This is a genomic window from Nitrososphaerota archaeon (genome assembly GCA_029785825.1).
GTDB lineage: Archaea > Thermoproteota > Nitrososphaeria > Nitrososphaerales > Gagatemarchaeaceae > UBA183.
Genome location: JAFLYY010000001.1, coordinates 1022259 through 1079437 on the forward strand (window position 1 = coordinate 1022259; position 57179 = coordinate 1079437).

General features: G+C 63.6%; 57 protein-coding genes and 2 tRNA genes (1 of these 59 only partly in view). 22 read left to right on the forward strand and 37 right to left on the reverse strand.

Annotation, left to right across the window (positions count from 1 at the left end; genetic code table 11):
• Positions 1-385 precede the first annotated feature (385 nt).
• The 3 genes from JRN21_05400 to JRN21_05410 form a co-directional block, all read right to left on the reverse strand.
• Positions 386-772: a hypothetical protein gene (locus tag JRN21_05400; protein MDG6988747.1), complete on the reverse strand. Its 387-nt coding sequence runs from the start codon at positions 770-772 to the stop codon at positions 386-388.
• Positions 773-922: 150 nt separating this feature from the next.
• Positions 923-1399: a hypothetical protein gene (locus JRN21_05405; protein ID MDG6988748.1), complete on the reverse strand. Its 477-nt coding sequence runs from the start codon at positions 1397-1399 to the stop codon at positions 923-925.
• A gap of 98 nt (positions 1400-1497) precedes the next feature.
• Positions 1498-2106, reverse strand: a complete 609-nt coding sequence (locus JRN21_05410) for a hypothetical protein (GenBank protein ID MDG6988749.1) — start codon at positions 2104-2106, stop codon at positions 1498-1500.
• Between the two features lie 115 nt (positions 2107-2221).
• On the opposite strand from JRN21_05410, the gene JRN21_05415 reads away from it, so the two are divergent.
• Positions 2222-3103: a hypothetical protein gene (locus JRN21_05415; GenBank protein MDG6988750.1), complete on the forward strand. Its 882-nt coding sequence runs from the start codon at positions 2222-2224 to the stop codon at positions 3101-3103.
• A gap of 11 nt (positions 3104-3114) precedes the next feature.
• The gene (locus tag JRN21_05420) at positions 3115-3582 is read left to right on the forward strand and encodes a 4Fe-4S binding protein (GenBank protein ID MDG6988751.1); all 468 of its coding nucleotides are present in this window, start codon (positions 3115-3117) and stop codon (positions 3580-3582) included.
• 3 nt (positions 3583-3585) lie between these two features.
• Here the strand turns inward: JRN21_05420 and JRN21_05425 are convergent, their stop codons facing one another.
• Positions 3586-3891 carry a ferredoxin family protein gene (locus JRN21_05425; GenBank protein MDG6988752.1) on the reverse strand — a complete coding sequence of 102 codons (306 nt, stop codon included), beginning with the start codon at positions 3889-3891 and terminating at the stop codon, positions 3586-3588.
• A gap of 442 nt (positions 3892-4333) precedes the next feature.
• Here JRN21_05425 and JRN21_05430 point away from each other — a divergent pair, with 442 nt between their 5' ends.
• The 4 genes from JRN21_05430 (at position 4334) to JRN21_05445 (ending at position 7758) form a co-directional block, all read left to right on the forward strand.
• Positions 4334-4933: an IS607 family transposase gene (locus JRN21_05430; protein MDG6988753.1), complete on the forward strand. Its 600-nt coding sequence runs from the start codon at positions 4334-4336 to the stop codon at positions 4931-4933.
• A gap of 38 nt (positions 4934-4971) precedes the next feature.
• Entirely contained in the window at positions 4972-6204 is a 1233-nt protein-coding gene (locus JRN21_05435) for a transposase (GenBank protein ID MDG6988754.1), read from the forward strand.
• Between the two features lie 446 nt (positions 6205-6650).
• The gene (locus tag JRN21_05440; protein MDG6988755.1) at positions 6651-6857 is read left to right on the forward strand and encodes a hypothetical protein; all 207 of its coding nucleotides are present in this window, start codon (positions 6651-6653) and stop codon (positions 6855-6857) included.
• A 199-nt stretch (positions 6858-7056) separates the two neighbouring features.
• The gene (locus JRN21_05445; GenBank protein MDG6988756.1) at positions 7057-7758 is read left to right on the forward strand and encodes a DinB family protein; all 702 of its coding nucleotides are present in this window, start codon (positions 7057-7059) and stop codon (positions 7756-7758) included.
• A 65-nt stretch (positions 7759-7823) separates the two neighbouring features.
• Here JRN21_05445 and JRN21_05450 read toward each other — a convergent pair whose 3' ends face one another.
• The 5 genes from JRN21_05450 to JRN21_05470 form a co-directional block, all read right to left on the reverse strand.
• A complete protein-coding gene (locus JRN21_05450) occupies positions 7824-7988 on the reverse strand; it encodes a hypothetical protein (GenBank protein MDG6988757.1) in 165 nt (54 codons plus the stop codon).
• A 69-nt stretch (positions 7989-8057) separates the two neighbouring features.
• Positions 8058-8603 carry a class I SAM-dependent methyltransferase gene (locus JRN21_05455; protein ID MDG6988758.1) on the reverse strand — a complete coding sequence of 182 codons (546 nt, stop codon included), beginning with the start codon at positions 8601-8603 and terminating at the stop codon, positions 8058-8060.
• 398 nt (positions 8604-9001) lie between these two features.
• Positions 9002-9787, reverse strand: coding sequence for an NAD(P)H-hydrate dehydratase (locus JRN21_05460; protein ID MDG6988759.1), 786 nt, complete (start codon positions 9785-9787; stop codon positions 9002-9004).
• Between the two features lie 85 nt (positions 9788-9872).
• A complete protein-coding gene (locus JRN21_05465; protein MDG6988760.1) occupies positions 9873-10613 on the reverse strand; it encodes a hypothetical protein in 741 nt (246 codons plus the stop codon).
• 64 nt (positions 10614-10677) lie between these two features.
• Positions 10678-11082 (reverse strand): cytidine deaminase, encoded by a 405-nt coding sequence (locus tag JRN21_05470; GenBank protein ID MDG6988761.1) that lies wholly within the window; start codon positions 11080-11082, stop codon positions 10678-10680.
• A gap of 1129 nt (positions 11083-12211) precedes the next feature.
• Between JRN21_05470 and tgtA the strand changes: the two genes are divergently transcribed.
• A complete protein-coding gene (gene tgtA, locus JRN21_05475; GenBank protein ID MDG6988762.1) occupies positions 12212-13693 on the forward strand; it encodes a tRNA guanosine(15) transglycosylase TgtA in 1482 nt (493 codons plus the stop codon).
• Here the strand turns inward: tgtA and JRN21_05480 are convergent.
• The gene (locus JRN21_05480) at positions 13626-14327 is read right to left on the reverse strand and encodes a proteasome assembly chaperone family protein (protein MDG6988763.1); all 702 of its coding nucleotides are present in this window, start codon (positions 14325-14327) and stop codon (positions 13626-13628) included. The genes tgtA and JRN21_05480 overlap by 68 nt on opposite strands.
• A 28-nt stretch (positions 14328-14355) precedes the next feature.
• Positions 14356-18306 carry a hypothetical protein gene (locus JRN21_05485; protein MDG6988764.1) on the reverse strand — a complete coding sequence of 1317 codons (3951 nt, stop codon included), beginning with the start codon at positions 18304-18306 and terminating at the stop codon, positions 14356-14358.
• Positions 18307-18551: 245 nt separating this feature from the next.
• Here JRN21_05485 and JRN21_05490 point away from each other — a divergent pair, with 245 nt between their 5' ends.
• The 3 genes from JRN21_05490 to JRN21_05500 all read left to right on the forward strand — a co-directional run bounded on the left by JRN21_05490 (position 18552) and on the right by JRN21_05500 (position 21574).
• Positions 18552-19205, forward strand: coding sequence for a hypothetical protein (locus JRN21_05490; protein ID MDG6988765.1), 654 nt, complete (start codon positions 18552-18554; stop codon positions 19203-19205).
• Positions 19206-19309: 104 nt separating this feature from the next.
• Positions 19310-20566 (forward strand): MBL fold metallo-hydrolase, encoded by a 1257-nt coding sequence (locus JRN21_05495; protein ID MDG6988766.1) that lies wholly within the window; start codon positions 19310-19312, stop codon positions 20564-20566.
• Positions 20567-20689: 123 nt separating this feature from the next.
• On the forward strand, positions 20690-21574 hold the full coding sequence (locus JRN21_05500; GenBank protein MDG6988767.1) for a hypothetical protein: 885 nt from the start codon (positions 20690-20692) through the stop codon (positions 21572-21574).
• On the opposite strand, the gene JRN21_05505 is transcribed toward JRN21_05500, so the two are convergent.
• The 3 genes from JRN21_05505 to JRN21_05515 are packed head-to-tail and all read right to left on the reverse strand — an operon-like array spanning position 21571 to position 22607.
• Complete coding sequence (locus JRN21_05505; protein ID MDG6988768.1) at positions 21571-21792, reverse strand: hypothetical protein; 222 nt, start codon at positions 21790-21792, stop codon at positions 21571-21573. The genes JRN21_05500 and JRN21_05505 overlap by 4 nt on opposite strands.
• A gap of 50 nt (positions 21793-21842) precedes the next feature.
• Positions 21843-22247 carry a hypothetical protein gene (locus JRN21_05510; protein ID MDG6988769.1) on the reverse strand — a complete coding sequence of 135 codons (405 nt, stop codon included), beginning with the start codon at positions 22245-22247 and terminating at the stop codon, positions 21843-21845.
• Positions 22248-22253: 6 nt separating this feature from the next.
• Positions 22254-22607: a hypothetical protein gene (locus tag JRN21_05515; GenBank protein MDG6988770.1), complete on the reverse strand. Its 354-nt coding sequence runs from the start codon at positions 22605-22607 to the stop codon at positions 22254-22256.
• Between the two features lie 108 nt (positions 22608-22715).
• Here JRN21_05515 and JRN21_05520 point away from each other — a divergent pair, with 108 nt between their 5' ends.
• From JRN21_05520 to JRN21_05530, 3 genes are all read left to right on the forward strand, one after another.
• The gene (locus JRN21_05520) at positions 22716-23822 is read left to right on the forward strand and encodes a hypothetical protein (GenBank protein MDG6988771.1); all 1107 of its coding nucleotides are present in this window, start codon (positions 22716-22718) and stop codon (positions 23820-23822) included.
• 528 nt (positions 23823-24350) lie between these two features.
• Positions 24351-25319: an IS1/IS6 family transposase gene (locus tag JRN21_05525; GenBank protein ID MDG6988772.1), complete on the forward strand. Its 969-nt coding sequence runs from the start codon at positions 24351-24353 to the stop codon at positions 25317-25319.
• A 76-nt stretch (positions 25320-25395) separates the two neighbouring features.
• Positions 25396-25728, forward strand: coding sequence for a TRAM domain-containing protein (locus JRN21_05530; GenBank protein ID MDG6988773.1), 333 nt, complete (start codon positions 25396-25398; stop codon positions 25726-25728).
• Between the two features lie 61 nt (positions 25729-25789).
• Here the strand turns inward: JRN21_05530 and JRN21_05535 are convergent, their stop codons facing one another.
• Positions 25790-27178, reverse strand: coding sequence for a hypothetical protein (locus tag JRN21_05535; GenBank protein ID MDG6988774.1), 1389 nt, complete (start codon positions 27176-27178; stop codon positions 25790-25792).
• A gap of 135 nt (positions 27179-27313) precedes the next feature.
• Between JRN21_05535 and JRN21_05540 the strand changes: the two genes are divergently transcribed.
• Together JRN21_05540 and JRN21_05545 are read left to right on the forward strand one after the other, a co-directional pair.
• Positions 27314-27751 (forward strand): CBS domain-containing protein, encoded by a 438-nt coding sequence (locus tag JRN21_05540; protein MDG6988775.1) that lies wholly within the window; start codon positions 27314-27316, stop codon positions 27749-27751.
• A gap of 10 nt (positions 27752-27761) precedes the next feature.
• Positions 27762-28181, forward strand: coding sequence for a ribonuclease HI family protein (locus tag JRN21_05545; GenBank protein MDG6988776.1), 420 nt, complete (start codon positions 27762-27764; stop codon positions 28179-28181).
• 227 nt (positions 28182-28408) lie between these two features.
• Here the strand turns inward: JRN21_05545 and JRN21_05550 are convergent, their stop codons facing one another.
• The 6 genes from JRN21_05550 to JRN21_05575 all read right to left on the reverse strand — a co-directional run bounded on the left by JRN21_05550 (position 28409) and on the right by JRN21_05575 (position 32809).
• The gene (locus JRN21_05550; GenBank protein MDG6988777.1) at positions 28409-28612 is read right to left on the reverse strand and encodes a hypothetical protein; all 204 of its coding nucleotides are present in this window, start codon (positions 28610-28612) and stop codon (positions 28409-28411) included.
• 612 nt (positions 28613-29224) lie between these two features.
• Complete coding sequence (locus JRN21_05555) at positions 29225-29392, reverse strand: hypothetical protein (protein ID MDG6988778.1); 168 nt, start codon at positions 29390-29392, stop codon at positions 29225-29227.
• A gap of 877 nt (positions 29393-30269) precedes the next feature.
• A tRNA-Val gene (locus JRN21_05560) sits at positions 30270-30371 on the reverse strand.
• Between the two features lie 116 nt (positions 30372-30487).
• Positions 30488-30655, reverse strand: a complete 168-nt coding sequence (locus JRN21_05565; GenBank protein ID MDG6988779.1) for a 50S ribosomal protein L40e — start codon at positions 30653-30655, stop codon at positions 30488-30490.
• A 193-nt stretch (positions 30656-30848) separates the two neighbouring features.
• Positions 30849-31676 carry a succinate--CoA ligase subunit alpha gene (gene sucD, locus JRN21_05570; GenBank protein ID MDG6988780.1) on the reverse strand — a complete coding sequence of 276 codons (828 nt, stop codon included), beginning with the start codon at positions 31674-31676 and terminating at the stop codon, positions 30849-30851.
• Between the two features lie 38 nt (positions 31677-31714).
• Entirely contained in the window at positions 31715-32809 is a 1095-nt protein-coding gene (locus JRN21_05575; protein MDG6988781.1) for an acetate--CoA ligase family protein, read from the reverse strand.
• Positions 32810-32989: 180 nt separating this feature from the next.
• On the opposite strand from JRN21_05575, the gene albA reads away from it, so the two are divergent.
• Both albA and JRN21_05585 read left to right on the forward strand, forming a co-directional pair.
• A complete protein-coding gene (gene albA, locus JRN21_05580; GenBank protein MDG6988782.1) occupies positions 32990-33298 on the forward strand; it encodes a DNA-binding protein Alba in 309 nt (102 codons plus the stop codon).
• A gap of 151 nt (positions 33299-33449) precedes the next feature.
• On the forward strand, positions 33450-33986 hold the full coding sequence (locus JRN21_05585; GenBank protein ID MDG6988783.1) for a hypothetical protein: 537 nt from the start codon (positions 33450-33452) through the stop codon (positions 33984-33986).
• A gap of 33 nt (positions 33987-34019) precedes the next feature.
• Here JRN21_05585 and aspS read toward each other — a convergent pair whose 3' ends face one another.
• The 4 genes from aspS to JRN21_05605 all read right to left on the reverse strand — a co-directional run bounded on the left by aspS (position 34020) and on the right by JRN21_05605 (position 38088).
• Positions 34020-35333 carry an aspartate--tRNA(Asn) ligase gene (gene aspS, locus JRN21_05590; protein MDG6988784.1) on the reverse strand — a complete coding sequence of 438 codons (1314 nt, stop codon included), beginning with the start codon at positions 35331-35333 and terminating at the stop codon, positions 34020-34022.
• A 43-nt stretch (positions 35334-35376) separates the two neighbouring features.
• A complete protein-coding gene (locus JRN21_05595; protein ID MDG6988785.1) occupies positions 35377-35736 on the reverse strand; it encodes a hypothetical protein in 360 nt (119 codons plus the stop codon).
• Between the two features lie 244 nt (positions 35737-35980).
• Positions 35981-37138, reverse strand: a complete 1158-nt coding sequence (locus JRN21_05600) for an AAA family ATPase (GenBank protein ID MDG6988786.1) — start codon at positions 37136-37138, stop codon at positions 35981-35983.
• A gap of 86 nt (positions 37139-37224) precedes the next feature.
• Positions 37225-38088, reverse strand: coding sequence for a hypothetical protein (locus JRN21_05605; GenBank protein MDG6988787.1), 864 nt, complete (start codon positions 38086-38088; stop codon positions 37225-37227).
• A 129-nt stretch (positions 38089-38217) separates the two neighbouring features.
• Between JRN21_05605 and JRN21_05610 the strand changes: the two genes are divergently transcribed.
• On the forward strand, positions 38218-38844 hold the full coding sequence (locus tag JRN21_05610) for a DUF998 domain-containing protein (GenBank protein MDG6988788.1): 627 nt from the start codon (positions 38218-38220) through the stop codon (positions 38842-38844).
• 44 nt (positions 38845-38888) lie between these two features.
• Here the strand turns inward: JRN21_05610 and JRN21_05615 are convergent, their stop codons facing one another.
• Positions 38889-39542: a hypothetical protein gene (locus tag JRN21_05615; GenBank protein MDG6988789.1), complete on the reverse strand. Its 654-nt coding sequence runs from the start codon at positions 39540-39542 to the stop codon at positions 38889-38891.
• A 187-nt stretch (positions 39543-39729) separates the two neighbouring features.
• Between JRN21_05615 and JRN21_05620 the strand changes: the two genes are divergently transcribed.
• Positions 39730-40419: a metallophosphoesterase family protein gene (locus JRN21_05620; GenBank protein ID MDG6988790.1), complete on the forward strand. Its 690-nt coding sequence runs from the start codon at positions 39730-39732 to the stop codon at positions 40417-40419.
• A 33-nt stretch (positions 40420-40452) separates the two neighbouring features.
• The gene (locus JRN21_05625; GenBank protein ID MDG6988791.1) at positions 40453-43650 is read left to right on the forward strand and encodes a class I tRNA ligase family protein; all 3198 of its coding nucleotides are present in this window, start codon (positions 40453-40455) and stop codon (positions 43648-43650) included.
• A gap of 2 nt (positions 43651-43652) precedes the next feature.
• Here the strand turns inward: JRN21_05625 and JRN21_05630 are convergent, their stop codons facing one another.
• From JRN21_05630 to JRN21_05650, 5 genes are all read right to left on the reverse strand, one after another.
• On the reverse strand, positions 43653-44105 hold the full coding sequence (locus tag JRN21_05630; protein MDG6988792.1) for a GtrA family protein: 453 nt from the start codon (positions 44103-44105) through the stop codon (positions 43653-43655).
• A gap of 54 nt (positions 44106-44159) precedes the next feature.
• Positions 44160-45173, reverse strand: a complete 1014-nt coding sequence (locus JRN21_05635; GenBank protein ID MDG6988793.1) for an exonuclease — start codon at positions 45171-45173, stop codon at positions 44160-44162.
• A gap of 28 nt (positions 45174-45201) precedes the next feature.
• The gene (locus tag JRN21_05640; protein MDG6988794.1) at positions 45202-47511 is read right to left on the reverse strand and encodes a hypothetical protein; all 2310 of its coding nucleotides are present in this window, start codon (positions 47509-47511) and stop codon (positions 45202-45204) included.
• A 70-nt stretch (positions 47512-47581) separates the two neighbouring features.
• Positions 47582-48985 carry a cysteine--tRNA ligase gene (locus JRN21_05645; protein MDG6988795.1) on the reverse strand — a complete coding sequence of 468 codons (1404 nt, stop codon included), beginning with the start codon at positions 48983-48985 and terminating at the stop codon, positions 47582-47584.
• A 57-nt stretch (positions 48986-49042) separates the two neighbouring features.
• Entirely contained in the window at positions 49043-49213 is a 171-nt protein-coding gene (locus JRN21_05650; protein ID MDG6988796.1) for a hypothetical protein, read from the reverse strand.
• 341 nt (positions 49214-49554) lie between these two features.
• Here JRN21_05650 and JRN21_05655 point away from each other — a divergent pair, with 341 nt between their 5' ends.
• A complete protein-coding gene (locus JRN21_05655; protein MDG6988797.1) occupies positions 49555-50727 on the forward strand; it encodes an MFS transporter in 1173 nt (390 codons plus the stop codon).
• Here the strand turns inward: JRN21_05655 and JRN21_05660 are convergent.
• The 5 genes from JRN21_05660 to JRN21_05680 all read right to left on the reverse strand — a co-directional run bounded on the left by JRN21_05660 (position 50724) and on the right by JRN21_05680 (position 55698).
• Positions 50724-51710: a hypothetical protein gene (locus JRN21_05660; GenBank protein MDG6988798.1), complete on the reverse strand. Its 987-nt coding sequence runs from the start codon at positions 51708-51710 to the stop codon at positions 50724-50726. The genes JRN21_05655 and JRN21_05660 overlap by 4 nt on opposite strands.
• Positions 51711-51777: 67 nt before the next feature.
• A complete protein-coding gene (locus JRN21_05665) occupies positions 51778-52278 on the reverse strand; it encodes a hypothetical protein (protein ID MDG6988799.1) in 501 nt (166 codons plus the stop codon).
• Positions 52279-52283: 5 nt separating this feature from the next.
• Positions 52284-52541, reverse strand: coding sequence for a cytochrome C oxidase subunit IV family protein (locus JRN21_05670; protein ID MDG6988800.1), 258 nt, complete (start codon positions 52539-52541; stop codon positions 52284-52286).
• Positions 52542-52552: 11 nt separating this feature from the next.
• Positions 52553-54943, reverse strand: coding sequence for a cbb3-type cytochrome c oxidase subunit I (locus JRN21_05675; GenBank protein ID MDG6988801.1), 2391 nt, complete (start codon positions 54941-54943; stop codon positions 52553-52555).
• Positions 54943-55698 (reverse strand): hypothetical protein, encoded by a 756-nt coding sequence (locus JRN21_05680; protein MDG6988802.1) that lies wholly within the window; start codon positions 55696-55698, stop codon positions 54943-54945. The genes JRN21_05675 and JRN21_05680 overlap by 1 nt, the downstream gene beginning before the upstream one ends.
• A gap of 138 nt (positions 55699-55836) precedes the next feature.
• Between JRN21_05680 and JRN21_05685 the strand changes: the two genes are divergently transcribed.
• Positions 55837-55945, forward strand: a tRNA-Cys gene (locus JRN21_05685).
• Between the two features lie 13 nt (positions 55946-55958).
• On the opposite strand, the gene JRN21_05690 is transcribed toward JRN21_05685, so the two are convergent.
• A protein-coding gene (locus JRN21_05690) for a sodium-translocating pyrophosphatase (protein MDG6988803.1) crosses the window boundary here: on the reverse strand, positions 55959-57179 show its 3' portion. 879 nt of this gene lie beyond the right edge of the window; 1221 of the gene's 2100 nt are visible here — the last part of the coding sequence; the start codon falls outside the window, past its right edge; the stop codon is at positions 55959-55961.

Consider the following 57179-nt stretch of genomic DNA (forward strand, 5'->3'; position numbering starts at 1 on the left):
GCATAGGCCATCCACCCCGAAATGGCTCCGTTTGTCATTCGAGCTTCTCCCCGGATCTGCGTGTCTCGGGTCAGACCGAAGGGACGAGGAAGGAAGAGTCGTCCAGGCGGCGCGCGACTTCGCGCTCTGAGCTGAAAGAGCGGTGCACACCTTCTGCGGGCCTCGCGAACGGACCCGGCAGGTTCGATTACCGCCGTGTTTGCGAAGACGTAGCTAGTCCGCGCCCTCTCTGCTGCTTCGCCTCGTCCCTGCAACAGCAGCATCTGCGGGTCAGTCCGTTCAGCGGGGCCGACGAAGGAGGGGGACGCGGCGTGGTCCGTGTCCCCTGTAGCCGATCGGGTCTCCGAAGCCTGGGCGCTCGTCCGCACGGACGCCGGGAGGCAGTTCAGCCCACTATCTGCGTGATTTCGTTCGCCAGTCCCTTCTCCACGTGCTCGGTCCAGAGCATCTCGGGGATGTCCACGGCCAGGAACAGCTCCGAGAGGAGCAGCGCTTCGGCGGCCATCACGCCAAGGTTCTGGAAGAACTTGCCCACCCCTATGTGGACGGAGAAGTCGTTGGGCTGGCCGGTGACCATTATGGTGAAGGCCCTCTCGGCCGCGACCAGGTCCCTCATTATCCCGCCCTTCTGCGCCTGAATGACGGTCCCGAGGGGCGCCGTCGCCATGTTGGTCTTGTACCCCTCCGACTGGAGCTGTTGGACTATCTGCTGGCTCAGCGAAGCAGGGTCCTTGTTCTTGTTCTGGAAACGGAGAATCTTTTCTGACACCAAATCAGTTCGGCCTTTCAGGCGGCGGCCGCCGTATAAGCATGTCGTCAACTAAGCTGTTGTTTGGTCGGGCGCGACGACGAAGGTGTCCGGAGCGGGCGCTCGGCCAGGGCAGACCAAGGCGTAGAGACCGAGGCTGGCCACCGGCCGCCGTCATCCTGACTTGCTTGGTTCCCCTTCCGTCACTTCGAACTTGCAGCTGGGGGACAGGGTCCCGCAGCACTCTGTCTCCTCAACCCAATGCTTGCTCTTCAGGACGTCATCGAACACGGCCTCGAGGAACCCTTCCTTGAATGGGCACACCGCGACTCCGACCCCGGTCATCCACCCCAGGCAGTCGTGACACCTCTCGATGCCTATGGTCAGAGGCTCTTCGTCGACGACTTTCATCTCCCCTATGCCGTTGTCTTTCCAGAATGAAGAGAGGCCCGCTACCAGCAGTCTTGACTTGTGATTGCCGACCGCCGGACTCTGGGCGGAGCTCCTCGCAATCATCCATTTGGCAAACTCAGAGCCCATGACCTTGCCGACCCCCCTTATCGCAGCCCTGTTCTTGGATGGGTCCAGCCCCCCGTACTGTTTCAGCGCCCGCATGGCGACCTTAAGCTCGGCGGCCATCTCAGAGCTCAATCCTCTCTTTCCAAGCTGTGATTGCCCCGCTCCGTCAATAACCTGTCTACCCAAATGCCGACAGGTTTGCGTAACTGTACACAGGGCTGCTGCCGGGGCTAGGGTGAAATCGCCCGGGTCCTCTGGCTCTGCCACGCGCCGCGGCGGAAAGCGGTGAGTCTTATGATTCCGAGGCTCATCTCCTGCTTCATCACGCTGTACTGATACCCGTCCAAGACTCCTCTGATGAATTCAGCCATGCAGGCAGTGGCCTCCACTATCCTGCCTGCTCCGACCACCAGTACCTCGATGCTCTCGTCTGGCTTCTCCACAAGGCTGAACTCCTTTACAGGCAAGATTGTGGCGAATTGCTTGGCTACGTCTGATAGGTCGTTCAGGTCTTCGGCCATGGTCTTGAGGAGCGGGACGATTCTGTTGCCGAGATTCCTAAAGGCGTTCAGCAAGTAATCCTTGTCGTACTCCCAGATCTTGGAGACCAGACCGTCTACGAAGTCCCCTGGAAGGGTGATGACGTCCATCTCCTTCAAGATAGACGTTATCCTCCAGGTCGACTTCAGCTTGTCTGGAGTTGCTCCCTCAGCACTCGTCTGAGAGATCAGGGACAGGGCCTCGTTGGCAAAGGAGAACAGGGTCTTGTTCTGCTTCGATGCTTGAAGCGCGAACTCTTCGTAGACAGCGTGGTCGATTGAAATGCTCTTTCTGCCCATTCGGGTTAGATTCAGGCCCTTCCGATATAAAAACGTGCAAGTGCCCAGAACTGTCCAAACCTGCCGACAGTACGGCAGACGGGCTTTTCTCCAAAGCCCGCACAAGTCCTGGGTCATGGGACTATCGAAAATGAAACTTGCGACAGCAACCCTAGCATCTATCGCAGTCCTTGCCGTATCGAGCATCCCGCCGACCTATGCGCTCTCAACCACTGACATAGTCAGCGCCGGCTCCATCTGGCTCGAATCGACCATAGCCGTTGCCCTCGTCTTCGTCACGGCCATGGCGTTCTCCCTCCAGATTGCCAGAGGCTACTTTCTGAGGATACTGGACAAGTTCACCCTCAGACTGGGCGCGGACATCTGGTGGCTCTCGTATGTGCTGATCAGGGACGGGCTCATGTTCACAGCATTCATCATGAGCCTGATGGTCTTCTTCCCCGGTACCTTCCTCGACTATCCTCTGGCTGTGCCATTCTTTCCCCTCACCTCCGTTCTTTTCGCAACGGCCCTGGTGACCAAGCTCTACTTCGACGCTGACGACAACAGGAACGCCTTCCGCTTCGTCACAGTCGTGGTCTTCGCTGGAACGATATCCTGGATCTTCGGCACGGTCTTCATCACAGAGACACCCCTCACCCTGAGCACACTTCCCGCCGGCGTCAGCGCCACGAGTGGGTTCTGGGCCAGCGTGTACAACAGCTTCAGTTCCACCCAGAACCTGGGCTTGGCGATGGTGTCGTTCTACAGCTGCTTCGCTGCTCTGGGCTTGATCGCTGCAGTCGGTTTCGCCCACCCGCTCCTTCACTCGAGGATTCGTGCCAAGAAGTCCTTGGGCGCTCCTTCTCCATCCTCTTCGCCCGCGGTATCGGTGCCCGTGTCTTCGGGCAGGGTCTACTCCGACACAGAGCGTAGCAACAATCCCCAGCCAGTGCAAGGGACGAAGGCGCAAGTTCCCGCGCTCCTGCCAAGGGAGCGCGTAGACTACATAGCATAGGGGGCGAGAACATGGTGCTCTACAGTCTCGTCGTCGACGAAAGCCGGTGCATGAACTGCGGAGCATGCATGGACCTCTGCCCCTCCACTTGTATTGAGTTCACGAAGCCGAACGACGTGTCTTTCTACGGGCCCCTGATGGAAGGCTCGAGCCCCAAGCCCTGGATGATGGAGAAGCCCTACCTGATTGAACAAGAGAGGTGCACGGGGTGCATGATCTGCGTGAGGGAGTGCCCGACCAACGCAGTCACCATAGAGCCGGACAGGTCCAAGCCCGCAACCATGAGACCGAAGCCTGTCATAATCAGGAGGGAACACTTGGTCGACGACGGGCGCTGGCATCCGCTCTCCGAGTACACCCGGGACTTCCTGAAGAGGCCCGTCAGGAGCCCGTGGTCAGCGATTTCGAACTGGAAGCCGACGATAAGGTCCACTCCCCCCAACGAGGTGTGGCGTACCATGGCCGAGGAAGAAGGATAGGGCCTATCTCAGCAGTTCGTCCATATCCGTAAACCTCGGCTCGCGCCTCGGGACTATGCGAACCCCTCCCTCGAGGCACTGTGCAACGCAGGCCATGCAGCCGTAACAGAGGAAATCATTGACTACCCTGCATCGCCCTGTTTGGTCAGTCTCGAAGACCTTCACCGAGCAGGCCGCGGCGCAGTCGCCGTCGCCGCTGCACCTGTCCACCTGGACCGCGAAGGCGTCGAGGGGGGAGAGGGTCAACTCAGCCCTGGCTGAGAGCCCGGCGAGCAGGGACGAACCTATGGCGCCTCTTGATCGGTGCAACCACGGAGGCAGCCTGGCCGCCCTCTTAACGCCCGGCGTCAATTCTCAATGGTGAAAACGTCCACGGTCGCGGCAACCTGGCGGAAAATTTGCCTTGGCGGGCCTGGTGGGGTCCGTTACAGAAGTGCAACGAGTACCTCTCCCTTTTTGGGGCCCGCCTCTTGCAAGGGTCGAATGCCCCTCCCCTCCTTATCGGCTCCTGTTTCATCTGGTCCACTTTCGGGTCCTGCGAGTCCCGGCTTCGGGTGCTAGTCCCGAGAGTGAGAATTGCTATATCAGCGTAAAATGAGTCGGACTCCTGCTATCGCGGCGAGGGAGGCAAGTGCGTAGCCAGAGCGGAGGGCCGAAGCCTCCTTCGTGAGGGTGTGGTGGAGTTCTTGAGAAGGGTTGTCAGCAGCTAACCTGTAATGTGTATTAATGTGTATTTATATGCCGAAACACATTGGAACGGAGCTACAGCCCAAAGAAAGCTGGAGAGATTCTCGGGGTGACCACCCACACGATACAGGTCTGGGACAGGCAGGGGAAGATGAAGTGTCTCAGGCTCCCGACCGGGAGGAGAAGGGTACCAGAGTCGGAGATTAGGCGCCTGATGAACGTCGCCGAACAAAGAAGGGAGGCGGCCTACGCGAGGGTGTCTTCGCACGACCAAAAGTCGGACTTGGACAATCAAATCGCGGTGCTGAAGGGCAGAGCACCCGGAGCCGAGGTGTATTCGGATATCAGGTCTGGGCTGAATTTCGAGAGGAGGGATCTCCTGAGGCTGCTCGACGACGTCTTCAGCAAGAAGGTCTCGAGCATCTATGTGACGTACGAGGACAGGCTTGCTAGGTTCGGGTTTGACCTGCTTTCGTGGGTGTGCGCCAAGTACGGGACAGAGATAGTGGTCGTTAATAGCAAAACGGCCATTTCACCACAGGAGGAGCTGGTGCAGGACCTGATCGCCATAATCACGTCCTTCTCCGCCAAGCTCTATGGCCTGAGGAGCCACAAGACAAAGAAGCTTCTGCAGAGCGTCAAAGAGGTGACGTCGTCCCCCTGAGTCATCCCTGGAAGTCGAATGGAGAGAAGAGGACCATCGTGTGGAACCAGGAGCAGTCAGAGGAAGTGGTGCGATACCTCAGGGACATGCAGGACGCGACGAGGTATGCGCTTCAGGTTGCATATGGGGACACAGTTAGGGATGAGAAGCGCAGGATTCCGTCTCCGATTGCCCTAAGGCGGGACATCAGGGAGTGGTTCTATTCGCGATACGACTACGGAAGACACCACATCAACCCCGTGTGCAGGACCGCTGTAGCGATGCTCCGGTCCTACAGGAAGAACCACCACGGGGAGCTGAGGATACCCGAGGTGCGGAGGCTGGCCATGAGAATCGACGGGGAGCTCTTCAGGGTCGTGGACGGACGCGTCAGGATCACCCTCCAGCCCAACAGATACGTCTGGCTCCCCATCAACGCCTCGAACAAGCACTATCAGGAGTACTCGAAGGGGAGGGCGTCGGAACTTCTGATCACGGACACGAAGGTATGCCTGACGTTCGCCATCAGAGAGGAAGGGAAACCTCTCGGCAACAGGCTCGTGGCCCAGGACCTGAACTTCAAGAGCGTCGATTCGACTTCAGCAAGGATCGGGAGCCAACCGGCTCTAGAAGGCGTGGAGACGGAATCACTGAGGAAGGTAGTGCAAGTTCAGAATGACTTCTCGAGAAGGAGGAGGGCCTTGCAGAAGCACGTCGGGAACCCTCAGAAGAGGATGGGGAAGCTCAGGGAAACGAGGGGAAGGCAGAGGAACCGCATAAAGGACGCCCTTCACAAGTTGTCGACGGAGACGGTGAAGGGGAACCCCAATACATCTTACATCTTCGAGAATCTGAGAGGAATCAGGACGACGAGCAGGGGGGCGAAAAAGAGCCGGAAGCTTCGTACGTATCTCAACAGGTGGCCATACCGCTTGTATCAGTCGATGGTCGAGTACAAGTCGCCGAACCGCACCGTCTATGTGAGCCCACGAGGGACCTCGTCGGAGTGTCCTGTCTGCGGTGGCAAGCCGGAGCACCCGGCGTGGGCGATGAGCAGGTGCGTCAAATGCGGCGTGGACTACGACAGGGACAGGCTCGCCAGTCTGGCGATTCTCTGTCGTGGTGTGCGCCTCTGCGGCCTGACGCCGTTTGCCGTGAGTGCGGACGCCTCCTGGCAGCAAATGAGGGATGAATACCTGTATCCTGTCGGCGCGCCTGGTGCCGTCAGAGCAGGTGGGACCGATGCTGCCAGCGCTCCGAATCTGGACGTGTACACGAAAATACACGTTTAGAGAAACGGATGCCTCCCGTGTTAACCATTTGGGCGTTGACGACGGCGAACCCGGACGCCCAAGGAAGGCAAACCGAGACATGTGGGGGTGACCCTGGAGCAGCTCACCATCGGGATTTCCTCGGTGGAAGCCGCTCATGATCACGGGTTGAACCCGGACCTCGACGGTCGGCCTGTCGGAATCCTGCTCTGGACAGATGATGTAGACCGTGACTACGCTCGGCCGACATCCGAAGGCGCGCCGTCACTCGGTCCGCCGCACGCCTTCCATGCCAACGATAACGAGCCCCACTCTGCGTGGGTGGCCGACCCCGACGGCAACCCGATAAACATCGGCCAGAGGCGCAAGCGCGACAGTGAGAGCCGTGCCTAAGGTTCATTGCGCCTCCGCCGACAAGTTGAAAGGAAGCTCCTCGAAGCAAGTGGACGGAGTAGACGCCATTGAAGATGTCCGTTTCCGAAGTCATCGTCATAGCCAATAAGTTCCTGAAGGGTGAGGCTGGTTTCGACAGCGTCAGAATCTCCTCCGTCGTGGGCGTCGAAGCGGAGTCGAATTGGCGAGTTCTCGCGGACATAGGCCAGCCGACGACCAACAAGAAGGAGTTGATTGTGGACGACAGGGACGGGAAGATTGTCTCCTACAGGGAAGCCTAGCTATTCAGCGCTGGAGACCGCAGCTCAGTTCGGCCCAACGGTCAGACAAGGACGACCCACGGAGCCGACGGGGTTGGCCTTTCTGCCCCGAATGGGTTCATTGCGCCTCCGCCGGGAGTACCTCGTCCGAGTCTGGGTCCAGGCGCCGGACTAGCGTTCCGCGTATTAGACGATAGTTCCGACCTGATGGGGACATGGCGTGAAGGTCCAGGTTTGCCTCGAGGTCGGTCCCAAAGCCTCCGGAGCCTTCGCTCCCGACTTCCCCGGCTGCTGGGTGTTCGGCAGAGACCGGAAGAGCGCCCTGCATAAGGTGAAGACTGCCATTCGGGAGTGGCACGCATGGGTCAGGGTCCACGGCGAGGATATCGAGTCCCCTTCGGCGATCGCACCAGAACCTGAAGTCATGCGCGTCACATATGACCCTGCGGAAGCGGGCAAGCCAGAGCCGCTCTTCTGGTCGGAGGTCCGTCCGGTTTCGAGGGGTGACATCGACAGGACCCTCCGATTGCTGGATTATTCCCGCGGCGACCTTCTCAAGCTGTGCACCGGGCTTGGAAGAGATGCTCTAAGGTGGAAACCGAAAGGCGAACCCCGGACAGTCTACAACTGCCTGAGACATATAGCGGCGGTCGAATGGTGGTACATCACTCGGCTCGACGTCGAGCTTCCAAGCGAGTTCCCCAAAGACGTCTTCGAGCTCCTCGAATACACACGTGGGTTGGCGGCAACCAGCCTGCGTAATCTATCGAAGCAACAACGGTCAGAGATATTTCAGCCCAAGTATGACCCCAACCCCACCTGCAATCTCTGGACAGCGAGGAAGGTCCTTCGTCGATTCGTGGATCACGAGAGGCTCCACACAAACTACCTCAGGAGGACACTCCGGAGCTACCAGGAGTGAGAACGGCTCCTGCCATGCATAGGTTCATCGGGCCTCCGCCGGGAGTACCTAATCCATGCGTTGCGCTATAGGTGCCAGATGAGCATCTGGTCTACCCTTTGGTAAGGAATCACCCTGTCGAGGTCGATGGTGACCCTCATTCGTTCGACTACACGACTGAAGTCCTCCTCTGATACATCCGCGGTGAAACTGCAGCAGGAGGGTTCCATGAAGGACATGTATCCCTTCATGCTCTCGATAAGTTCCGCCTCTTGGATAGTGATGCCTTCGTCCGGCGGGTTTCTCGCGAGGAAATCGTCCTACTTCGCATACCTGCCGCGCCAGGCGTAGTACCGCTCGCCGAAGGGGACTCCCAGCTCTTTCGTGGCGGCCCCGAATGCAAGGTAGAACTGCTCTCTCGCCTCATTCGCCCTGTCGTGATGTGCGTTAGGCTTCCTAAGGAAGACGTCGATCTCCTTCTTCGCGACCTCAGAGAGGCTCTGGAAGGTCCGGGTTGGGTTCTCAAGCAACTGAAGCACGTGAGCGAGGACTGCGGCGTCGAAACTCTTCCTCCTGAACGGCGGGCTGGCCGCATCAGCCATAACCAGTCTGGCCATCCCCTTGGCTTTCGCTTTCGCGAGCATTCCCGCCGACAGGTCCAGCCCCGTCACTTCGAAGCGCCTTCTCTGCAACGGGAGGGCGATGCGCCCCGTTCCCACGCCGGCTTCCAGGATCGAAACTGCGCCGTCCCTACGAAGGAGCGTAGCCACCTTTTCGACGGCTTCGTCCGTGAGCCGCTCCCTCGTCTCGTCATAACTAGATGCGATTCTGTCGAACCTGACTGCGACGTCGGAAGCGACTCCCATGGTGCTACGTTGGCGGGCCGACATCTAAGAAGATTCGGAGGAAGCCTTTTGCCGTGCTAGGGTTCACTGCGCCTCCTAGGCGATGGTCCGAATGCCCAAGTGGGCGGTTTCGTCCTCGGTAGAACGCTCACGGGTTCTCTCTTGTCGCATCCCTGCCTTCGAAGACGTTCATCACGTCCGTGTGGGCAAGGACGGTCGAGTCGTGCTTCAGCCCCCTCGCCTTCACCTAGACCGTACTGTTCGTCTACCCGGTCGAGCCGAGGCTGATGTCGAAGCTCGTGAAGGACGACGCCTTCGGCCGGTTAGGGGCAGGGACGGTCAGCGTGTCAGGGTGGGTTTCCGGGAACCCCCTGGTCCCTGGTCCGTAGAGCCGTTCGGGTGCGCCCGGGACGGAGCGGTCAGACTATCCTGTCGAACGCTTTCGCCACGTTTGCAATCTCGTTTGCAACGTCCGACGCGGCGATGTGGAGCCCGAGCCGTTTCGCAGCCTCTACCCCGGCGGCCCCGTTGATGTAGGCGGCCGCGCACGCCGCCTCGAACGGAGGGACGTTCCTGGCCAGGAGGCCCGCGGCGACCCCGGCGAGCACGTCCCCCGTACCCCCCACCGTCATCGCAGCCGAGTGGGTCTCGTTGAGCCCGACCCTCTCCCCGTCTGACACCACGTCCGTGGGCCCCTTCAGCAGCACCGTCACCCCGGCCTTCTTGGCATGGTCAGAGACCACCCCCACCCTCCCTTCGACGTCGTCGGGGAGCTTTTCCCCGAAGAGGCGCTCGAACTCCCCGGCGTGCGGGGTCACCACGGCCCCGGCGTCCCTGAGCGAGGGGAGGATCTGAGGCCGGAGGGCGTCGGCGTCCACCACCAGGCGCCTCCCGTCTCCTTTCATCTGGTTGAGCGCCTGGGCGACTGCCTCCCCTTTCTGGGGCCCGAGCCCCGGGCCCACGGCGAAGGCGTCCACTTCGGGGACCCAGGTGAGGAGCTTGGACACGTTCCCCCGGGTCAGCTTGGAGTCCGGGAGGGGGACGACGATGAAGTCCGGGGACAGGGACCGGACGGGGTTCGCGATGGGCGCCGGGACCGCGATGAATACGAGGTCCACCCCCACCCTCATGGCCCCGGTGGCGCAGAGGAACGGCGCGCCGTGGTAGAGCCTGCTCCCCCCTACCACGCAGACGGTCCCGTTCATCCTCTTGTGGGCGTCCTTCCGCCTCGGGGGGACGGCGTCGGTGACGAACCTGGCGTCGATGGTGAAGGGGGTCAACCTCGGATCACTAGTACGTGTAGCGCCTCTGCTTCTGCTCCAGCGTCACGAGCGACTCGATGGGGCAGGTGAGGCCGAGCCTCCCCTTCAGCTTCGCCATTGACTGGTCCACGGAGGCGATGGCGAACACGCCCACGATCTTCGCCTTCGCCCTTTCGGCGATCCCGGCGAGCGCTTCGATTGTGGTCCCGGACCTCACCAGGCCGTCCACCACGAGCAGGTGCTCCCCCTTCCTGATGGAAGCCTTCGGCAGGTAGAGGTACTTCACCGACGACGGCGAATAGACGGCCTTCTGCTCCATGAACTCCTCGACCCCGAGCTCCCTCTCAGACCTCGCGACCGCCAGGTTGACGTTGAACTCCCCCGCCACCTCGGCGGCCAGCGGGACCCCGTCCACCTCCACGGTCACCACCCTGTCGACCTTGACGGCGCTGAACTCGCTGTAGACCACCTTCGCTATCTGCCTGAGGAGCCCCACGTTGTTGACTATCTCGCTGACGTCGTAAGAGCCGTCCTGGGTGACCTTCACAGAGTCAGTTATCATCTTCCTGAGGAGCCTCTCCCTGAACGTGGCGATGAACTTCTCCGAGCGGGCTGCGCTGGGGAGGACGTGCCCCCTGACGTACCTGCTGAGGATCGGGGCGGACAGCCCGAGTGACGACGAGAGCTCCCTGTAGCTGTAGCTCTTCTTCAGGGTCGCCAGGAGCTCCACCGAGGAGATGCGGGTCTTCACGTCCGCAACCCTGCTCATGGTCGCCAGTTCACAGCCCCGTGTAGATTAGTCTATCCCCAGAGGGGAGACTTTTCGCAGAGAGCTACTTTCCCAGCCGGTCCGGCCATTCGTGGCGGGGGAGGAGGTCCCTGAGCTTCGAGGACTCGGTGCGGCCGAGGACCACTTCCGCCTCGAGGTTCCCTTCGTCTATCTGGCGCATGAACTCACGGCAGCGGCCGCAGGGCGGGAGGACGTAGAGCTCCCCGTCGTCGTGCCTCGAGACGGCGACCACCTCCTTGATCCTGTACTCACCCGCGGTCACCATGGCACCGATGGCAGCGGCCTCCGCGCAGAACCCCGTCCCCGAAGGGGTGTCTATGCAGAGCCCGGCATAGTGGTTCCCCTTCTCCGACACGACGACCGCCGCCACGTTGCCGAAGAGCCGGTCTTCGACCCGGTGGGGCTTGATGGCGCGGACGGCCTCTGCGATTATCTCCTCGTGACCCACGAGCCCTCCGGGCGAGGGGTCGGCAAAAGGGTTTCCGGGGGCGGGGCGCGTCTGGTGCCGAGCTCCTGCGGCCCGCGGCGACCGGGTTCTCTCGGAAGGTTCGCGAGGCAGTCAGGTGTGAAGCCGTTTATCGAGCCGGTCGCGGTATCGGAGTGCGAGTTCCGCCATCGCAAGAGCATGAAGAAGCGCGGAGTCAGAAGAAACAGGTCAGGAGACGCCAGTGCTTTGTCCGTGGGGAACACCACCTGACATTCGCGATGAACCTCGGCTTCGAGGGGATGAGGGCCATCCAGAAGCAATCACCACCGCGAAATGACGGGCGGTGAGGCCAGAGACCGCGAAAGGGTCATGCGCGGACTCACGGACGGACGCCCCAATCTCAAGAGCCGGGGTTTGCCACAGTTTCGTCGGGCCCCATGGAGGGCCCGGGACACGCCAGTCAAAAGCGCAGGAAAGTCGAAGGGAAGAACAGAAGGTTGACTCTCCAAGACGCGGAGAGGACGAAGAGCCAATCGAAGTGAAGTTGGTCTCAGACACCGAAGCACGACGGCGACTCAGAAGCAGGTTACTGAGAGTGGTCAGGAGTGATGACCGTCTCGACAAGTGGTTGTTCACTCGCCATGTCCTGATAGACGACTCGACGGTCTCTCACTCGCGTCCCGTCCTGACTCTCGGCACCGGAGTAACGTCGAAGTCGTCCTCGGGTCTGCCCTCCGAGTTCCTGCACGAGCAGATTCGCCGGCACCTAAGCATGCACCCGGCCGAGTCGAAGTTAGCTATGGAAGACCTCAGAAGGAAGTATCCTACTGCGAAGGTTGGCCGAGAACAGGGAGGGGCCCGAAATGAAGAATCAACCTACCTTCATCTGCTCGTCTGTTTCCTCGAACTGGAGTCTCTCTCTGAGCTTGTCGGCAAGAAGAAGGCATCGAGTCTGATCGCGACCAAGCCGTATTACACTTGGGTATGTGGAAAGGTAGCATCTGACGCTGGCACTCCCGCGGAGATGGTCAGCGACAGGCGGTTAGCCCTGCCTAAGACCAAGCCAGAAGACCGCCTTTTCAACCGTCGACCTGACAGAACCCGAGCGCCCCGCCAGAGCTTATAGCGCCCCGCATTCCTGCGCCCCGAGTTGAGGCTCGACTTCGAGGTAAAGGAGTCCGACCTGCTTGGAAGGATCGGCACCCTGAAGGTCGGGAGCAAGACCCTCGAGACGCCTTACATGTTCCCAGTCATCCACCCCGTGGACCAGCTGATACCCACCTCTGAGCTGAGGTCGATGGGGTACGGGGGGCTCATGACGAACTCGTACATCCTCATGAAGAGGCGGAGGGACGAGGTGCTCGAGAAGGGGATCCATCGGCTCCTCGACTTCGACGGGACGTTCATCACGGACTCGGGCGGGTACCAGGTGCTGGAGTACGGGGACCTCGACGTGGGGTACGGGGACGTGGCCAAGTTTGAGGCGGGGATCGGGACCGAGCTGGCCGTGACCCTGGACAGGCCGACCGGGTATCCCCAGAGCAGGAGGGTGGCCAAGGAGACCGTCGACTACAGCCTGAAGAACGCGTCCGCCACCCTGAGGGAGTTCGGGAAGGAGGAGACCGCGTGGGTCGGCCCCATCCAGGGGGGGCTCTACCCTGACCTGGTGAGGCGCTCGGCGAGGTCCCTGGTGAAGGCCGGGTTCGGGTTCCTCGCCCTGGGGAGCCCTGTGCAGGTCATGGAGAACTACATGTACGCGGACCTGGTGGAGATGGTGTTCGCGGCGAAGAGGGCGATCCCCTACTCCGTCCCGCTCCACCTCTTCGGGGCGGGCCACCCGCTCACCATGGCCCTGGCCGTCGCCCTCGGGTGCGACACCTTCGACTCCGCCAGCTACGTCCTCTTCGCGAGGAGCGGCCGGTACATGTGGAAGAGCGGGGTCCTGGCGTTCGACGTGATGAAGTACCTCCCGTGCAGCTGCCCCGTCTGCTCGAGGACGGGAGTCAGGGAGCTCCGCGAGCTTCCCGACCGGGAGAGGACGAAGGCGCTCTCGACGCACAACCTCTACGTCCTGAGGGAGGAGCTCGAGGCGTGCAAGGAGGCGATCTCCGAGGGGAGGCTCTGGGACCTCGTCGAGGAGAGGTCCATGGCGCACCCGAAGCTCAGGGAGGCGTTCGCCCGCCTGGCCGCGCACTCGAAGGAGCTCGCCGCCGGCACTCCAGCGCAGAAGGAGAAAGGGCTCTTCGTGAGGAGCGTCCTGGACCTCGCGAGGCCCGAGCTGGCGACGGCTGCCGAAAGGCTCGCCCGGATGTCCGTCAGGTCTTCTACGAAAGCGGTGGTCTCCGGCTCGGCGGAGGGGCGGATGAAGGGGGCGGACAGGTACCTCGTCCACCCCGTCCTCGGACCCTACCCCGCGGAGCTGCGGTTCGTCTACCCCTTCGGACAGACGGAAGCGGCCGAGGAGCAGCGGATCTGGGGGCCGGCGGAAGTCAGGAAGAAGCTGAAGAGCATGGGGTACTCGAAGGTCACCGTCGAGGGGGAGCGGACTGCAGGGCGGAAACGGCCTAAGAGTAGACCGAGCCGGCGGGGCGCTTCTCCTTCTCCTCCATCAGCTTCAGCTCGCTCTCGATGACCTCGGCCCCCTTGATCAGGGGCTCCGTGTTGGCGGCGAAGCCGTACCTCCTGGAGAGGAACTCGACCGCGGAGGCGGCCGCCCTCGGGTCGACCCTCTCGGTGTTGGAGTAGGCCAGGACGGCGAACGCCGGGAAGGAGTTCATCTCGAAGGCGTTGAGGAGGGACGCCACCGGGCCGACTATCATCCTGTCTTCCTCGAAGACCGGCTCCCCCTGGAACCCGGCTGCCCCGGCCATCGCTCCCGTCATCGCTATCTTGTACCTGCTGTCGTCGGACCTGAGGCTTTCGTCGAGCCCTCCTACGAGGGCGACCTCCTTCACACCGGAGGTGACCACCCACTCCGCCAGCTGGTGATAGAACTCGTTCTCCTTCTCCCGCACCGGGGACACTTCGGCCTTCAAGAGCGAGAGCGCGCCTGCGGAGTAGATCTCGTACGGGGTGGCGATCCTCCCCTCGGCCTGCGACGCCACCGCGGGCGCGTGCTCGTAGTCGATGAAGCACTTCCTCTGCGCCTTCAGCTCGGTGATGAGGAACTTGACGGTCCAGTATCCTGTCGCGCCGATGCCGTGGAACCCGGCTATCAGCGAGGTACCGTCCAGCTTCGTCCCCTGGGGGACCACCTTGAGGGCCATCTCTGAGACCCTCGCTTGCGGGGGCTCTTTAAGCAGGAGGCGGCCCGGGGGGCTCTGGCGCCTGGGCCCGGGGCGGGGACGTGCCCTCCCTCCCCTTCCTGAGCGATACCAGCGCCGCGACCAGGGCGACGACCGCCAGGGCCGCGACCGCGATGAGCCCGAGGACGAGCGGAGAAGAGGCCGCGAGCAGCCCTTCAGCGTGCGACGCGGAGGCGAATGAGACCGACTCGGAGGCGGCCATGCCGTCGCTCTGGGTGGCCACCACTGTGAGCTGGTGTATGCCGTCGGCCAGCGTCGACGAGTCCAGCGGCACCGAGTAGGAGCTCTGCCCTCCCGCCAGGGAGGCGATGGGGACCCCGTCGAGGGACACGATAAGAGAAGAGACCTGGGTCCCGTTGACGCTGACGGTGACCGAGCTCCCCGTGTACACCCCTGAGCTCGACGGCACCTGGACGGCTATGGACGGGAGCGCGGGGCTCAGCGCCGTGTAGGCGGAGCTCCGCAGGGACACGGTCGAGTTCTCGAGGGTGAGCGAGCCGAGGGAGGAGTCCTTCAGGGTTATCGTGCTCCCCACCGCAACCAGGTTCCCGCCCGTGACCCCCACCAGGGTGACGTTCGCGCCGGAGACGGTGAGGGTCCCCTGTATCTGTGAAGAAGACACCAGGACGCTGCCTCCGGAGATGGTGTCAGAGCCTGCGAAGACGTCCCCGGAGAGCGCGCTGGCCCCGGTGATGTTCGCCCCGCTGAACGCGACCCCCGAACCCTGGGACGGGAGGGTGTTGCCTGCGGCGAAGAGGTAGGGCTGTATCTGCACCCCCTGCTGGCCGGAGATGGCCGTGGAGGTAGGGACCCCGTCTGAGGTCAAGCCTGTGACGAAGACTTCGTAGCTCCCGGAGTAGGGGAGGATCCCGCCCGTCCCCGAAGCCGACCCGGCCGAATAGGGGGAGGGCATCGTCGCCTCTCCGGTCCACCTGTCGAGGGTGGCGTTGTAGGCGAGCTGGATGAGCTCTGAGCTCGCGTAGGCGGTGTGTATGGCCGTCGTGTACTCGCCCTGGAGGGAGGCAGGGTAGAGGGCAGCGGTGAACTCGCCGAACTTCGCCTCCGTCCCGTTCTGGTAGGCTATGTTGGCGACGACCGTCGCCTTCTCCCCCATGTACAGGGTCGAGGGCGAAAGCGACACAGAAGTCGTCAGCGGCGCCTGGGTGACCATGACCTGGCCGAAGAAGGACCCCGTCACGTTCCCGTTGGGGGTGTACGACGTGAAGCTAGAGCTCAGCTTGACGGTGTACAGGCCGGGGGTCGCCGACGCCGGGATGGCGAGCTGGCCGTAGAGCGTGGGGGCGCCGCCGTTGCAGACCCGGAGCGCCTGGGCGCAGGCCTGGTAGTAGAGCGAGGCCGTGGACACGTCGGCCCCCGCGGGGCTGACGAGGGTCGCCGTCACGTCGGACCCGACCGCCACCGCGCTTCCGAAGAGCCCTCCGGTCTCATAGGATGTCGAGAAGTACACGTTGACGGGGGCGATCGGGTCGGCGATTATGGTGAGCGCCTGGCCAGGGGAGGCCGAGCCCGGCTCGGCGGCGACCTCAGGGAAGATGTAGCTCGTCTGCAGGTAGACCCCGCTCGTTATGGGGGCGTATCCGTAGATGTCCCCTCCGAGGGCCAGCGTGGCCGGTCCGGCGGGGGCCGGGTTGCTGAGGAACCCCAAGAGGTTCCCCGGGGAGACGCTCGAGAGGGTCACCTGGTCGGAGACCCCGTAGGAGTTCCCGGAGATGGAGTACGACTCCACGAAGAGAGAAGCTGAAGTGTCAGGGGCGGCGACCCCGTTGAGGTCGGTCGCGTTGACCGCGACGGCGAGCGGCTGGGCCGGACTCCAGGACCAGGGGTCGGTGGGGAGGACGTAGCCGTAGTCAGGGGCCGAGAGCGAGCCGAGGTAGCCGGCGAAGATCTCCGCCATCGCCTGTCCGGACACCCCGCCGGAGGTCCCCTGGACCTGCACGTACGCGAGCCCCGACTGGGAGCCCATTGTGATCGAGCCCGTCCAGTTGCCGATGCTCGGCTGATAGGTCAGCGAGACTGGCGCCGTCCCTCCCGAAAGGGCCTGCAGTGATGCCGTGACGCTCCCGGTCGTCACGATGGAGCCGCCGGAGGCCACGCGGACGGAGACCGTCAACGCCTCTCCCTGGGTGAACTCGATCTGAGGGGCTCCCGCGCTGTTCAGGACCTCCCCCTGGATGTACAGCCCCGGAGAGGACGCTGTCGAGTTGAGCAGCGCGGCCAGCCCCCCCGCGTTGGGGGCGCCCCAGCCGGTGACGAGGTTGTACCCGTACCCCGCCTTCCATGGGATGTTGTACCCGAACGATATCGGATAGAACCCCTTTGCGTAGTCCGACGCGGAGTTCCCTACCTGATAGAGGAACGGGTTGGCCAGCCCCAGCGCGCCATTCGCCGACTGGGCCACGACCGCGAGCAGCCCGGCGAGCAGCGGGGACGACTCGGAGGTCCCACCTATCCCCACCACCTGCCCCGAGTCCACTATGAGAGAAGCCGGGTCGACCCCCGCCTGGAGCGCGACGTCCGGGACGAGCCTCCCGTCAGGGTAGGATGGGGGAGACGCCTGGGACGACTGGTACCACGGCCTCGGCTCGAGGATGCTGACCCCTCCTGTGCTCCCACCTGCGTTCGCCCCGTTGGGGACGTACGCCAAGTTGGACCAGGCGGTCTGGACCGAAGCGTTGGAGCCCGGCCCCGAGGCAGAGACGTAGGTCTGGGTGCCGCCCACGGATGTCACGAACGGAGAGGACGCGGGATAGCCGACCGTCCCTTCGGGGCCGCTGCTGTATCCGCTCCCCCCTGCGTCGCCGGAGGAGGCGAGGAAGGAGATGCCTTCCAGGGACCCCAGGGCGTAGTACTGGTCCGGCAGGAGGGCATCGAGGGTGAAGAAGGCGGTCCCTCCGAGGAGGGACGAGATTGAGTAGTACCACTCAGGGGTGCTGAAGCTCTGGGAGAGGGTGACCACCTTGTCCTCCTGGACGATCTGGGCGAGAGGGACCACGAGCGGGAGGGCCCCGTTGGAGACGTAGAGGTCTATCGCCGCCCCGGGCGCCATGGTGTGGGCCGACTCCACGTCGAGCGAGACCTCGGTGCTCCAACCAAGGGCGGCGCCGAGGTTGGGGTCGTAGGGGCCCACAGGGGTGACATTCAGCGTCGAGGCGGGGATGCCGAACTGGGCGTCGTACTGGGCCAGGTCAGAGGCTATGGTCGGCGAGCCGTAGTAGTCGAGGATCCCGACCGTCTCGCCTGCCCCGGTGTGCCCCGCCGAATAGAGCGAGGTGAGGTTGTAGACCTGCTGGAGGCTCTTCATGGTCATCGTCGCCGCTGTGAAAGAGACGTTCCCGCCGGGGGCGGAGGCCCCGCCGTAGGCCGGCCTGGTGAAGAGGAAGGTGGCGTTGGAGGAGTAGACATAGGCTCCCATGAAAGTCGGCCCTCCGGTGGTGGTGTAGTACGACGACGTCCCGTTGGAGTAGATGTCCACCCCGGTGTGGAAGGCGGAGGCGAGCTGGGACGGGGTCGCCTCGGCGACTATCACAGAGTCCAGCGCCGTCATGTCGATGGAGAACCCGTCGGACTGCAGGAAACTCAGGAGGCTGGAGTAGGCGGCGGTAGGGAGGAACTCCGACTTCACCTCGGACGGGGTGAGGAAGTGCCTGTAGGAGGGGGAGGCGGGGTCGGACACCTGGGTCACGAGCGAGTCGAGGACCGCCACGTTGCGGAGAGGGATCGCGAACGTGACCAGGATCGGAAGGTCGCCAGGCGCCGCCCCCTTCAGGGAGTACGAGGAGGCGAACGGAGGGCGTTGGACGGGAGGGGTGGCGGCACTGACAGACGGGGACGCGGCGGCGTGGACGGCGAAGGCGGGGACCCCGGCGGAGGCGGCCAGCAAAAGCGCGACAAGCACCGGCGCCAGCCGGGAAAAGCTCAACGTGTCTGCCGGGCTCGGGCGGGATTTAAGGGAATTTGCGCGCGGTTCTGGGGAGTTCACGGTCGCCGTCCATCAAGATGGGACAAGTGGCTACTGCACTGCCTCGATCCCGGAGCCTGTGACTGACCACCCTGGCAAGGGGAACGAGGTCGAGGCGGTTCCCTGCGAGATATGCGGAGCCAAGGTCGAAGTGAGAAACGAGGAGTCTTCATAAGGGACAAGTGGGGTCAAGCCCTGAGTGGAACATGCGGCAGGCGATCATCGCTCTCCTAGCCATCCTAATGCTGACGCTTGGTCTGAGCGCCGGATACTTCGGTGGAGTAAGCAGTCGCCAAACCACCACCGTAACGGCAACCACGACAGACTTCACGACGATACGGGCTCCTTACTCCTTCCAGAGGTGCGACATGAGCTACGACTCGCTCGATAACCGACCGACGACGATTGAGGGGACGAAGAGCAACACCTCCGTGATCCTGTTTTACCTCAATTCCACTGCTTCTGTCTGTGTGGATATCCGCTCGACAAACATCAACAGCACTGCCTATGGCAGAGCGCTGACCCCGCTCGTGTTGGTTGACCAGAAAGGTCAATGGGTGACCTCAACCGGCCTCAATGAGACGGTTTACCCACCACTCCAGTTCCCGGCGAACACTGACAGCTGGTTTGTCTTCAGGATAACAGTCGTGAACGCAACACCTGCCATCTATCTGCTTGGCTTTCCAAACCAGTGCTGGAGTTTCCCCTTTGCGGTCACGGTCGCTGTGGGATATCCAGTACCGCAGTTACAGCAGACGGTATTCAATCTACCTAACTACGTGAACCTTGGGTGCAGCCTTGGGGATGGATACAGCTATGTGGTAGGATACTCCAACCTTACGGCAACCTACACCAAATAGCTCCAACCACGAGTCAACGCCGAGAACGAGCAAAGTCACCGGAATCCCGCGGAGAAAGGCTTAACTAGATTGGAAAATCGCGCTTTTCAAGAGTTCACGAACAGATGGAAGTGAAGGTACTGGGAGCCGCCAGGCAGGTCGGCCGCTCCGCGTTTCTCGTATCGCACAAGGACACAAAGATCCTGCTCGACTACGGGGCCATGACCACGAAGGTCCCGGGGTTCCCGATGCACGTCCCCCCGAAGGGGATCAAGGGGATAGTCCTTTCCCACGCCCACCTGGACCATTCGGGCGCGGCGCCTCTGCACTTCCTCGGGGGCGACATGAAGCTCCACGCGACCCCTGTGACGTCAGAGCTTTCGAACCTCCTGATCCAGGACTTCATCAAAATATCAGGGCAGTACCTGCCGTTCGAGTTCCTCGACCTGATGGCGATGAACTCCAACACGGTCAACCATGGCTACCTTGAGCCGTTCCAGGTCGGAGACTTCAACGTCCAGTTCTACGACGCCGGGCACATCCCGGGGTCGGCGGTCGTCGCGGTGGAGGCGGGGAACAAGCGCCTCATCTACACGGGGGACATCAACGGAGAGGAGACGAACCTCCTCGCGGGGTCCTGGAAGAACCTCGGCGAGGCCGACATGGTGATAACCGAGAGCACCTACGCCACCGCCGACCACCCCGGCAGGAAGAAGGCTGAGGCAGAGTTCGTCGACTTCGCCAACGCGGTGGTCGAGAGGGGAGGGATACTGCTCGTCCCGGCGTTCTCCGTTGGGAGGGCGCAGGAGGTGGCCATGACCCTGGTCAGGTCCGGGTTCAAGCACCCCATAGCCATGGACGGGATGGCCCTCAAGGTGAACGGGATACTGCTGAGATACCAAGAGTTCCTCCGTGACCCTGCGGCGCTCCGGAAGACGCTCGAGACGATACAGGAGGCGACCAGCTGGAGCCAGAGGCGGGGGCTTGTCAGGAGGCCCGGGGTCATCGTGTCGCCTGCGGGGATGCTTGTCGGGGGAGCTTCGATCTTCTACAACGAGCACCTTTCGATGGACGAGAAGAACGCCATCGCGATCGTGAGCTTCCAGGTGCCCGGGACACCGGGGAGGACGCTCATCGAGAAGGGGCTGACGATATACAGAGGGAAGCCGACCAAGGTGAAGGCAGAGGTGAGGCGCTTCGACTTCTCTTCGCACTCGGGGAGGTCGAGCCTGCTGAGCGACCTGAAGGGGGTCGGTGGGTCGCCGAAGTTCCTGACGGTGCACGGGGAGGAGGAGTCGTGCCTCGCCCTCGCCAAGGAGCTCCACGACGGGTTCGGAGCGGAAGCCACGGCGGCCATGCCCGGCCAAGAGTTCACAGTCTAGCGCGACGCGAATCTTTCTGCAACCGCAGGCTCACGGGGTGCATCCCCTCGGGCTCGGCAGCTGTGTCCAGACGCCACCGCGCGCGGTGAGACTAAATACGCTGGGCGGCGCCCCGCCGTCAGATTGAGCGACCCCCAGGCCACCCTCCCAGAGAAGCGCGTCACCCCGCTGAACCTCCTCGTCGCCGCCGCCGTCGTCGTCGTGACACAGCTGGTGGCCCTCCTCATCACCAGCCAGAACCTCCCGGACTACCAGGCGATAGTGGCGACCTCAGGCCCTAGCTACGCTCCGGCGGGGACGTCAGTCGGCGGCTCGGTCATCAACGCCGTCCTCTTGGTGGGGTTCGCCTTCGCGCTGACCGTCGGCCTCGTCTGGCTCCTCAGGAGGAAGATGGTCAAGTCGTTCAAGATCCTGATCTTCGGGTCGGTCGCGCTCTCCTCATTCCTCCTCACGCTCATCACGGCGGGGCAGTTCGCAATCGACTATCTCCCCGCGTGGTCCGTCCTCCCCGTGGAGTACGGCGTCCCCGCGCTCCTGGTGGCGCTTGTGGCGTACACGATCTTCGTCAAGAACGTCAACTGGCTGTCGACGGTGATACTCGCCTTCGTCGGGGCCGAGGTCGGGAGCTTCTTCGCCGAGACCCTCTCCCCGTGGACCGCCCTCGCCCTCCCGATCGCCTTCTCGGTCTACGACATCTACGCGGTCTTCAAGGGACCGCTCAAGGCGCTCATCGGGACGGCCCCCGGGATAGCGCTCGTGGGGATGTCGATCAAGGCGGGGGAGTTCACCCTCGGGCTCGGGGACGTCGTCTTCTACACCCTCCTCCCGTCGCTCGCGCTCTTCCAGTTCTATCAGGCGTTCGGGGCCGTCCCTGCGGCCCTCACGATAGTCGCCATCGACGTAGGGATGGTGATCACCCTCTTCCTGCTTTCGAAGAGGAGGATCCTTCCTGGGCTCCCGATCCCCATGCTGCTCGGGGTCCTCGTCATCGTAAGGTATCTGATCTAGAACTCTGCCACGGGGGTCTTTACCCCCTTCACCAGGGCGTCGGCCTCCTCCGAGGTCGTCTTGAAGGTGTAGAGCACGTCCCTGGTCCTCAGCTTCACCTTGGCCTCGTCGCCGTGGCGGGAGATCCTGATCTCCGTGGCCTGTTCGAGCAGCTTCTCGAACTGGTCTTTGGCTGTGATTTCCTTGGGCACGACCGGACCCCTCGGCGAGGCGCTTATGAACCCTAGCGGCGGCCGGCATAGGACAGGAGAGGGAGCGGAGCCCTCCACTACCAAGCGAACCTCTTCACGACGTAGATTCCCGCGCACATAAGGCTCGTTGCGCTGCCCGTGTCGATTATCACCCTGTTAAGGTCGGTAGATATGGACGCGAAGAACGTCGCAAGACCAAGAGTGATGAGCAGCCCTCCCAATATCATGAGGAGCGACTTGTGGAAGTCCTCCCTGACCCACCTGCCCCGCCACGTGGCTTCGTAGTGGTCGAGCTCGTAGTCGATGAACAGGATGAACGTCACGAGAACGGGGACGAGTGGCGTCATGACAAATGCCTCCCGGACCTGCAGGATTCTAAGAGCATACGCTGCGGCTTCCACCCCCGCAATGGCCAAGGCCGCGGCCGCCAGGGACCCCTCCAGCAGCCGCGCCCTGCGCTTCAGAACGATGGGGCTCTCCACGCCGGCTCACTCCCCGACGCGGATAAGCGGCTCGGCCGGCTTCGTTGAGATCGGCTCCCCGGCCCCTTCGTCCACCGCCGTGAACGCCGTTCTGTCATCGCAGTCTACGGCGGAACGCTCCCCTCCACCATAGCAGATCAAGCCAACGCTGCCTAACTGCATCCACGAGTCCTTGCTGGCTGCGACACACACTCGTCTTGCAGCGTCGGGGAACTCCTTCGGCGGGATGCCTTCGGCGTCGAAACCGTCGACCACGTAACATCTCGACCGCATGACGAGCGCTCCCCCGGCGACCGCGTCGTCTGCGACGCGAGCCGTGACTCCGATCCCCGAGACAAGGTCTGGAGGAGAAACTGTCAAGTTGACACGAACTGGATTAGGGTTCTGGGAAGTCCTCGGTTGTTGACGAAAAATCGGGGCCTTGGGAACTTTCGGTTGATGGGGCATGGCTAAATCAGACGAATTGGAATGGTCAAGCAAGGGAACTTGGAAACGGCAAGAAAGCTAGAGACCAGACTGAAGCAAGAGAATTACAATCTTCGCCTTTGGATACTCACGCTCATGGGGGCAGTTCTGGAAAGTCTGATTCTTCTACCCGCCATTCCCGAAGTGCCGTCTTTCATTCAAGCGATTTTGCAGAACACAGGAATCACTCCTCCGCCATCACAATGGGTCTACCTGATGCTTTACTACGCGATTCCAATCATATACAGTATTCCTGCATCTCTAGCATTCACACCGAAGCGTGTAGTGTCTCCGCTGAACATTCTCATGGGTGCAAGTTCGCTGTATTCGATATACCTCGCATCAAGCCTCGTTCAATCGTATCCCTACTTCTTAGTTTTCGAATATGGGGCGATAATTTGGCTACTATTCTTCGCCGTTGCTCTCATCGTGGGGATTCCGGAGGCTTGGCTGGTTAGATTGTTAGTAGGACTGAACGGAGACATGGATAGTCTGTCTATGGGAAGCAACCCTGCTCGTAAGACATACATTGTGCCCGTTCCCTTCCAGAAAGTAGTCGAGATAATCTTCAATCCGACAAATCTCGACGTTTGGGATATGCCTAAACCAAGGAGAAAGAAAAATGAAGTCATCCTGCAATCCTATTCAAGTTATGAGCATCAGAAATTGTTTATCGTTAGGCCCCATGACTCCGACAACACCATTATTGCATCTGTAGCATTCGAGAAACGGTTCTATTCCATTTATCAGTCTGAAGTTGCTTCGAGGCGAAGGGATAGGTTAGTTCAGGACATCTACGACCAGTTGCACCTTCCGATGGAAGGGGTCGTCGGAACTGAAGACTCGGTATCTCTGAAGGCAGTTGAGAAGGTGCTATCTCCTACGCATTCGGTTTTCGCACCGATAAGCGAGGCCTCCAAGTTCTTGCTGGGCATAGTCATTCTCACGGCCGTTCTCTTGGCCATCTCATCAGCCGAGTTCTTTATCCATCCGAACAATGGATTCTGGGCCAGCTCGATACTCCTAATCGTGATTGCATTTGTCGTGGAACTCGCTCCATCCGTTAAGGAGTATCTCGAATCGAGGGCTGCCGAATCAGAAGAGGAGTAGTCCTATTTGTTCTCTCTGACTTTGAAGTATTCCCCTAGCACAGACCTTATTGCCTCTGGGACTGTCTCCAACTTCCGCGCCTTTCGCTCTGTTTCGAGTGCCTTTAGCATTTCGTCAGAGACCGAGACCATGACTTTGTTCATTGCCAACCGAACTCACCCCCCATTACCATTAGATACCAATAGCAACCTTAATATATCTTCCGTTGGATACCAATGGATACCAAATGACTTCCGAACAAGCGCGGATGGAAATGGACGCCGACCAATACGCCGAGTTCGTTGCGTATCAGGAGTCCAGACGAGAGATGGAGTGGGACTGATGGACGTCCGCTCCAACCCCGACATCGAGTCAAGAAGGACGAGGGGGTTAGCGATAGCGAAGGCGGATGGTCAGGTAAGGCGGGTCTGGGACGGTCTCTATTTCATCCGTTCTCAGGCTCAGGATTCCGAAAGCGAGTATCAGGTTTCAAAGAACAGGTATGGTGAGTGGGCTTGCACCTGTCCAGACTACACCCACCGGAACCACCTGAAGTGCAAGCATGTGTGGGCCGTTGAGATTAGCATCCGAATCAGGCACACGGTGGACGGGAGCCGAGTGATTGCCGAGGTCTCGGTCTCCGAGTGCTACTTCTGCCACTCAAGGAATCTCAAGAAGTTCGGCATACGGAGGAACAAGTGCGGGGACATCCAGAGGTTCGTCTGCTCGGATTGCCACCGGACGTTCTCGGTGAACGTGGGGTTCGAGAGGATGAAGCACAACCCGAAGGCCATCACCACCGCGCTCCAACTCTACTTTAGCGGGGAGTCGCTCCGCAACACCCAGAAGGCCCTACGCCTGTTGGGGGTCGAGATTAGCCACAAGACCGTCCTCAACTGGATTCGGAAGTATGTCGGGCTGATGGAGAAGTATCTCGACCAAATCACCCCCGACCTTGGAGAGACTTGGAGGGCGGACGAAGTCTTTGTCCGCGTGAAGGGGGACATGAAATACCTGTTCGCCATGATGGACGACGACACCCGCTTCTGGATTGCACAGCAGATAGCGAACACGAAGTTCACGGCGGATGTAAGGCCCCTGTTCGCCCAAGCCAAAGAGCGGACGGGGAAGGTTCCCATGACCCTCATCACGGATGGGGGAAAGCACTTCATCAAGCCCTTCCGAAAGGAGTTCTGGGACAGGACGCTCTACACCCACCATGTCAGGGACATCAGGATTGATGGGACTGTCCACAACAACAAGATGGAGCGCATGAACGGGGAGATACGCGACCGAGAGAAGACCTTCAGGAGTCTGAAGCGGATGGATACGCCCATCCTGAAGGGCCTTCAGATTTACCACAACTTCGTAAGGCCCCATGAGGCCCTGAAGGGCGAGACTCCGGCGGACAGGGCGGGAATCAAAGTCGAGGGGTCGGATAAGTGGCTGACGCTGATTCAGAACGCGAGCAAGGCCCCATCAACCGAGATTACACACGGAGAGGAAAAACTTGGATAAACCGAGGACTTCCCAGAACCTGGATTAGTCAAGCTTAATAACTCGAAACAGGGGGCTTTTTTTCAGCGGTACCGACCTGCTAGGATGTGAAAAGACGAGTTTCGGACGAGGAGGCTTCGGGCGAAGCAGCGGCGGAAGCGGCGGCTTCAGGTCCTTTAAGCCCAAGCCTGTTGAAGTAGGAAAGGAGTACGACGTGACTATTTCCGAGATCAGCAGACGCGGTGACGGCATTGCGAAGATCGACGGTTTCGTTATCTTCGTGGCTGGCGCCAAGCAGGGCTGGCAGGGCAAGGTCAAGGTGTCCCAGGTAGCCAACAGGTTCGCCACGGCATCGGTCGTGGGCGGTTCTGAGGGCATGTCTGGTTCTGACAGCCAAGCCTCAAGCGACAGCGAAGAGCAAGGAGCGTAGGTCCGTAAGGGCCTTCTTCTGGACAGGCGGCTCGTCTTTTGAGGGCCGCTCCGCTTTGATTTTATGAGACCCCAGCGTTTGCTCCGGCTTCCCTCATCCTGGCCAGCTCGACCCAGACTATAGGGGCGACGACCCCCAGCGCGGCGACCATGGCCAGAGCGAACGGGAGCGAGTCGCCTATGACCCTGGACCACAGGGTGGCGAAGTCCGCCGCCGCCAGGTTCGGGATCGTGTACGCGACGAAGGGGGACACGTCGAAGGGCGTGGGAGGGGCGATGGCCGAGGCTTGGGCGGCGAGCCCGTTCACCTCCGCCCCGACGGCGAAGGCCGCGTAGAGCAGCCAGATCTTCTTCCCTTTGACTTCGTCCACTATCACCCCCGCCGGGAGGAGCAGGAGCGGGACGGCGGCCACGAGGAACCTTGGGCCGAAGGCCAGGCCTCCGGTGGGCCCGTACCACATAGAGTACGGGACGACGATGCCGACGAACATGGACAGGAGAAGCAGCATCTCGGGCCTCTTCTCCCCTCTCCTGAAGGCGTCGAACAGGCCCAGCACCCCGACGACGAGCAGAGGCGCGAAAGCGAAAAGGCCCCTGGAGAGGCTGACGAAGTCCAGCGCCAACCCTGCGTATACGGGGGTGCTGAAGGCCCCGAAGAGCGAGCCGCCGAGGTACCCCTGCTCTGTGAAGACCGTCGGGGTTCCGAAGATGGAGTAGTTGTACAGGCCTATGGCGAGCACCCCGGGGGACGCCCCGAGGAGGTACCCCCCGATGCCCGCCCAGGGGGGCCGCCTGGAGCGCGCGAGGGAGGCCGCCAGGTAGACGAAGAGGATGGGGATTATCACGGCGTCGACGTAGTCCACGGTGAACGCGGCCCCGGCAGCGAGGCCGCAGGCCAGAGCACGCCGCCCGGGGGTGGCGGACCTGCCAGCGGTGACCCCGGCGTAGGCGGCGAGGACGACGAACATGGCGGAGACGTCGCTCTGGAAGAAGTAGGTGGCCAGGGGCCAGCTGTTGGTGGACAGGGCGAACGCCAGGCCCAGGAAGACGGAAGTCGACCGTCTGAAGAAGAGGGCGGCGGTCTTGTAGACCAGGAAGGCCGCCAGGGCACCGGTCAGCGCGACGAATGTCTCGGAGAGGACCATGGGGTAGCCGTAGGCCGTGTACCCTCCGGACAGGGCGAACGCCATCCCCATGAACGGGAGGGCGAAGAAGGAGGCGCCAGGAGCGACGGCCGAGTAGATCTGGCCCGTCAGGCGGAAGTCGTCGACGGACCCGGGCGGGGTGCCGCCGGCGGCTCCCAGGGCGGGAGAGTGATACTGCCAGAACGCGTAGGCGAGCTGGACCATGGACGTCGAGTGGTCCGTGGCCCAGACCGTGTTGATGCTCAGCTCGAAGGCGACGAAGGATAGGGCGAAGACCATCAGCCCCCCGGTCAGGACCCGGCGCATCCGGACGCGAGGCGCCTCCGCCGCTTTAATGGTTCCAGGGCCGCCCCTGGCCCGGACAGGGCCTTTCCTGATAGAGTTTCGGACCGGGGCCGGGCAGAGACAAGACCGGAAAGGCTTAATCGAGCCGCTCCCGAGTTGACGCTCGTGGTCCTCTACGCCCGGGACATAGTGGAGAAGGAGTTCCTCTCCCTTTCCGCGGACACCACCGTGAGGGAAGGGGCGAAGGCCATGAGGGACAGGAAGCGAGGGTTCGCCATCGTCGGCACCCCGGCCCTCCCGAGCGGAATAGTGACGGAGTGGGACATCCTGTCGAAGGTGGTCGCCGAGGGGAGGGACCCCGCGCGCACCTCGATGGGCGACATAATGTCCACCGACCTGCTCAGCATAGACGCCGGGGCAGGGCTGTCTGCCGTCTCCGAGACGATGACCGTGCACGGGGTCAGGAGGCTGCTGGTGAAGGACGGGGGAGAGGTCGTGGGTTTCATCACCTCGAGGACGATGCTCGCCCGGATGAACGAATACGTCGACAAGGTGTCCGCCCAGATCAGCAGGCTGCAGGCGCCCTGGTTCTGAAGGAGCGCGCTTGACGGTAACGGTGTACATCGACGGGCTCTCGGAGCCGCAAAACCCCGGCACCGGCACCTACGGGTACCTCGTCTACCAAGATGGGAAGAAGGTGGCCGAGGGGTCCGGGCTGGCCGGGCGCGGGGTCACGAGCAACTTCGCCGAGTACTCAGCCCTCGCTGAAGCGCTGAAGAGGCTCCTGGCCCTGGGGATAGGCGGGGACGTGCTGGTGAAGTCCGACTCGAAGCTCCTCGTCGGCCAGATGGGGGGAGGGTGGAAGGTCAAGGGGGGGATGTACCTGGAGAAGCTGAAGGAGGCCAGGGAGCTCGTCAGGGAGTTCGGCTCGGTCAGGTTCGAATGGATACCGAGGGAGCAGAACCAGGAGGCCGACCTCCTCACGAGGGTGGCGTATCAGCGGTACGGAGCCAGCGGAGGGTAGTCGCCCCTGCAGGTAAGCACCGCGTCGCCGGCCGAGCGGGTCGTGGCTCACCGCCCCTTGGCCGTCTTCCTGGCCGTCATCCTGTTCTCCCTTTCAGCGAGCGGGTGGTCCGGGGCCGTCGGTGCGCCCCCGGCCGGGCACGCCGTGCGAGGCCAGCCTCTAGCCGCTTCCCTTCTCGTCCCCGCGCCAGCGGGAGCCCCGAGGCTGCAGACATCGAGCGGCCCGACCTATGACGAGCAGCTCGGGACGTCGTTCACCCAGAACTTCCGGTCGCTCGAGTACAACGTCACGGCCGTGGCGCAGACCGACCCCGTGTCTGGGGACGGCCCCGCGTATCTCCTCAACGGGCTTACAGGGGCCGGATACTGGTACCAGGTGGGGCTGGCTTGGAACTGGTACCCCGGGAACACCCCTGGGACGGGATTCGACATGGTCTACGAGGTCTTCGACTCCAGCGGAGCTTCCATCCTCCCCGCCGGAGGAGGGGGCGGGCTCCAGGCCTTCACAGGCGCCGTCGAGGCGGGAGACACGGTCGTCCTCCGCCTCTACTTCGAACTTGGCCAGGTAGTGATGTACGCTCAGGACGCGAACACCGGGGCGGTGGCCTCGGCGAGCTTCAGCGCCCAGGGGGCGACGGAGTTCACCGGCCAGTCTTCCTACCTGCCGTTCAGCCCGACCGACGCCAACGGGTTCTTCACGGGGCTGATGACAGAGTGGTATCATCCGAGCCCCTACTACTCCGACGAGGCCAAGGTGACGTACGAGGCTCCGAGCCCGATATCCAGCGCCTGGATGTGGATGGACGAGTTCCAGTGCTCCGACTCCAACTGCACGACGAGGACGTCGCTCTTCTACTCGTCGACAAGCGGCCCGATAACATACAGCAGCTCCGACCGGCTCGTCCCGTTCTCTTCGAACGGCGCCACGGAGTTCAGCGACCCTTACGCCTTCGTGACCGGCTCACTTTCCCTCCAGAAGTACGCCCTCGCGGTCGTCTACTCGGTCCAGGAGGCGGGCATCCACCCGTCCCCGGTGCTGAGCTACTACTCGAACGGGATCATCGTCGACGTGTCGCTCCCCGGCTCAGGGGGGACGTTCCTCGTCGACCAGGGGAGCCGCTGGAACATCACCGCGCTCCTCCCCGGCTCCGGGGGGACCGAAAGGTGGATCACCCTCGGGGTGACGAGCGGGGTCGCGTCGTCCAACTCCACCGTCAGCCTGACCTACTTCCACCAGTACCGGGTGACTTTCGGTACCGAGGAGGTCGGAGGGGGGTCCGGGTTCTCCCAGCCCGCGGTGTCATACGTCGAGTTCGGGGCGCGGGAGATCGCCGCGACCGGGGCGGGGGTCTGGGCTGACGCGGGGACCAACGGGACGTTCCCGTCGGTCGTCCAAGGGGGGACGGGAGAGAGGTGGGTCGCAGCAGCGCCCCAGGTCGCGGTGAGCGCCCCGGGGCAGCTAACGGCTGTCTACAGTCACCAGTACTTCGTGACCGCAGCCCCTGCCCCAGGGGTCGGAGGGGTCGCGTCGCCGACGGGGTGGTACGCCGCCGGCGACGAGGTGTCGGTCGCCGCAGCGGCGTCGCCAGGGTGGATGTTCGAGGGGTGGTCGGGGAGCGGCGCCGGGAGCTACTCTGGCAACTCTTCGACGGGGACCGTCACCCTGGGCGGGCCTGTGAACGAGACGGCGGCGTTCTACCCCGCGTTCACGATCACGGTCTCGGGCGAGGGCTCGGTCGCCTACGCCTACGGAGGGGTCTCCGGGACGGTCGCCTCGGGCTCGCGGACCCTCTACCTCCCTCCCGGCACGCCCGTTGAGCTCACCGCGACCCCCTCGTCGTTCTACTCGGCCTTCCAGAAGTGGCAGGGGGCCCTGAACGGGTCGCAGCGCTCCGGGTCTGTTACGGTGGCAGGCCCCTCTCAGGTGGGCGCGAGGTTCGCCACCGACCTCCTGTCGCTGGCGGCCTCCGTCGCTGCGGTCGGAGCGGCGGCCCTGGGCATCGCCTATGGGCTCCGGAAGAGGAAGCACGCCGCGGCCGCGCCGGCGGCGCCCGGGAGAAGCGAAGCGGAGGTACGAAGCGGCGGGAGCTGGTGGGCCCGCCCGGACTCGGACCGGGGATTCTAGCGCGGGGGTCCTGACCCCGTTTCGCCGTGTGAGAGCGACGTCATAGCCAGACTAGACCACGGGCCCTAGCCTGCCGTCGGGACACCCGATATTTGCTTTTTTACATTCGCGGCTTCGGCCAGACCCCGGTGCCCTGCCCAAGGCCGAGGACGGCGTAGGAGAGTGCCCCGGTGCTGCCCCGCTTACTTCTTCAACCCGACGGACCTGTTCTTCAACCGCAGGTCCGCCGACTTGCACTTCCTGCACCTTTCGGCGTTGATCGGGTTCCTGGCCCCGCACCTGAGGCAGACCTGAAGGAAGAGGCGCCGCTTCTGTGCGATCTGCTTCTTCGACGCGTCTGCTATTGGCAAAGGGGCTACTTTCGTCCGCCTGACGAGTCCCGACTATAAGTTTTCGGTGGACGGTCAGCCCTGAAACGGTCCGGGGACGGAAGGTGCTGCCGAGGACGGTCGACCTGTGCGTCGCGGAACCCCCCGAAGCGCGACCGAAGCTCAGAAGAGCGCGGAAGGCGGTCAGGGGCAGTTGCCGGACCGGGCGAAGCGGTCAGAGGCTCTGCCTGACGAGGGACGGGACCTCCATGGGGGTCCTCGCGACCTTCACCCCCGCGTCTGTGAGGGCCCGTATCTTCGAGTCCGCCGTCCCGAAGTCCCCGTAGATGATCGCGCCTGCGTGCCCCATCTTCTTCTCCTTGGGGGCGTGCCTCCCAGCCACGTAGGACACTATGGGCTTGCTGTAGCCCGACTTCTTGATGTGCCTCGCGAGGCGCTCCTCGGCGTCCCCACCGATCTCCCCGACCGCCACCACGACCTCGGTCCCCGGGTCCTTCTGGAGGAAGTCCATCCACTCTGTGGGGGTGGAGCCGTTGATGGGGTCCCCCCCGATCCCCACGGCCACCGACTGCCCGTACCCCGCGGCCGTAAGCTGCCCGGCTATCTCGTAGGTGAGGGTCCCGCTGCGAGAGAAGAGCGCCACCTTTCCAGGCGAGAACGAAGGCGCCGGCATTATCCCCATCTTCACCTTCTGCGACGGGACTATGATCCCGGGGCAGTTCGGCCCTATTATCGTCGCGCCCTTGGTCTGGGCGAGCTGCACGAGCCTGAGCTCGTCGCGGACGGGGACGTGCTCCGTGATGAGGACGAGGAGCGCCACCCCCGCCTCCAGCGCCTCCTTGCCAGCCGAGTAGGTGTACTCTGCTGGGACGAAACAGACCGAAGCCCTGGCCCCCGTCTTCGCCATGGCCTCCGACACGGTGCCGTACACGGGGACCCCTTCGACGGTCTGCCCCCCCTTCCCGGGGGTGACCCCTGCCACGATGTTGGTGCCGTACTGGAGCATCAGCTTCGTGTGGAGCCTGCCGTAGGTCCCCGTCATCCCCTGCACCAGCACCGGCTCCCCCTTGCCCGGTATGATCACTGCCCCTTCACCACCGCCTCGACGGCCTCGGGGGCCGTCCTGAAGAGCTTGGCCCGCGTCCCAACGAGGAGCTTCCTCGCCTCCTCTTCGTCTGCCCCGCTGACCCTCGCGTAGAGGGGTTTCCCCCCCTCGGCCAGGACCGCCCTTATCCCGGCCGCGACGTCGGTGCTCCGGGTTATCCCGCCGTAGATGTTGACCAGGATGCGGCTGACCCCCGGGAGCCTGTTCACCAGCCTGAGGGCAGCCTCGACCCTGTCCTGCTGCGCGCCGCCGCCCAGGTCCAGGAAGCAGGCGGGGGTCCCTCCCGCGTCTCCCACCAGGTCGAGGGTCGAAAGGACGAGACCGGCGCCGTTCCCGACGACAGCTATGTCTCCCCCGAGCCTTACGAAGGCGAACCCCTGTCGGGACGCCTCCCCCTCGAGCTCGTCCTCCGGGTGGAGCTTGGCGAACTCCGGGTGGCGGAAAAGCGCGTTGTCGTCTACGATGACCTTGGCGTCCAGGGGCATCAGGGTCCCGTCCTTCCCCACCGCCAGAGGGTTGATCTCCGCGAGCTCGCACTCCTTCTCCCGGGCGAGGCGCTCGAGCGAGAGGAGGATACGGGCGTGCTGCTCCGCCTGGCGGGGCGGGAGGTTCAACTCTTCGGCCACCGCGGCCGCGAACCCTTCGTCGATGCCGTCCAGGGGGATCTTGCGTATCACCTTGCCGGAGAGCGACTCGACCTCGACGCCCCCCGCCTTCGCTGCGATGACGACGAACGACCTGTCCCCCCGGTCGAGGGTCACCGAGAGGTACATCTCTGAATCGTGGGGGTATGCCTCCTCGAGGAGGAGGACCCCGGGCTTCTCCCCGCCTATGGACAGGCCGAAGATCCGCTCGGCCTCCGACCTGGCCTTCGCCGCGTCGCTGACTATCGCTATCCCCCCCGCCTTCCCCCGCCCTCCGGCGAGGACCTGCGACTTTATGGCCACGGGCGGGGTGAGCTTCCTGAACGCCTCGACCGCGTCGTCTGCCGTGTCCGCCCTGATAGACTTCGGGACGGCCAGGCCATACTCCTTGAAGAGCTCCTTGGCCTGATATTCGAAGAGACGCACGACAGGCGCGCCCCGACCATCGGGGTTAAACTTACCGCCCCGGGCCGTCGGGGTCAGTAACCGGTGTCAGAGGGACCCTGTCCCACCCGTGGGCGCGGCCCTCAGGCGCACCGCACGCGCAGGCGGATGTGACGCCTGACTGCATAGCGGATAAATAGGCCGCGGCGGGCGGAGAGTCCAATGGCCAACCAACCAGAACACGAAGAAGTGCAACCACGCGAACCAAACACGATCTATGTCGGGAAGAAGCCGACCATGAACTACGTTCTGGCGGTCCTGACACAGATCAACAATGGGTCCAACCCGGTCACCGTGAAGGCTCGAGGACGAGCCATCTCGCGGGCGGTCGATGTTGCCCAGGTGCTGACGAAGCGGTTCGCCACAGACGTCCGGGTGCAGGGCATCTCCATCAACACGGAGCAGGTCAAGAGCACCATCACCGGCGGCATGAGCAACGTCTCTTCCATAGAGATCAAACTCGGGAAGTAGCACCCCGAGAGACGGCTCAGATGGCGGCGCAGGAGCGCTATACCAGCGTAAGCTGAGGGCAAGAGGCGGCTCAAAAGCCGCGCCCCACAGGGTCGGCGGTCCGTCCTGCCGCCGAACATTTTTTATGCGTGTGCAGGGATGCTTTTCTTCGATGCAGCCGAAGCTCCCCATCTGCTTCTTCGACGCGAAGACGGGGATGCTCTGCGGCAACTGCGAGACGAGGCTCGCACGCGGCGAGGTCACCCACGCCGACGTGGAGGCTTCGAGGGCCGTGGCCCAGCTCTCCGACCGGGTCGTGGAGCTGCAGAGGGCCACCCTGAAGAAGGCGTCCGAGGTGAACGGGAGCTACGTGCTCGAGTTCGAGCCGTCCGACATGCCCGCTCTGCGAAGCAATCCTCTCCTGCTGGAGGAGCTCGAGAACGCGCTGAAGGGGAGGGTCTGGGTGGTCGGCGCCGGCGGGAGCGAAAGAAGGTTCCTCGAGGACGTGTTCTTCCCCGCGAAGGTCCTGACGGTCAACACGGTCTACCTCCCTGACGGGGAGAAGAAGACCAAGGTCATCGTACCGGCGAGGAGGAGCGAACGGAGGATAGGGGACTTCGACAAGCTGAGGGCGGCGGTCAAGGGCGCCAGGGGGATAGACCTCCTGATGGAGACGGAGCGGGAAGTGGCCGCGAGCCTCTACTCCTAGAGCCGGACCGAAAGTACGGAGCGCGCCGGGCCTTTACGGCTGCAGCCTTTCCGGGTCCCGGGGGAAAAGGACGGCCTCCTTGACGTTCTCCATCCCCAGGAGCCGCGCGGTGAACCTCTCTATGCCGAAGGAGAACCCGCCGTGGGGCGGGACGCCGTAGCGGAAGGGCTCCGTGAACCAGGCGAGCGACTTCGCGTCCATCCCCTTCTCCTTGATCTGGGCCATGATCTTCTCGTGCCTGTGCTCGCGCTGCCCCCCCGAAGACAGCTCGAGGCTCCCGAAGAAGAAGTCGGTCGACCTGGCATATTCAGGCTCGTCGTCGTATCTCATGATGTAGAAGGGCTTGGGCTTCGACGGGAACCGGCTCACGAAGAAGAAGTCGGTCCCGAACTTCTCCCTGGCGTATGCGGCGAGGAGGTCCTTCGACTCCTCGTCGAGGTCCTCGCCCCTGGGGAGCTCCTTCCCCTTCGACTCCAGTATGCCGTACACCTCCGGGAAGTCGATCTCCGGGAACGGCGTCTTTGGCAACGGGAGCTCGCGCTTGAGCACCGCCAGCTCGTTCGGGCAACGCTTCGTCGCCTTCTCTATCCCATGGACCACCATCTCCTCTTCGACGCGCATCACGTCTCTCTCGTCGGCGATGAAGCCGATCTCCGGGGCTATGGTCCTGTGCTCGCTGAGGTGGCGCGGGGTGTGGGAGAGCTCGGCCCGCCAGTTGGTGCCCAGGTCGTAGATCCGGTCGAACCCCCCGGCGATGGTCAGCTGCCGGTGTAGCTGGGGGTCCTGCCTGAGGAAGGCATCCCGCCCATAGTAGTCGATCTTGAAGACCTCCGACCCGCCCTCCGACACCCCGCCGATTATGCTGGGCGTGAAAGCCCTGATGAACCCCGACCCCTGGAGGTACTCCTCGAACCCCTGGACGAGGGCGTTCTCGATGTTGAACACAGCCGTGGTCTCCGGGCGCCGGAGCTCCAGCGACCTCCACTCGAGTCGCGTGTCCAGGGCAGCCGGGGTCACCCCCCTCGGGTCCAGGGGGAGCGGGGCCGCGGACCTGGCGATCACCTCCACCGACCTGGGGACGACCTCGAACCCCTGGCGGGCGGCCTTGCTCTCCTTGACCTCTCCCACGCATGATATCACGTCCTCCTGGTGGAGCCCCGACACCGCGGCGTAGACCTCGGGGGTGACCGTCTTCTTCGGGACCGCTAGCTGCACGATCCCCCTCGGGTTCCTGAGGAGGACGAAGCTGATCCCGCCGAGGGCTCTGACGTCGTGGACCCACCCTTCGAGGCGGACTTCGCGGCCCACCCTTTTCCCCAGGTCGGCCGGCGTAAGAGGCTCCTGCATCAGCAGGGGGGTCGGAAGAGCGAGGATAAGAGCTTGGGGAGCTTCAGTCGAAGGTGCGCCTGGGCGCCGCCCTCTCGAGGGCGAAGAACGTCTCGGCTGCCTCGGGGGTCAGCAGGTGCATGTTGTATGACAGCGCCAGCTGCTTGGCCTCCTTCGTGACCGTCCCGGGCGGCGAGACGATGCTCACCTGGCACCCTGCGTCGAACTTCTTGGCGTACGACACGACCACCTGCACGTCGGTGACGGAGTCGTAGAAGTCGAAGGCGTAGTTGCGGGTCCCGTCCGAAAAGAGAAGGTCGAACCTGTGCTCGACCCCTGAGCTCCCCTGGAGGACGTGGGGCGTCACGGGGTTCAGGCCTGCCTTCAGAGCGCTCACTTCGAGGGCGAGCTTCTCAAACTCCATACTCTGACCGCCCTGCGCGTTCCAGGTTTGCATATAAGGGATGTGTACGCCTTTCGCGCGATACACGAGCGCATATATCGGGACCGGGGCCGTTACAGGGCCCTCCTCCCAAGGTCGCCGAGACCCCCAGGCCTGACAGGGAGGCCCTGGCTCTCATCGGCGCGCTCGGAGGCTTCTGGCCGGTGGCGGGGTTCAGCGCCGAAGGCTTCTGGGCGGCGCTCTTGTCGTGGTCGAAGCCGGGTCCTCAGAGCGCGCTGAAGCTGTTGCTCCAGTCCGTGTAGGCGCGCACGGCTTGCGGCGAGACCGAAGGCTTCCTGGCCCTCATGATCTCCTTGAAGTCCGTGATCGTGATCGGCCGGGTCGTCGAGTCCTTGTCCAGCGCGTTGCCTGACTTGAACAGCTCCCTTACGACGCGCAGCTGGACGCCCTGGCAGATGTCCTTGATGTCGCTGCCAGAATAGCCCTCGCTGAGCCTGGCCAACGTGGCGGGTTCGACGTCGTCGGCGAGGGTGAGCGGCGCGGTGTACATCTTGAACTGGGACATGCGGGCTTCGGTTTCTGGGAGCGGGACAAGGATCCTCTTGGGGAACCTGCGTATGAAAGGCTGGTCAAGGCTCCACGGCTTGTTCGTCGCGCCTATCACGTACATGTGGAGGTTCTTCCCCTTGTCGTTGATGCCGTCCGTCTCCTTGAGGAACTGGTCCCTGACCCTCACCTCCCCTCCGACCTCCTGTCCCCTGGTCCCGAGGAGCGAGTCGATCTCGTCCACGAACACGATGACCGGCTTGTTGTCAGCGAGCATCTTCCTGGCGTTGCTGAAAAGCTTGGCGACGTTCTTCTCCCCCTCGCCCAGCCACTTGCTCATTATCGACGCGGCGTCTACCGATATGAAGTAACCGTCTATCTCCGCGGCCGTCGCAGCCGCGATCATGGTCTTCCCGCACCCGGGGGGGCCGTAGAGGAGGATGCCCCTGGGCCAGCCGAGCTTGAAGAGGTCCGGGCGGAGGTAGGGGAAGACGATCGACTCGCGTATCGCCATCTTGCAGTCCTCCAGGCCTATCACGTCGTCCCACTTGACGTCAGGCTTCTCCGTGACGACGAGCTCGCTGAAGGACGCCTTCAGCTGCTGCACGACCTGGGGGCCCTTGGGGGAGTTCTGGCTGGCGTTCGTCGCACCCGAGGTCCCGGCCATGCCGCCGTTCCCCTGTGTGGGCTGCGGGGACCAGTCTGACTCCGTGGCCTGGTCCTGGGGGAGGAGGCCGTGGGCGGCCTGTATCGCCTTCACCCTCTCCTGATATGCCATGGCGCGCTCGGTGTACTGCTTGTTCAGGCGGTAGTCAGGGTAGAGGTGGACTAGCTTGACCAGGGTGGAGATCGCCTTCTGGTACATCTGGATGGCCATCCCGTGGGCCCCCTGGGAGTCTAGCCTGATGGCCTCGGAGGCATACTTCTTCGCGTCGTCCTCCAGCTCCTTGGCCGCTACGACGCTCAACTGCCAGCCCCTCCTGACTCCCCTACCTTTACCTTGCCCTGGGCCATGAGGGTGAGCATCGCCTGCTCCACCTCGTCAGAGGGCATGTTGAGGACCGTGGAGGCGTCGGTTATGTCTACGCTCCCGTTGTGGATCGCGGCGTACTGGAGGACCTGCTCCTCGGTCTCCGCCGCGGGCCTCGGTTCGTACACCGTCCCCAGGATCTGTGACTCCTCGTCCTCGTCCCCTCCCGCGGCCAGCAGGGGGATCCTCTGCTGGATCTCGGGGGCCTCCCTCTGTATGAGCCTGGGTGACACCCTGAGGGTCCGCTTCATCTCCTCGGCGCGCTCCTCGGCAAGCTTCCTCGCCTGCTCCACCAGCTCCTCGCCGCTGTCGGTCCTGATGTTCAGGTGTATGTCGGGGGAGATGGTCCCCATTCCGACCATCGTCTCGTTGAGAGCGTCGCTGATCTGGGTCGAGGCCTGGTCGAGCGAGGGGGCCAGCCCCTGGACGGTCTTGTTGATCTTGCTCAGCACCTTGAACGCCATGCTCATGTGGGCCATCACGTCGCCCACGTCGACGATGCTCTCCAGGCGGAGGACGACCTGGACGAGCGCGAGCTCGCTGGCGTAGACGACCTTCCCCACCTTCCTCAGCTCTGCCCACTCGTTGGCGTAGATGGTCGCCTTCGTCTGGTCTTTGCTCAGCATCGCCCTGACGGTGGTGTCGAAGAGGGCCTTCCGCCTCTGTTCCAGCCTCCCCCTGAGGTTCTCCAGCTCCTTGCGGTGGTACTCTATCTCCTTGATCGTCGACGCCAGCTTCGGCTTTATACTGTCCTCTCGGTGAAGGCCAAAAGCACGCAGAGGTGCGCCAGACGGCAAGGACGGCGCTTAAAGGCCACCCCCCTGATAATCACGGGGTTGGTCAAGACTATCAAGACTAACAGGTGAATTTACAGTAGTGATTCCTTCCCTCCGCCAGTCCTCCGCTTCCCGGGGCGCAGGCAGGTAATGGCGTTCCCCAATGCATACGTCAGCACCGACGAGCCGCCCCGGAGGTCGGCGGCAGCAAGGGCGCTCTGCGCTGCAGCCGTAGGCGGAATCGGGTACCTTGGCCTCGTGATCCTGGCCCTGAGCCTGGCGACGCGCGGTTACAGCCCCGTGACCCAGATGGCCAGCGACTACGGAGTCGGACCCTATGCGTTCTGGATGGACTCGGGGTTCTTCGCAGCGGGGCTGGGGTTCGCCTCCCTGGGCGCCGTCCTCGCAGTCTCTCACAGGGAGAGGGCGCAGAGAGCGGGAGGGGCGCTCCTCGTGCTTGCCGGCGCGATGCTTATCGTGAACGCCTTCAACGCCACGGACGTCGAAGGCGCGGCGGCGACGTTCCATGGGACGGTCCACAACATGGCAGGGGCGACCTTCTTCCTAACCGCTCCAATCGGGCTCGTCCTTGCGGGGAGGGGGTTCGGGCCGTCGTGGTTCGCCTTCGTGCTTGCCGCCTTCGCCGCCGCGGCCCTCTCTCTGGCCGTCGACTCCGCCATGGGGCTCGGCGCGGCAGGGCTCGTGGAGCGTTTAGTGATACTGGTGACATTCGGCTCCGCCGTCCTCACGGCTGCGAAGGTGTACAGGGAGTCTTAGCTTCCGCTGGGAGCGACTAAAACAGAGGGGTGAGGGTTCCCCGCTTAGTACGAGGTCCCCTCAGTAGAGGTAGCTTCGGCAGACGGGAGGGATGCCGGTATCTCTGGGAACTTCTCGCGCATGCGGGTCTCTGCCACAGCAGAGGCCTCTGCGAGTATCTTCTCAGCGTCCTCGTTGGCCGCCTCGAAGTTCAGCGAGTACCCACCGACCGTCCCTGCGTCTACCAGGATGCTACTCAGCAAGCCAGAGATCTCTCCGATCTCGCTCTCCGCCTCAGGCAGGACGCCCACCAAGCCTTGCTTGACGTTGCGTATCACTGCCATCGCCGGGGTCAGGGTGACTACGATGTCACCTAGCTCTGTGATTGTGTTGAGTCTGAGCACTATCTGTTCGAGCGCGAGCTTGGCCTGTGTGACCATCTTGTTCATCTTCCTGATCTCGGCCAGCTCGTTTGCGAAGACAGACGCGTGCTGTGTGTCGTGTTTCTGTAGAGAGCTCACGACCTTTGCGAAGATCGAGTTGTCCCTCTCTCTGAGTTTGGTGGATGTGGAGTCGAGTTTGGCGACTTGGACTTGGATTTGTCTGACAGCGAGGTCGAGTCTTGGCTTCAGGGGCCCTGGATTCCTTACGGAGTCCTTGACCCGAGTGCCGAAACTCTGGCTGTTTTGCTTTTCCCACTTACCCGCGAAGGTAGACATAGGTAGCTTCGAATATCACGGGCCCTCACAGTCCCTAAGTGGCAGGTAGTGAAATCGTCTTCACCAATGCATTAAGAATTGTTCTTTGGACCGGGAAGCTGATGCCGACGGGGCTCCTTCGCGCCCGCGCGACCGGCCGCACGGGGGTGTGTCGTGTAAATACGCCTCGGCGGAGGCGGACTCCCGTTTGAAGAGCATCGCGGTGATCTCCGACGTGCACGCGAACATGGAGGCGCTGGACGCGGTGCTCGCCGAGGTGGAGGGGATGGACGTCGTCTGCCTGGGGGACCTCGTCGACTACGGGGCCGAGCCGAACGAGGTCATAGCGTCGCTCAGGGGCCGCGGGGCCAGGTGCATCGCAGGGAACCACGACGCCATCGCCCTGACGGGAGACGCGTCCATGCTCAACCCGAAGGCGGCCATGTCGTCCATCTGGACGAGGAGGACGCTGTCCAAGGCGAGCCGAGCGTACCTGGAGGGGCTCCCGGAGGAGACACGGCTGCGGGTCGAAGGGGTCGACCTCTACTTCGTCCACGGCAGCCCCGAGGACCACCTATGGGAGTACGTCGACCCTGCGAGGGAAGCCGACCTCTTCGGATTCTTCCTGGACAGGGCGAAAGCGCAGTGCGTCGGGCTCGGGCACACGCACATCCCGTACGTCTGGAAGGAGGCCGGGAGGGTGGTGTTCAACCCGGGGTCTGTGGGGCAGCCCAGGGACGGCGACAGCAGGGCCGCCTACGCCGTGGTGGACGTGGACGGAGGGCGGGTCGACGTGCTGCTGCGCAGGGTGCGGTATGACGTCGGGAGGGCCGCGTCGAAGATCCGGGAAGCGGGGCTCCCCGCGTCTCACGCCGACAGGCTGGCGACAGGAACCTAAAATACCACCCTGGCGGACGGACTGGTGGCTTGAGTGGTCGTAAAATTAGCCCGCCGTCCTAGAAGAAAGCGCGTCCTCAGCCAAGACTACGACTGGAAGAAGATCGAAGACAAAGTGAGGCGGTTCTATGATTCTCCGGCGGTGAGGCGGGAGATCGCCGGGGCGGTGTCGGGGAAGAAGCCCACGGGGTACGTGGAAGGCCCTCCCACGCTGAACAACCAGCCCCACGTCGGCCATGTCAGAGGGAGGATGATGAAGGACCTGTGGTACAGGTTCCGGACCCTCGAAGGGGACAACATAGTGTTCAGGGGCGGGTGGGACACCCAGGGGCTCCCGGTCGAGCTGCAGGCGGAGAAGGAGCTCGGGCTCTCCGGGAACAAGTGGAAGGACCTCGAGAAGGTGGGGGTCGACAAGCTGGTGGCGGAGTGCAAGAGGCTCATAGGAAAATACAGGCGCGACTGGGAAGAGGCGGACAGGCTGCTGGGGCTGATGCTCGACCACAAAGCGGCCTACATGACCTACAGGGACGAATACATAGAGCGGGAATGGTCTTATCTGGAGAAGGCCTGGAAGAAGGGGCTGCTGGGAGAAGGGTACAAGGTCGTCCCCTACTGCCCCGAGTGCCAGACCGCCCTGAGCGCGGGGGAGGTGTCGCTCGGCGGGTACGACAAGCTGGAGGACCCCAGCCTCTACTACAAGGTGAGGGCCGAGGACGGGGCCTACCTGATCCTGTGGACCACCATGCCGTTCACCGTGGTGACGGACGAGCTGGTAGGGGCAAAGCCGGACTCGGAGTACGAGTACGTGGCCGTCGGGGACGAAGTGTGGGTGGTCAACTCGGGGAGGAAGGAGGCTCTGGGGAAGGAGCTGGGGGTCCAGTTCGGCGAGACGAGGAAGACGGTGCTGGGGAAGGAGCTGGAGGGGCTGAAGTACGAGCACCCGCTCCTAGACCAGATACCCGGCCTGCAGAAGCCCGAGCTCAGGGGGAAGGTCCACCGGGTCGTGGCGGAGGAGTATGTGGACGTGTCAACCGGGACGGGGCTCGTGCACATGTCCCCTGCCAACGGCGAGGAGGACTTCGGGGTCGCCCAGAGGAGAGGGGTCCCTGTGTTCGCCCCCTTCGACGACAGGGTGATCTTCACGGCCGAGGCGGGGAGGTTCTCCGGGCTCTTCGCCAGGGACGCGGACCCGGCCGTCACCGAGGCCCTGAAGGAGAGAGGGGCGCTCGTCAGCGTGGGGAAGCTGGTGCACGACTACCCGATCTGCTGGAGGTCGGACGACAGGCTGGTCTGGCTGGCCCGCAGGGAGTACTTCTACTGGGTGGACAGGATACGCCCCGACGTGGTGCGCGCGGCCGAGAAGGTGGAGTACTACTTCGACAGCCCCAAGAACAGGTTCCTGGCCGGCCTCGCCGAGTCACCCCCCTGGTGCGTGACGAGGGAGAGGGTGTGGGGGACGCCGCTCCCCATCTGGGTCTGCGAGAAGTGCGGGGAGAAGACAGGGGCGTTTTCGAGGGAGGAGATAGTCAGGCAGGCGGTCGAGCTCCCGGACGGTGAGAAGTTCGAGCTGCACAGGCCCTGGATGGACAGGGTGGTCCTCAGGTGCCCGAAGTGCGGCGGGAGGTCCGTCAGGGAGCCCTTCGTCCTCGACACCTGGCACAACAGCGGGTCCGCGCCATACTCGTCGTTCACCGACAGGGAGTTCGAGGAGCTCGTCCCGGTCGAGTTCCTCACCGAGGCCATCGACCAGACCAGGGGGTGGGCGTACACGCTGCTCCTGCTCAGCGTGATCCGCACGGGGAAGCCGGTCGCCCCTTACAGGGCGTTCCTCTTCCAGGGGCACGTCCTTGACCCGAACGGCCAGAAGATGAGCAAGCGCCTCGGGAACGTGGTGCAGGGGCTCGACCTCCTGAGGAACAACTCCGCGGACGTCGCGAGGTTCTACCTGCTTTCGAAGGCGTCCCCCGAGGACTCAGTAAACTTCGACCCGAAGGAGATGTCAGGGAGGCCGTACCAGGTCCTCAACACCCTCTACCATCTCCACCTCTACCTGCAGCAGAACGGGGACGTGGACGGGTACGACCCGAACAAGCACACACTCGCCTGGGCGTCGAAGAGGGGAGGCCTGACCCTGGTGGAAAGGTGGCTCCTGCAGAAGGTCGCCGAGGCCGAGGGCCAGGTGAGGTCGGCATACTCAGCGGGGAGGTACAACGAGGCAGCTAAGGCGCTCGACGAGCTGGCGATAGCGCACCTCAGCCAGACCTACGTGAGGCTCGTGAGGGGAGAGCTGTGGAGCGACGACCCCAGCGGGAAGGGGAGGCGCCTTGCGATCTACGCGGTCCTGGGATACGCCCTGGACAAGGTCGACGAGCTATTGCACCCGGTCGCCCCATTCGCCACCGAGTTCCTCCGCCAGGAGGTGTTCGCCAGGGGCGAGTGGGCCAGGCCCCTAATCGCAGGCGGGTCGTCCCCCCGGACCAGGCTCGGCTCTCCTTCAGCCGAGGCGGCGGTCGACTTCGCCCTGAAGGTGGAGGAGGCTGCCAACGCCGCTAGGGCGAAGGCGAAGCTGAAGCGCCGCTGGCCCCTGAAGGAGGCGGTGGTCCTCACCGCCCCGTCGACGGCGGGGGTGGCGAAGAGGGCGAAGGGGACGGCCGCCCTCCTCTGCAACGTCAAGGGGGTGTCCGTGGTGACCGACGCAGACAGGTTCCCGGCAGCCCTGGCGCTGAGGGTGAACCGGTCCCGGGTGGGAGCGCTCTTCAAGGAGAGGACGAGGGAGGTCTTGGCCCAACTGAGGGCCCCGGAAGGGGCGGCCGCCCTCCGCGCCTACCTCTCAGGGAGAGGGGTCAGGGCCGGGGAGTTCGAAGTCCCTCTGTCGTGCTTCGAGCTCTCCGTGACCCCGAGCGAGGGGTCCGAGGTGGCGGAGAAGGGCGGGGTTTTCGTCGCCGTCCCGAAGGAGAGGGACAGGAAGCTCGTGGCCGAGGGGCTCGTGAGGGACCTCGCCAGGAGGCTGCAGACGCTCAGGAAGGAGAAGGGGTTCACCCCCACCGCCATGCTCGCCTCCGCCTCCGTCGCCGGGCTGGAGGAGGAGGACCTGGACCTGGTCAGGCCCCTCGCCGGCCAGATGGCGCACCTGGTGAGAGCCAGGGCGGTTCGCCTCCTCTCGGCGAAGTCCGGAGGCGGGTGGTCAGAGGCGGAGCTTGACGGCAGGCCCGTCTACCTGAAAGTGGGGTAGCCTCAGGCCGGAGCCCCGGCGGAGAGGGCAGGGACGACCGACTCCTCTTCCTTCTTCATCCAGACGAACCTTACGCTCATCCAGTACCTTAGGAGGAAGGCGGCCCCTATCCCCGCCAGGTTCGACACCCCGGACACGACGCCGAAGTACTCGGTGAGACCGTAGAGGATGGCCAGGTTCACCGCCAGCCCGACGAGCATCAGGCCGTTGAACTTCAGGAGCCTGGCCACCATGTGGCCGTGCCTCCTGTCCCTGAACGTCCAGAACTCGTTGAGGAGGTAGTTGGAGAGGATGGAGACCTCGATGGCCAGGGCGTCGGCGTACAGGTAGTACGCCCCCTCGAAGAGCAGGAGGAGGAACAACCCCTCGTTGACGAAGACCCCGATGATCCCGACCACGTCGAACTTGATGAAGTTCAGCCAGTAGTCGAGGGTGAGGATGCGGCGCAGGTCCATCCGCCCGTCACCCGACGCTCCAGTTGCTCAAGTTGCGCCCGCCGCCGAAGTGGATTATTTAACCGGCCGCTGCGCGCCGGGAAAGTCCGAGAGCGACGACTGGTAGGCGGCCAGGGGGCGGGCTGAGTACCCCATCTTCTTCAGGTCCCGGGCGAACTCGGCGGCGAACCCGTGGACGGTGTACACCATCTCGGGGGAGACCGCCTGGACCAGACTGATCAGCTCCGCGTAGTCGCAGTGGTCGCTGAGCGGGAAGGAGTAGTCGGCCCCCATGGTGTACTTGTACCCTCCCCCCAGGGCCCATCCGCTGAACGCCACCAGGATGGCGCCGTACTCCTTCTTCAGGTGCGCCATCAGCCTGCTCCTGCCGCTCGCCATCGGGCTGATCATGACCCAGGGCCCCCGCGGGAGCCTGTCCCCGTCCTTTTGGGGGTCGAAGGTCTTCCCTGCCTTCAGCGGGACCCCGTGGTCGACATGGACCTTGTTCATGGCCGCCACCTTCTCGTGGTATATGATCGGCTCCCAGCTGGAGAAGAAGTACGAGAGGAGCTGAGCCTTGCCGAGAGGGTACCCCATCAGCACCACCGGGTTCCCCCTGTCGTAGGCGGAGGCGATCAGCGAGTTCACGTCATTCACCAGCTTCGCGGTGGGAGGAAAGACGTACTCGGGGCTCCCGTAGGTGGTCTCCATCACAAGTATCCTAGCCCTCCGGGTCTTGCATCTCCCGAGGAACGCCCTGTTCCTCCCCGACGCGTCCCCGGTGTAGTAGACCTCGTCCGCTATCCTGATCGCCCTGGAGCCCAGTATGTGCCCCGAGTCCAGCAGCTCCACCCCTTCGACCTCTTCGGTGGTGGCTCCGAGGTCGTACCCCCTCACCTTCGCGAGCTCGCGGGTCGCGGCCGAGGCGATGATCTTCTCGCCCTTGGAGGGGGAGTGCATGTGGTCGATGTGCGCGTGGGAGACGAAGGTGTAGTCCGCCCGGACGTGGCTGTGCGGGTCGAGGACGTAGCGGGTGGCTCCGAGGTCGACCTGTATCCCTCCGTTGGAAGTGACCGAGGCGCCCCCCAAGACATGTCTCCGGGCGCCGGAGTGGAATTTAAGGAGTCGAGACCCTGTAGGCCTTCCACCCGCCGGCCTCAAGAGACGCTTCGAAGCTCATCGAGGCGGACACGCGGAGGCTCCCTAGCCTGTTCCACGTCCCCTTCACCGGGTCGTACGCCTCGAGGGGGGTGCTCAGCCGCCGCGCGAGCTCGGCGGCCCGGGGAGAGAAGGAGACGGTGAACTTCGTCGGGGCCGGGACCGAGCTCCCCAGGCATATCACCTGCCCCGGGGTATGGAAGGAGAGCGCCGAGACCCCGCCGTGAAGGACGTCGACGCGTTCGGACTTTCCGAACCCGGTCCCTCCTTTGCACTCCAGCTTCGCTCCGCTGTAGAAGACGCGCGGTCCGCCGGCCCCCCGTCCGACGAACGCCGTAGACCTGTCGCCTGCCCAGAAGCCGGACACGGCCAGCCAGCCGAGGGAGGAGGCGTGCGGCGGGTCCAGCGACGCCTTCTCGGCTCCCTCTGGGAGCCCGAGCTCGCCCGCCATCAGCGCCTCCAAGAACCTCGCCGCGGCCACCGGGTCGGACCCGGCCCCTCCAACGGTCTTCCCGTCGGCGTCTATCCAGTACGGGAAGGACCCCGGCGCGCCTCCGAGCTTCTGATAGCCGTCGTCGACCAGGCGCGCGACCTTCGAGACCTGCGACCCCCCCAGCCCGCCGAGCCCCACCCTGTAGCAGAGGACGGCGTGGGCAAGGGCGGCACGGGTCCATACCCCTCCCAGCTCCCCTTCCCCGTAGGAGCCGTTGAAGTAGACTGAGTTAGACGTGGGGACGGTCCGCGGGCCGTAGGGGGTGTCGAAGTCCTTCTCGAAGAGCCTGTGGGCGGCTGCCTGCTCGGCGGGCGCCATGAACGGATGGCGGAAGGCCGCCACCGCCATGTCGATGGTCTCGTCGGTCCGGAGCCGCCCCGACGCGTCCCTGCACAGGGAGAGGGACCCCCTTTCGTCGAGGAGGGTGGCCCTCACCCTCTCTGCGACCATCCTGGACCTCTCCAGGAACTTCCCGGCGTCTCCCGGCTTCCCGACCAGGCGGGAGACCTTTGACGCGGCCTCGAGCGCCCCCGACAGGGCAAGTGACAGCTCGGGGATTTCGCCCGTCGGATACCCTCGCCCCAGGCGCCTACGCCACCCCTGGGGGAGGTCCGGGTCGGTCTCCACCGTGGCCCCCTCGGAGCGGCCCATGAGGGCGCCTGCGAGCTTCTTCACCGTCGGATAGTGGGCCCTCGCCAGCTTCTTGTCCTGCGACAGCGCCAGGTAGGCGGCCGTCGCCCTGAGCAGCAGGGCCGACTCCAGGAGCCCGGGCTTCGAGCGGTCGAGGGAGTGCGGGAGCGCCCCGTCTCGGCGCACCAGGGACTTCACGCCTGCGATCGCTTCTGCCGCCAGATCAGGGGAGAACCAGGTCAGCGCGGGGAGGACTTCGGCCCGGTCGAGGAGGTCCTCAGAGTAGGCGCCTGCCTGCGCCTGCGTAAGGGCCCATGACGCGGCTTGTGCGACCGCCTGGTCGGAGCATGACATCCAGGGGACGTCTGCCCTGGCTCCGCTTTCCCCGGAGCGGTTGCGCGCGAAGTCCGCCAGGGCGTCCTCCAGCTTCCCGGCGCTGTAGACCGAGGTGAACGCGAGGTCCCTCGACTCTCCGGGCCCCAGCTCGAGCTCGTGACATGACAAGACGAGCGTCTGCCCCGACATCCCCGCCGTCCCTTCAGGGAGCTCCCCCGACGAAAGGACGTCCTGCGCACGCGCCCTGCTCGACGTCATGTAGAACCTCGAAGGGGCAGGGGAGGCGCCCACCACCCTGGCTGAAGCGGGGTCGGAGACCTCGTCCATGGCGACGTGGCTCCCGCGGTTGAATGCGTTTACCCCCATCGCGCCCCAGCGGTCCGGGGGGCCGAAGTGGGCCGCCGTCGGGTCGGCGAGCTCCAGGACGCGGAGCCGCAGGGGACCCCGAGAAGCGTTCCTGAACGAGGCTGTCCTCACGAACCCGCAGGACGCGCCGCGGAAGAACTCGACCGTCTGCTGGACTTCGGCGCCGAAAGCCTCGCCTGCGGCCATCACCCTCCCCGGTTCGGCCCTGAACGTCCACTCGACCCTCTGGGCCGGGACGACGATACCCGCCTGGACCTTGTAGAGCCAGAGCTGCTCCAGTCCGAACAGGGCCCGCCTCTCCTTGAGCGAGTAGAATGAGCTGACCGAGCCGTCGGGGTCCACGGTCAGCCTGGTCCCGCGCGAATGGAGGGACACCCCCCGCCGGAGGGGTGACCCTCGGACCCCCGGGGCCCTCGCAGGAGCCGGCTCGGCTGTGGCCGCCATGGCTCTGTGACAGCCGCCGGCCGGATTTATCCAGGGGATTTACCGGATTTGAGCTGCTGGAGTCGGAGAGTTAACCTCGGCCCGCCCGCTTCCAGCGCGTCCCGCCTGGAGCGTCCTCGACGACCACCCCCGCGGCAAGGAGCTCCTTCCTCAGCCTGTCGGACTCGGCGAAGTCTTTTCTCTTCCGCGCCTCGTCGCGCCTCGTGAGCAGGTCCCGGAGCTCGGGCTCCAGGGCGTCTTCGCCGAAGTCGATGACCCCCAGGACAGAGTTTGCCCTCTCCAGGGCGCCGAGGACGGACGCACCCCCCTCGGCGCCTAGCCGTCCGGAGTCAGCGAGCGCGTTGGACTCCCTTACGAATGCGAGGAGCGCGGAGATCGCCTTCGGGGTGTTGAGGTCGTCGTCCATGGCCGACTCGAAGTCCCGGAGGAAAGCGTCCGGAGCCCCCGACCCCTTTCCGGCCCCGCTGGCGGGCGCCCTGAGCCTGGAGACGAGCTCCTGCACCCTCGCCCTCTGGGAGCGCGCCTGCTCGAGGGCCTTGGCGGTCAGGTCGATGGGGTCCCTGTACCTCGCGGACATGAGGAAGAGCCTGATCGTCAGGGGGTCCCACCCGTCCTTTCTGAGCTCCCTGAAGGTGACGAAGTTCCCGGCCGACTTGTGCATCTCCGCCCCGCCTATGCCGAGGAACTCGGCGTGGAGCCAGTAGTTGACGAACTTCTTCCCTGTGGCAGACTCTGACTGCGCTATCTCGTTCTCGTGGTGCGGGAACCTGAGGTCGATCCCCCCGGTGTGGATGTCGAACGTATCCCCGAGGTACTTCATGGACATGGCCGAGCACTCGAGGCTCCACCCGGGCCTCCCTTTCCCGAACTCGGTCTCCCAGAAGACCCCCCCGTCGTCTGGGACCCAGGCCTTCCAGACCGCGAAGTCCGCGGCCCCCTTCTTCGCTTCGTAGTGGTCGGCCGAGACCCTCCCCGCTGACCTCTGGGAGCCGAGCTTCACCCCCGAAAGGGCGCCGTACGCCTTGAACTTGGACACCGCGAAGTACCAGGACCCGTCGGCAGACCTGTACGCGAGCCCTCTGTCGCGCAGCGTCCGTATCAGGGCGAGCATGGCATCCATGTGCTCTGTCGCCCGGGCGAGCCGCTCCGGCCTCTCGATCCTGAGCGCGTCGAGGTCCTCGATGAAGGCCGAGGTGTAGAAGTCGGTCAGCTCCCTCAGAGACTTCCCGGTCTCCCTGATCCCTTTGATTATCTTGTCCTCGACGTCTGTGATGTTCATCACCTGCGTCACCTTGTACCCCTTGAACTCGAGGTGTCGCCTGAGGACGTCCTGGAAGACGAAGGTCCTGAAGTTGCCGATGTGGGCATAGTTCCACACGGTGGGGCCGCAGGTGTACATCCGGACCTCGCCGGCGTTGATGGGGACGAACGCCTGCAGCTCTCTGCCGAGGCTGTTGAACAGCTTGAGGACCAATCAGATTCGCGGCTGTGCCCGGGAGCTCTTCATAAAAAAGGAACGGGAGAACAGAATCTACTTCAGCTTGCCAATCCTGAAGATCGGCTTGCCGCACGAGGCGCAGGTGCCCTTCACGGCGGGGCGGCCGTTCTTCAGTTTGATTTGCTTGGGATTCTTGATCTCCCTGTTCTTCTTCTTCTCGTAGACGCAGTATCCTGTTACCACTGCGAGTTGCCTCGGCGTCAATCGGAGGTAGTTTGCTATATAAACCTGAGCCAACGGGGCTCAAAACGGGGTTTTTTCCGTCCGGACGCTGTCTAGGGGCCTTTTTGCGGTTCCAACGCCTCAGGGGCCAAGCAGAGCGACGCCAGAAGCTCCAGGTTTCGGGAGTTAGGGAACGCCTTTACCGTCTGCGGTGCCCGATTTGGCGAATCGAAGGAAGCGCTGTTCGTGGCCGGAGATAGGCTCGACCTCAGGGCCTTCCTGTTTTGCGACAAAAGGCCCAGAATATCGACGGCAGGCGCGGAAAGCGTGAGAATCGGCTCGCCCCGATTGGATTATAGAACCAACGCCCCGGCCCTCGGTGGTTGCTCAGCTCATTCAGGAACCCGCGGGCCGCGGGCTCCCTGATAGTCTCCAGGGTCGTGTACGCCGTGAACTGGGTGAACTTCGGGGCCATATTCTACCTGATGGAGCCGGAGCTCCATGCGGGAGTATCTGACCTCGGCGTCCTCACTTCGACGTTCTATCTGGGGCTCGGCCTCATGCAGATCCCCGGAGGCATCCTGGCCGCCAGGTGGGGGACCAAGAAGGTGGTGGTCACGGGGATCTTCCTCTACTCCCTCTCCGCCCTCGGGACTTCGGTCGCCACGAGCACGGCCGAGGTCGCGGCCCTCCGGTTCCTCGTCGGATGGGGGATGGCCTTCGTCTTCGCGCCTGCCGTGATAATCATCGCGGGCCTGATCCGGGGGGAGAAGTCAGGGCTCGGCGTCGGACTGCTGAACTCTGCCTTCGACGTCGGCGGGATACTCGGCCTGACCGGATGGGTGGCAATCGCGACCGTCGCCGGGTGGAGGCAGAGCCTCGCCCTTTCAGGCGGACTTGGCGTCCTGACCGCTGTCCTCGTCGCCGCCCTGGTCCCGGGGGACGCAGCCAGGAGCGCTCCCCCCGTGCTGAAGGAGCCGCTCCTCAAGGTCTTGCTCGACAGGCAGCTCGTCTACCTCGGTCTCGGGACCGTCGGCTTGGGGATCGCGAACATAGACATCACTGGGTTCATGACCCTGTACGGGGTGAAGTCGCTGGGGCTGTCAGGGGTCCTGGCAGCCCTCCTGACGTCCCTCGTCACGATAGTCCCGATATTCGCCGCCCTCCTGAGCGGCAGGGCCTTCGACCTGATTTCGAGGCACAAGTGGATAATGCTGGCTTCGCTTCTGGGGAGCGCCGCCGCCCTGGCGTTGGGGTCATATCCTTCGGTGTATGCGGCCGCAGCCTGCTCCGCGCTGGGCGGGGTGGTGGCGGGGGTCGGCTACACCTTCGCCTTCGCCGGGGCCAGGGAGATGAACCGGGCGGGGAAGGAGTACGAGAGCCTCGCAGTGGCCTGGGTCAACAGCATATCGCTGACAGGCTCTTTCGCCCCTCCGCTGCTGTTCTCCTTTCTGGCCGGGACTTACGGATACCAGTCCGCCTGGCTCTGGAGCGGGGTCATCACCCTCGCCTTCGCCGCCCCGGTGCTGCTCACCGTGGAGAGCTGGAGGCGCTAGAGCGGGGTGGCGATGATCTCGTCGCCTTTCTTCACGTCGACCTCGAGCCCCGCCAAGCCTATCTCCCTGATCTCCGGGACCGGTATGCCGAGCTCCTCGATCTTGGACCTGTGCCTGCTGATCGCCTTCAGCCATGCGTCCGACCTGTCCTCGACCTTCGGGACCCCGAGCCCGGACTTCGCCGCGAGCTCCTCGAGCTTCTGGTCGTACTCGAAGAAGTCGTCGGGGAGCTTCCAGAAGTCCCTCATCGGCTTGAAGAGCAGCGGGGAGAGGTAGATGAAGCCGTGCTTGAGCTGCCGGGAGATCTTGGACTTGTCCTCCTTCGACATCCTCTCGGCCAGGCGCTCGAGCATGGCCAGGGTCCCGGTCAGGTGCCTGGACTCGTCCCTGGTGATGTTGCGGAAGGCCCCGGCGTAGACTTTGTTGGTGGAGCGCTCCCCCACCTCCTTGAAGATGAGCTGGGCGCCTATCTCGGCGAAGAAGAAGCTCGAGAATATGAGCTCAAGGGGGTACTTTCCCCAGGCCTGGTTGAACGCGCTCCAGTAGCGGGCCCCGTTGTCGTATAGGGCCATTATGTTCCTGTGGGCCTTCTCCTCGAGCTCCGACTTCGGCTTGAACCTGTAGGGGAAGTTGGGGCAGACCCGGGCGCACGCCCTCCTGCAGACCTCGTCGTGCCTGCACTCGTCGAAGGCCACCGCGGTGAGGAACTTCTTGGTCGGGTCCTCGAACTGGTGGGTGGCCGCCTGGACCGCGGCCGCGCCGAACGCGCCTATCCCAGACTTCTCGAAGAGCGCGAGCTTCGACAGCCAGTAAGCCTGGGCGACCGCCTCTTCTGACGAGAAGTTCTTCGCGTCGCACTCCTCCCAGGGGAGGTCCACGGGGCTCCAGTTCTGCGGGAACCAGAGCTCGTAGGTCCTGATCAGGGCGTCTGAGACAACGTCCCAGTTCCCCGGGAAGACGTTCCCTTCGTCTTTCTCAGACAATCGGCGCGCCTTCGGGTTCATGGTGCTCCGCCGCTAATAAAGCGCTCGCAGGGCCCGGACGCCACATCTAGGCACCTGAGCCGGGGGCGGCCTTGACCACCACCACCCCTTCCATCCAGAGGTGGTAGGAGCAGTGGTAGACGTAGACCCCGGGGGTCGTGAACGTGTACTGGTAGGTGGTCGCGGACGCGGGGGAGCACTTTACGGTGGTGCTGCTGATGCACCCGCTGTCGAAAGCCAGCGTGTTCGAAGTCACCGTGTGGAAGGTGACGTCGCCGTTCGACCAGACCACCGTGTTGTTCGTCCCTATGACGACCGTGATGTTCCCTGGCGAGTAACCGTAGAGCTGGGTGGGGGCCCCGGAGTACCCCGTGTACGGAGTGGAGGCCCCGTCGACTATCGTGACGCACGCGTCCCCTGCCGGACAGACGAAAGTCCCCGGCGGATGGTACGTCGGCTGGAGCTTGAAGGCGAAGACCCCGGCCAGGGTCCCTGCCACGATGATCATCAGAAGGCCCAGCCCGATGAGCACCCCCCGGGGGACACGCTGCGAATGTTCTGTCTCCAACCTTGTCACCCTAGCGAGGCGAGCTCCGCTACCAGCAGCGCCGACAGGAACATGATGGGTATGATGGCGAAGAGCTTCACCGAGGCGGGCTCGTCCTTCATCTGCATGTAGAACAGGACTATGGCCACCCCCTGGCTGGTGGCGAGGATGGAGACCGCCGAGACCAGGACCGGGTAGACCAGGTGCTGGTAGTAGATGATGACCTCGGTGAGCACGGCCAGGACCATGTAGACCCAGACCCCCGCCCCGACTACTGTTCTCATCGCTATGTCACCTAGAGAAGGTAGAAGAGCGGGAAGACGAAGCACCACACGATGTCCACGAACGCCCAGTAGAGCCCGAAGTTCTCTATGGCCTCGTGGTTCTCCTTCGTGTAGAACCCGCTCGATGTTTTCTTCATCAGATAGATCATGAAAATCAGCCCCGCGGTCACGTGGGCCCCGTGCAGGCCGACTATGATGTAGTAGGCGCTTGCTGCGAGGGAGTAGGTGGGGTTGGTGAGGACGAAGTGGTTCGTCCCCAGGGTGATCCACTCGGACACCTTGATCCCCATGAAGACCGCTCCGAGGGCGAACGTGGTGCCCAGCCACCCGAGCAGCCTCCTCTGGTCCCCTTGCCGTATCGCCTGTATGGCCAGGAACATGGTGAACCCGCTCGTCACCAGGACCAGGGTGTTGACCGTCCCCAGGGGTATGTCGTGTATGCTCCCCGCAGGGGGCCAGTTGGGGGAGGCGGCGCGGATGAATATCAGCGCGCCCAGGAAGCTCCCGAACAGGACCACTTCGGACGAGAGGAACACCCACATCCCCAGCTTGAGCTTGGGGACCCCCGCGAAGGGCCACCTGTCCCCGTCCACCTCGGCCGGGATGGTGAACCTGCCGTGCAGGTCGTCCTTGGCCCACTCCCAGAAGGCGTAGATCACGACGAGCCCTCCCACGACCAGGAGCCCCAGGGCCGTAACCCCCGGCCAGGTCGCCGCGCCCGCGAGGAATAACATGATCCCGACGCTGAGCTGCAGGGGCCTGGAGCTCAGGTGTGCGTGCTCTCCGGCGTCATGGGGTGCCGCCCCAGTGGACGCGGCGGCGACGGCAGGGCCGCTGGAAAGCTGGCCGATCCATCCTCCGGCGGGGGCCGGTGGCGGCGTGTGGGCCGCCGGCGACATCCCTTCGGCCTGCGAAGCCCACTCGAGGTCGGGGGACCCCCACGGGTTGGCTGGAGCCTGCGGGCCCCTGAACCACGTGTGGAGGACGTTCCAGGCCAGGAGTATCTGGGCGCCTGCGAAGATGAACGCGCCTATCGAGGCCACCCCGTTGAGCATGGCCCAGTTCCCCACGTTCTGGTAGGTGAATATCCTCCTGGGCATGTCGTACAGGAGGTTCATGGGGAAGTAGAGTATGTTGAACCCGATGAACGAGATGACGAAGTGCAGCTGGCCGAGCTTCTCGTTGTACATGTGCCCCGTCATCCTCGGCAGCCAGTAGTAGACGCCGGCGATGATCCCGAAGATGGCGGCCCCGACCATCACGTAGTGGAAGTGGGAGACAACGAAGTACGAGCCCCGGAAGACCCTGTCGAGGACCGGAGACGAGAGGAACACCCCGGTGATCCCTCCGATTATGAAGAGGATGACACCCCCGAGGGAGAAGAGCATCGGGGTGGCGAACTTCACCCTCCCGCGTATGAGCGACTCCACGAAGGAGAGGGTGATGACGTCGAACGGGATGGAGATCGCTATCGTGGCTATGCTGAAGGCCCCCTGCAGGGCGACCGGTATGCCGGTGAGGAACATGTGGTGCATCCAGACCCCGAAGCTGAGCGGGATGACGACGAGGGCCGTGGCCACGAGTATCGCGTTCCTGGCGGCCAGCGGGCGGCCGGTGAACTGCGGGATGACGTTGGCTATGATGCCGAAGGCGGGGAGGAGGACGATGTAGACCTCAGGGTGCCCGAAGAACCAGAAGAGGTTGTCCCAGAGGATGGACGGCTGGATCGCCTGAGTGGTGAAGAAGACGGTGCCGAGGATCCTGTCCGTCGAAGCGAGGACGAAGGCGGCGATGATGGTGGGGAAGGCATAGAGCATGGCTATGATGGTGAACAGGAAGAACCAGGTGAACATCGGTATCTTGGACATGGTGACCCCCGGGCCGCGCAGCCAGATGATGGTGGTCAGGAAGTTGACGCTGCCGAGGGTGACGGAGACGGCCAGGAGGACGAGCCCCAGGTAGGTGAGGGTCGGGCCCGACCCCGCCGTCAGGACCGCCAGCGGCTGATATGTGGTCCACCCGGCGCTGGCCGAGCCGCCGGGGACGAAGAAGCTCGCCACCGCCAGCACCCCTCCTGCGAGGTACAGCCAGTAGCTGAGCGCGTTGAGGCGGGGGAAGGCCAGGTCCTCGGCCCCTATCTGCAGGGGGACGAAATAGTTGGCCAGGCCGATGGCTATGGGAGAGAGGAACCAGAATATCATTATGAGGCCGTGCATGGTGACCGCCTGGTCGTAGTAGAAGGCGTTGAGGAAGTTGTTGTTGGGGACGGACAGCTGGACCCTCATCAGCAGGGCGAGGACGGCCCCGACGATCCCGAAGTAGCACGAAGTGAAGAAGTAGAGGAGCCCGACGTCCTTGTGGTTGGTGGTGTACAGCCATCGGGTCAGCCACGCTGGCGCCATCAGGCGGACTGGCCTCCCGTCCAGGCGTTCCAGGACGACTGCGTGACGACGGTCAGGTTGGCGAACATGGTCGCATGGCCGACCCCGCAGAGCTCAAAGCACCTGATGGCGTCGACGTATGTGCAGGCAGTCAGCCCTGGGTTGCACGTCACCTTCAGGACGTCGGGGGACGCGGCGACCTGCACCGACGGGACCTCGAACCACATCTGGTTCACCCTGCCTGGGATGGCGTCCTCCTTCTCGTCGAGCATCGTGATCCCCATCGAGTGGAAGACGTCGGTGGAAGTCAGGTTCAGCACGACGTCCCTACCGGCCGGGATGGTGAGGTTCCCGGGGGCCCCGGAGTAGAGCCCGTGGCTGTAAGACTCGGCGCAAGTCATCCCGTTGACAGGATAGGTGTAGTTCCACCCCCACTGGAAGGCCTGGACGCAGACCTGGACGCAAGGGGACCCAGTCTGCTGCACGCAGAGCGCGTTGTTGGGGATCTCGATGTTCCCGAAGGCCGCGAACGTCTGGTACTCTGCGGCGGAGAGTATGGTCACGCTGATCAGGACGGTGACGAGGACGATCTTCCACCCCTCTGTCTTGTGCTTTGGCATCGGTGTCTTCTCCCCCCTGTCCCTGTACCTGATCATGAAGACCGCGAGCATGCTGATCACGACTACCGCGGCCCCGACGCCGAAGAACAGATACCAGTCGAGCAGGTAAGAGTAAGTGGCAACCGTCGGCGGCGCGGCGAGCAGTCCCGAATACATTAGGTCGTGCGCTGTGTTGCTGCCCTAACATCGGTTATAAGGTTGACTCGCCGCGCGGGCGTTTTGGGGAACCTCGGGTCGGGTTCCTCCGCCGCTCCGTATAACGCATAATTATCGTCATGAACGAGCCCGTTTCGCGGTGGGGTGGCGGAGCGGTTACGCGTGCGCCTGCAGTGGCCAGCCGTCAGTGAGCGCATTCACATGGGTCCGAACGTGGCAGCCGCCACCGGACGTCCCATCCCCACCTCTTTTTCCGGGTTCTAGATGAAGAGGGCGTAGAGGACGATGGCCGAGATGAACACTATGGATATCGTGTTGACGACCTTGATCAGAGAGTTGATCGCTGGCCCCGCCGTGTCCTTGAACGGGTCTCCCACCGTGTCGCCCATCACGGCGGCCTTGTGGGCGTCGGACCCTTTCCCGCCCAGCTGACCGGTCTCGATGTACTTCTTCGCGTTGTCCCAGGCGGCGCCTCCGTTGGTCATGGTGAACGCGAGGAAGACGCCCGACACCACCGTCCCTATCAAGAGCCCTCCCAGCGCCAGGGGGCCAAGGACGAACCCCACAACGAGCGGGGTGACGATGGCCAGGGCTCCCGGCATCACGAGCTCCCGGATGGCGGCGTTTGTGCTGATCCCGACCGCCTTGGCGTAGTCCGGCTTCGCGGTCCCTTCCATGATCCCCGGGATCTCCTTGAACTGCCGCCTGACCTCGTTGACTATGGTGTAGGCAGCCCGCCCGACCGCCTTGATCAGGAAGCTCGAGAAGTAGAACGGCATGAGGCCGCCTATCAGAAGACCAATGACCACGTATGGGTTGGAGAGGCTGAACTCCAGCTGGCCGTTGACCATCGAAGACGCGTACCTGCTGGCGACCGACCCCCCGGCGTTGAGGATTATCCTGGAAGCCTCGTGCTGGAAGGCCTCGAATATCGCGACCGCCGCGAGGGCGGCCGAGGTGACGGCGAACGCCTTCGTGGTGGCCTTCGTCGTGTTCCCCAGGGCGTCGAGCTCGTCGGTGACGTCCCTGACCCCCTTCTCGAGCCCGGCCATCTCGACGATCCCGTTGGCGTTGTCTGTGATCGGGCCGAAGGAGTCTATCGACATTATGATACCTGTGAGCGACAGCATTGACATCGTCGCCACGGCGGTGCTGTAGATCCCCGTGAGGACGTCCCCTCCAGACCCGTAATACCCGAGCGAGTAGGACGCGATTATCGCCACCACGAGCACCACGGCCGAAGGGGCCGCGCTCTCGAGGCCGGTGGAGAACCCTGAAAGGAAGTTCGTGGCCGCTCCCGTCAGACTGGAGCGGGCGATCTCTCTGACCGGCCCGTAGGAGTAGGAGGTGAAGTAGTTGGCGACGTTCTCGATCACTATAACGACGACCACTCCGACTATGGCGCTCGCGAAGAGGTAGTACCCGAGCGTGGACCCGCCGAAGAGGAACTGGCCGAAGACGAAGTCGAGGACCACGGCCAC

Excerpts from the sequence above, each read along its gene's own strand:
- JRN21_05410 (MDG6988749.1), bottom strand. The coding sequence starts at position 2,106 with ATGGGCAGAAAGAGCATTTCAATCGACCACGCTGTCTACGAAGAGTTC.
- JRN21_05415 (MDG6988750.1), top strand. The coding sequence starts at position 2,222 with ATGGGACTATCGAAAATGAAACTTGCGACAGCAACCCTAGCATCTATC.
- JRN21_05420 (MDG6988751.1), top strand. The coding sequence starts at position 3,115 with ATGGTGCTCTACAGTCTCGTCGTCGACGAAAGCCGGTGCATGAACTGC.
- JRN21_05440 (MDG6988755.1), top strand. The coding sequence starts at position 6,651 with ATGTCCGTTTCCGAAGTCATCGTCATAGCCAATAAGTTCCTGAAGGGT.
- JRN21_05450 (MDG6988757.1), bottom strand. The coding sequence starts at position 7,988 with ATGAAGGGATACATGTCCTTCATGGAACCCTCCTGCTGCAGTTTCACC.
- JRN21_05455 (MDG6988758.1), bottom strand. The coding sequence starts at position 8,603 with ATGGGAGTCGCTTCCGACGTCGCAGTCAGGTTCGACAGAATCGCATCT.
- JRN21_05460 (MDG6988759.1), bottom strand. The coding sequence starts at position 9,787 with ATGAACGGGACCGTCTGCGTGGTAGGGGGGAGCAGGCTCTACCACGGC.
- JRN21_05465 (MDG6988760.1), bottom strand. The coding sequence starts at position 10,613 with ATGAGCAGGGTTGCGGACGTGAAGACCCGCATCTCCTCGGTGGAGCTC.
- JRN21_05480 (MDG6988763.1), bottom strand. The coding sequence starts at position 14,327 with ATGGCCCTCAAGGTGGTCCCCCAGGGGACGAAGCTGGACGGTACCTCG.
- JRN21_05490 (MDG6988765.1), top strand. The coding sequence starts at position 18,552 with ATGCGGCAGGCGATCATCGCTCTCCTAGCCATCCTAATGCTGACGCTT.
- JRN21_05495 (MDG6988766.1), top strand. The coding sequence starts at position 19,310 with ATGGAAGTGAAGGTACTGGGAGCCGCCAGGCAGGTCGGCCGCTCCGCG.
- JRN21_05520 (MDG6988771.1), top strand. The coding sequence starts at position 22,716 with ATGGTCAAGCAAGGGAACTTGGAAACGGCAAGAAAGCTAGAGACCAGA.
- JRN21_05535 (MDG6988774.1), bottom strand. The coding sequence starts at position 27,178 with ATGCGCCGGGTCCTGACCGGGGGGCTGATGGTCTTCGCCCTATCCTTC.
- JRN21_05550 (MDG6988777.1), bottom strand. The coding sequence starts at position 28,612 with ATGTCGAATCCCGTCCCAGGGGTGTTCCCGGGGTACCAGTTCCAAGCC.
- sucD (MDG6988780.1), bottom strand. The coding sequence starts at position 31,676 with ATGACGGGGACCTACGGCAGGCTCCACACGAAGCTGATGCTCCAGTAC.
- albA (MDG6988782.1), top strand. The coding sequence starts at position 32,990 with ATGGCCAACCAACCAGAACACGAAGAAGTGCAACCACGCGAACCAAAC.
- JRN21_05585 (MDG6988783.1), top strand. The coding sequence starts at position 33,450 with ATGCAGCCGAAGCTCCCCATCTGCTTCTTCGACGCGAAGACGGGGATG.
- aspS (MDG6988784.1), bottom strand. The coding sequence starts at position 35,333 with ATGCAGGAGCCTCTTACGCCGGCCGACCTGGGGAAAAGGGTGGGCCGC.
- JRN21_05595 (MDG6988785.1), bottom strand. The coding sequence starts at position 35,736 with ATGGAGTTTGAGAAGCTCGCCCTCGAAGTGAGCGCTCTGAAGGCAGGC.
- JRN21_05600 (MDG6988786.1), bottom strand. The coding sequence starts at position 37,138 with ATGGCCATCCAGATGTACCAGAAGGCGATCTCCACCCTGGTCAAGCTA.
- JRN21_05610 (MDG6988788.1), top strand. The coding sequence starts at position 38,218 with ATGGCGTTCCCCAATGCATACGTCAGCACCGACGAGCCGCCCCGGAGG.
- JRN21_05615 (MDG6988789.1), bottom strand. The coding sequence starts at position 39,542 with ATGTCTACCTTCGCGGGTAAGTGGGAAAAGCAAAACAGCCAGAGTTTC.
- JRN21_05630 (MDG6988792.1), bottom strand. The coding sequence starts at position 44,105 with ATGGACCTGCGCCGCATCCTCACCCTCGACTACTGGCTGAACTTCATC.
- JRN21_05640 (MDG6988794.1), bottom strand. The coding sequence starts at position 47,511 with ATGGCGGCCACAGCCGAGCCGGCTCCTGCGAGGGCCCCGGGGGTCCGA.
- JRN21_05670 (MDG6988800.1), bottom strand. The coding sequence starts at position 52,541 with ATGAGAACAGTAGTCGGGGCGGGGGTCTGGGTCTACATGGTCCTGGCC.
- JRN21_05675 (MDG6988801.1), bottom strand. The coding sequence starts at position 54,943 with ATGGCGCCAGCGTGGCTGACCCGATGGCTGTACACCACCAACCACAAG.
- JRN21_05680 (MDG6988802.1), bottom strand. The coding sequence starts at position 55,698 with ATGTATTCGGGACTGCTCGCCGCGCCGCCGACGGTTGCCACTTACTCT.